This is a genomic window from Immundisolibacter sp. (genome assembly GCF_041601295.1).
GTDB lineage: Bacteria > Pseudomonadota > Gammaproteobacteria > Immundisolibacterales > Immundisolibacteraceae > Immundisolibacter.
In genome coordinates, this window is record NZ_JBFIII010000007.1 from 1 (window position 1) to 46,276 (window position 46,276).

A 46,276-nucleotide genomic window follows, 5' to 3' on the forward strand; every position below is an offset into this window, starting at 1 on the left:
CGTCCTCCATTGAGATATACCCGGCCGGTCCGACCAGGTTGTGCTGCTTCAGGCGATGCGCCGTCAGCTCGGGCGCGTCGTCGGCAAAACCATAGAAGGTCCAGACCAGCTCGGTGGCCGTGATCCCCTTGGTCTGGATCTGTCGCACCGCTAGGGTGTTCGAAATCTGCTGCACCACGACATTCGGGAATATGGACTGGATGGTCAGTGAAATCTCGCCACCCAGTTCCGGAACCCAGCGCAGTAACTCTGGCGCTTCCAGCTGCGCGTCCGCTTGCGCCTTGCGAGAGCTGGCTTGCTGGTAGTGCTCGATGCTCTGGTCCTCGGCTGGCTTGCACACCTGAAGCAACTGATGGAGCTTGTTTTTGGACAGATGGACCCAGCCGCGCTGGCCTTGCCGGTAGATGCCGAAGGTCGGGTAGAACAAATGGAGCAGACCCCCGTGGTAGCTGTCGCGCGAGTTCTCGGCATACAGCTTCCAGTTGCCGTTGAAATATTGCCGCGCATGGCCAAGGACGCGGATCGGGCGCTCGAACACCCGCTCGATGTTGCCGCAATGTTCGTTACCCAGGTACTCCCGCAACGGCGGCGCCGCCTGGTCGAAACTGCCAAAAATCATTTCGGCGATCGTGTCGACCCGCAGCTTCTGCAAGCCATGTCCGGCCAACTCGAAATCGGCAGGATAGCCGCCCTTGCCGCCCAGTCCCTTGCGGAATGGCACGCCGACCAGATTGCCAGCGGGGTCGTAGGCCCACTGGTGGTACACGCAGGTATGGGTGCCGTTTGCGCCCACGTTGCCGCGCAACTCGCGGCACACCAGCGCGCCGCGATGAGCGCAACGGTTAACCCAGCAGTGCAGCGCGCCGTCACCGTCGCGTGTCAGAACCACCGGTGTGTCGCCAACAAACGTCGCCTTGAAGTCTCCGATCCGAGGCAATTCGGCATTCAGCCCGAGAAAGCTCCACACCGGACCGCGAAAAATACGTTCCTGTTCCTGCGCGTAAATCGCCTCATCGGTATATAGCCGGTAGGGTGCTCGCGTCTCGCCCGCGGCTGGCCAACGCAAGGGCAGGTCGGATACTGATGGAGCATTCATGTCTCGTGTCTCCTATGCAGGACTGGGTTAAATGGGAACGGATCGGATACGGCGCTATTGGCTGTAGGCCAAGGATCGACGACGCCACGTCGGATCAGCCAGGCCGGGGCCTTGTTTCCCCCTCGGGTAAATGCCGCGAAAAATTTATCTTTACGTTACGTGTACAGTGTGCCCAATTTCGCGTACGCTTGCGAAAGCCCATGATTTCTGGCTGCGGGTGCCAGGCCGATTTCCTGAGTTGGCTGGCAAGTCGCGACGAAATCAGCGGGTTATAACGCGCTGACTGGCGGCTGAGTTTAATTCCCGAACCTGCCGGGACGCCAACGGACAGCGGTTTTAATGACTCCGGGACAGTGCGGACCCGCATCGCCGGTTCGACGTGTTTCGTTTTTGGAAGTGGTTTTCGGATATGACTTCGATTTATGTTGGCAATCTGCCTTTTTCCGTGTCGGAAGACGAGTTGCGCACCCTGTTTGAGGAGCATGGCTCGGTTCATTCCGTAAAACTAATCAATGACCGCGAGACGGGTCGGCCACGGGGATTCGGCTTCGTCGAAATGGATCCTTCAGAGGCGGCAGTTGCCATCCAGCGACTGAACGGCGTCGATCTTGGTGGTCGTGCGCTGCGCATCAACGAAGCGCAGGAAAGGGAAGCACGCCCCCCGCGCCGTCCGCGCTAACTTCAGTCGCCTGAGTTTCTTGGAACCCCGCGGCGCATACGGCGTCGCGGGGTTTTTGTGTTGTTCAGAGTCTCTTGGAGACGGATCTTATGGATGAAAGTATTCAGACCAAAATAGAAGCTGCCGCATTTCGGCAGTTGCTACGGCATCTTGGCGAACACACCGAGGTACAGAATATCGACCTCATGAATCTGGCAGGGTTCTGCCGCAATTGCCTGTCCAAGTGGTACCGGTCGGCCGCCAGTGAACAGGGCGTGGAAATCACCGACCAGGACGCGCGCCAGGCCATTTACGGCATGCCGTACGAGGATTGGAAAGCTCTACATCAAAAATGATGGCGTTGCCGGTCAGGCGCAATTCCATTCATCAGCGGTAGCTTTGAACGATCCGGACCAAGCTCTGATCTGTGATTGACAGACGGATGGATTCCGATAGTTCACATTGGGGTCGGTTGATGATCACACGACGAGGAGACTGAGAACACCTTTGCCGTAGCCCTGGACCTCGATCTCAAGATCCAGGCGCCCACCTGGACCAGCTAGCACCGGACCGGCCTCCTCCGGTACCGTGCCAACCGCGAATTCGGCCAGCCGCACCACCCGCCCACTGCCGGCGGTGAACAGGCTGGTCATCACGTTGGCGACTTCACGAAAATTGTCAGCGATATTCTGGGGCAGGATGCCGTTACGTGCGGCATCCTGGGCAGCGCTGGCCGGAATCATTGCCAATGAGGCGCCGGCCGCCGCCGCCACGGCGACATCGGCCACGATAATCGCCACTGTTTTTTTTGCTTCGTCCACACAAACGGCCACGACCGCGCCCTTGGGCACTTGCTTGAAGGCCTGAGTGGGTTGAGCGGTTGCGTTTCTGCCCACCAGAGAGGCAATTAACTTACCCACCGCCTGTGCGGTGGGCAGGACCTTACTCGACATGGCGCCCCCGAAAAATATGGAGAAACTGGCTCAAAAGAAGTTACCTCAGGCTGGTCTGCGACGCGCAGGCGTACCGTGGCGTAATCGCGCCGTCGGCAGCGCTTGAAACAAAACCAGGCTGAACTTCAGGTCAGAATCGGATCGAGAATCTGGCGAAAGGTATCTTCAGTAAATGGCTTGGTAATCATGAAAGCAGCGCCTCGCTCACGGGCCATATCACGCACCTCCGGTGCGGTTTCGGATGTTACGAAACCGAACATGACTTTATGCCCTTCCGCTCGGACCGCATCCAGGAGCTCCAAGCCCGTCATCTGTGGCATGTTCCAGTCAGAAAGCACGAGGTCCGGGGGAGACTTCCGAATCAACTCAAGCGCTTGAAGGCCGTTTTCCGCCTCTTCCAAGTCATGCTTATCGTAACCCGCCTGGCGCAGTGTGCGCCGGACGATCATGCGCATAGCCTTGCTGTCATCTACCAGTAAAATTCTCATTTTCAGCGTCCACCATGTCAAAGCGCACAATTAAGCAGTTACCTGTGCAGGTCGTCACTGCACCTGATTAGGTTTGGTCATACGTACCAATAATTTCCCTGCGGCCGAATCGAAGGCCTGCTCAAATGCCCATGCGTGCATTATCGGCTCAGTCGTTTCGGTCTCCCAGGTCAGGGGCAAGGACTGTTTGAGGGCGCCCGGCCATAGGCCTTTTATGTTGCCCCCCAAAATATTGGCCATCTCACCGACGGTATCCATGACCAGACCCAGGTCGACCTCATCGACAGGCAAATCAACCAGATTGGCAGTCGCCTGCTGAGCCAGCGACAGGCTACAGTCAATACGCAGGACGAGTTCTCCGTCGCCCTGAATTTCGATCTGGCTGCTAATGCCTGGCTCCGGGACTTCGATCAATGAGGTAACCAACAAATCCAAGCCTACCATCGAGCTCCAGGTCTCGCGTGTCAAGGCTTCAATATCTACTGTGTCGATACTCATTGCCGGTACCTGTAGGTGCGTCTGTTCCGGCATTCTTGAGCCGGTAGGTGCCAGGATATGTGCGCTCAAAATTGAGATCGACATTCAGAGTCGTTTCCGCAGTGCCCAGCATAAGAAATCCATCCGGCGCCATAATTTGGCGCGCCCTTTCCAGTATTTTCTTTTTTGTTTCCAAGTTGAAGTATATCAACACATTACGCATCAATATCAGGTCTGGCGCAAGGCTATCCGGCCAGTCACCAATTAAGTTTATCTGTCGAAATTCGACCATATTTCGAATATCTTCATTCAGCTCATAGTCAGCGCTGTTACGAGCAAAATGCTGCGCCAGATATTGCTCGGATAATCCACGCTCAACTTCGTGTTTTCGATATGCGCCCGTTTTCGCTCGGCTCAGACACGTTGTCGAAACATCTGTCGCCAACAGGTGCAAACGCCAACTCGCAAGTTCCGGCAACTGCTCGCGAATTTTCATGGCCAGGCTGTAGGGCTCCTGTCCAGTGGAGCAGGCTGCGCTCCAGATCTGTAAACGACGTTGTTTTTTGCGGGCTTCCATGAGGTTCGGTAACACGACCTTGACCATCGTTTCGAATAGGTCAGGATCACGAAAAAAATACGTTTCGTTGACGGTAAGGGCATCCACGACTTCCATGTACAAGTCGTCACCGGCAGCTTGCCTCAAGCGCACGACCAAAGCATCGAGGTCCTCGAGACTGTATTTTCGCAGTAGCGGTTGCATACGCGACTCGATCAGATAATCCTTCTCCGCGTCCAGTACGATGGCCACGCGGCTGAAAAGAAGGTCTCGGATGTAGGCAAAAGCATGTGCGCTAGACGGCATAGCGAGTGGCCCTGTGTGCGGTCCTAGCGGCTCGCGAAAGAATCGCGGAACCGATTTCCGACAGAGGCAGCACACGTTCTGCAAGCCCATCATTTACCACCGCTCCGGGCATCCCCCACACCACCGAGCTGGCTTCGTCCTGAGCGTATACGGAACCACCCTGAGCGTATAGCGTGCGACAGCCGTTACAACCGTCCCTACCCATGCCAGTGAGTATCACCGCCAACACACCTGCTCCGTAGCACTCAACCGCCGACTCCAGCAAGGCGTCTACAGCCGGACGGCAAAAATTAACGGGTGGTTTCTGATCAAGCCTCAACGTCGGTACTCCGGCTTCGCATACAACGCGCATATGGTGGTCACCCGGTGCGAGCCAGATGGTGCCAGGTGTCAATGGACTGCCTTCGATCCCCTCACGTACGCGCAGCGGGCAGCGGGCGTCGAGACGCTCGGCGAGCAGGCGCGTGAATAACGGGGGCATGTGCTGGGCAATCAGCACCGGCACCGGGAAGTCCGCGGGTAACTGGGCCAGCACCTCGTCAAGCGCATTCGGTCCGCCCGTAGACGAACCGATAACCAACAGACTTATGTCCGTTTGGATCGTGTGCTGTCTCGCGGGCAGCGCCGGTCGCGTTGGGACTGTTGGCAGTGTGTCCGCACTGCCGGCGGCGGGCAACCGTAACAGGGGGCGGATCTTGCGCGTGAGGTCGATTCCAAACTGCTTCAGATTACCCTCCAGCGTCAAACCCGAGGCTGGCTTGGGAATGTAGTCATCCGCGCCCCGCGATAACGCTTCCAGCGTCGTCGACGCACCGCGTTCCGTCAGGCTGCTGCATATGACCACCGGTAGCTGTGGCCAGCGCTTACGCAGGTGGGACAGCGTCGCCAAACCGTCCATCTGCGGCATTTCGATGTCCAGCGTGATCAGGTCAGGCGACATCTGCTCAATCTGTGCCAGCGCAGAGACGCCGCTGAATGCGGTGCCACACACACGCAGGTCGGGATCACTCTCGACCGCGTGCTTGACCAAACGGCGCATGAGCGCCGAGTCGTCCACGACCAGAATGCGTTTTGTAGTCATGTCGCGCTAAAACCGGATGGAGCATTTCCAGAGTGAGCGACAAGCTGGCCGGTGTATGAAGCGTGCTCGTCCATGATCGCTCGTGGCGCTCGCCGTGTCGGATTCATCTGCGTGTACACGAAGTGTTCGCCTGAGGTTGCCAAAATCAAGGCCTTGACCGGGGGTATCAAGCCGCGCGCAGCTCGCCCAGAAAACGATTCACTTCATCGCGCAACGTCGTCCCCTGGCGCGCCAGCTCATCAGCTGACCCCAGCAATTGCCCAGCAGCTGCACCCGTTTCAGCGGCTGCGCTGCTCACTTCGGTAATGTTTTGCGATACCTCCTGGGTCCCGGCAGCGGTTTGCGCAATGTTCCGGGCAATATCCTGGGTCGCTTGACCTTGCTCTTTCACCTGGCGGGAAATCACGTTGGCGGTGTCATTGAGTTCGCGAATGGTGCTTCCGATGCCCTGGATGGAAGAGATCGCTTCCTGTGTGGCGGCCTGGATCGCGGCAATTTGTGACGCCACTTCCTCGGTCGCCTCAGCGGTTTGCTTGGCCAGGGACTTCACCTCCGAAGCGACCACCGCGAAACCTTTGCCAGCGTCGCCGGCGCGAGCCGCTTCGATGGTGGCATTCAGGGCTAACAGGTTGGTTTGCGAAGCGATGCCATTGATCAGAGTAACCACGTCACCAATCTTTCCCGCCGCATCGGCCAGGCTCTGCACCTTGGCGTTGGTTACCTCGGCGCTTTCGAGCGCACGCGTGGCAATTTCGGCCGAGTGGGAACCGTGACGACCGATCTCGGCGATGGATGTTGCCAGCTGTTCCGCCGCTGCGGCCAAAGTCTGGACGTTCGCGGTCGCCTGCTCCGAAGCCGCGGCCACGGTAGCCGCACGCAGGTCGGTAAACTCAGCCGTCTGACTCATGCTCTGGGCGGTCGCCCGCAGCTCCTCGGCGGAACTGTTCAGCGTGTTCAGCGCCTGGGCCAGCGAGGTATCGAACTCACTGATGAAGCGCTCAATAGCGACTCGCCGCTGCTCCTTGCCGGCCTGCTCGATCTGTTGCTCATTCTGCAGCATTTCAGCTTGACGGCGATTCTCCTTGAAGACCTCAAGCGCCCGAGCCAGGGAACCGATTTCGTCACGCCGGTCCAGATCCACCGCCGCCCCGTCGATCTCACCCTTGGCGACAGCACGCATCGCAGCCGTAATACGGGCGAGCGGCAGCGATACACCGCCCAGGGTAGTGAATACCCCCCATCCGCCAATAACCAGGGTGGCTAGCATTAATGTCCCTGTCACCAAACGGGACGTCTGGTACATCGCTGCATTGCGGGCATACAGCGTAGCTGCCTGTTCGCGCTGGAAATCGATCAGCATCGAGAGGGCTTCGACCGCTGGGCCCAACTCCTGCTGCATACGGGTGCGGGCATACGTTTCGAGTTCCTCAGCGTTACGCCGCTCAAGTATCTGTACCAGGCTCTCCACGGACTGATTGGCTTGCGCCAACACCTGAGCCACATCGTTTGCCAGATCAGTCTCGTCCTTCAGCGCCTTTGGGCGGCTTTGATACTGTTCCCAGGGCCCTCTGATGTTATTCAGGGCCACGTTCACGGTCTGGCGTGCCTCAAGCCACTCATTGCCGGTTCTTTGCGCCGTTCGAACCGCATTGACAATGACTACCTGGTACTGCTCGGTCACCAGATATAAGGCCAGTACCGGTTCAATGCGATTGCTGTAGATGTCCTCGATGCGCTGATCAGCGGCACGCGATAGCCACCAACCGCTCCCCCCTAGAATTATTGCCATCAGGGATGTGGACAGGACGACCCAGAGTAGTCGAGCTCTGATAGACAGGGCGGGCATCTTTGAGGGTAGAAGTTTCATTGCTTGCTTATCCTGTAATAAGGACCAATCGTACAAAATGGCTCACGCGGCGCCGCGGTCAGGCGGCATCGGCGTTACCGCCGATGACCTGGTCTGGGTCCAGAATCAGCAGCAACGTATCCGGCTGCTTACACACAGCCCGCACAAAGCCCCGGATGCTCTCATCCAGCGTAGGTGGAGGTGACTCGAAGTCATCCGGGTCCGCCTCGATCACATCGCCCACGCCGTCTACCAGGAAACTGACCACCCCAAGCTCGCGACTCAGAACGACGCTCATGGGCTTCATGCCTTCCGCCCGCGGTGGCAAGCCAAGGCGGTCGCGCAGATCGAGTACAGTCACGATCTGGCCGCGCAAGTTGATCAGTCCGCGAACCATGCTGGGAGCCAGCGGCACATACGTGAGATCGAGGTGTTGGTTGACTTCCTGTACTCGCAGCAGGTCGACACCGAGAAACAAGTCAGCCACGTAAAACGTGCATAAGGAGGTCCGGCCAGCCATTACGCGACCTCTTTGAGTCGAGCCTGTTTGCGCCGTTCGTGCGGATCGATCCCGGCGGCCCGCACCGCGGCGCCCATGTCGAACAGATCGGTAACCCGCCCGGCGATCAGTGCTGTGCCGCGCAAGCAGTCGCGCTCCAACTCGCGTTCGAGCAGAACGTCCTGCTCCACGATGTCCACGATTCGCTCGACCACAAATCCGATCGAAACATAGCCCTCGCTATACACGACCACTTGCAAAGGCGCGCCTTCAGGCGCCGGCAGCTGATCAAGGCGGATCAGCGCCAGCATGCCGCCGCGATACTGGATTACTTGCTGCCCGGCAGTGACCTCAATGCGCTCGGGACGGATTTCTTCCAGCCGCGCCACCTCGACCAGGGGTACGGCCAACAGGGCCCCACCGCGGGCTTCGAACTGCAACAGGCCTTGCCGCTGATCGAGCGCCGTCTCAGCCTGCGCACGCTTTGTTATCCCGCCACTCAGGGCAGAGGTCAAACCAGCGGCCTGGGCGAGGCCCGCGACATCCAGAATCAACGCTACGCGGCCATCCCCCATAATGGTGGAACCCGCGAAAACAGAGATGTTCCTGATCTCCTGGCCGAGTGGCTTGACTACAATTTCCTGGGTATCGCTTACGCGATCCACGACCAGGCCAAATGGGCGTTCGTCAGCCTGCAACACAACGATGATGGACGCGCTGGGGGCATTTTCGATCGCCGGGAGGCACAGCATTTTGTCCAGGTATACCAGCGGCAGCAGATCCCCGCGCAGCCGGTATACCGGCACGCTGTGAATGTGTTCGACCTCGGTCGACAGCTCCTCAGCTTCCAGGCGAACCAGTTCCAGGACGTTAACCTGCGGGATCGCGTAACGCTCCCGCCCGCTTGACACCATCAGCGCGGGCACGATCGCCAGGGTCAGCGGAATGCGTATCTTGATCAAGGTGCCTTCACCTAGCTTGCTGTCGATCTCGATGCTGCCGCCGATGTTCTCGATGTTGGTCTTGACGACATCCATGCCAACGCCCCGGCCTGACACGTTCGACACCGCATCGACGGTGGAGAATCCAGGCAGAAACACCAACGCTTGCAAGTCCTCCTCGGACATGACCGCTGCGCGTTCGGGCGTGATAAGCCCTCGCTCCAGGGCCCGCGCCTTGACTTTTTCGGTATGTATTCCGCCACCATCATCGACGACCTCCAGCACCACCTTGCCGCCTGCGTGGTAAGCGCGCAGGGTCAGGGTGCCAACGGCCGGTTTGCCGGCGGCGACGCGCTTTTCAGCCGTTTCAATTCCGTGGTCGACCGAATTACGCACGATGTGCGTCAGGGGATCCCTGATCGCTTCCAGAATGGTGCGGTCCAGTTCAGTCTCAGCCCCCTCGGTTTGCAGGCGAACCTGTTTGCCGCAGGTGACCGACAGATCCCGCACCACGCGCGGGAATTTGGCCCATGCGTTACCGATCGGCTGCATACGGGTTTTCATGACCCCCTCCTGCAGCTCGGAGGTGATCAGATCAAGCCGTTGCGAGGCGGTCTGAATGCCCGATTCGCTGCGCACGACCGGGTGTTGCAATATCTGGTTGCGGGCGAGGACCAGCTCGCCGACCAAAGTCATCAACGTATCCAACAGGCGGACGTCGACCCGCACGTTGGCCTCTGCCACAGTGTTGGTACGCCCTGCTTCCGGTTTCGCCGCCTCACCGGCCTGGTCTGCCGGCGATGCCGGCATCGTCTCGGAGTCTGCTAGTGCGGGTATCTGACCGGTGGACTTGGCCTCAGCGGATTCGACCTGTTCGTCGGGCGGCAGTCGCTCCTGGGCGATAGCGGTCGGCGGTATTTCAACAGCACTGCTTTTGAAGCTGGTGACTGGATCGGCCGCAGGCGACGGATCACTCGTCTCATCATCGGTCAGAGCCGCCAGGCGGCCTATCAATGCGCTGCAATCGATGTCGCCTTCGGTGCTGGTGGCTTCGATGTTGACCAGCATGTTCCGGATGATGTCCACCATCTCCAGTAACACGGTCGCCCGCTCGGGGGTGTAGGCGAGTTCACCCTCTCGCAGACGGCTGAGCAGATTCTCACCGCTGTGTGCCAGGCGCTCCAAGGTACCCAAGGCAAGAAAACCCGCCATGCCTTTGAAACTATGTATGGCACGGAAAATCCGGCCGAGGCGCTCACGCGAACCCGGGTCACTCTCCATCGCCACCAGATCCTGATCCAGGTGGTCGAGGTTCTCCCGGCTTTCGACCAGGAATTCGCCGATTATTTCGTCTTGTTCGTCCATGCTCGCGCCCACGTGCTGTTTCCAGGTGAGCCCATGCATAGCCCCAACCCACCTGTCGCCGTGATCGTATATCCGCGTTCGCAGGGCAAAGCTTTAGCGACAGGAGCCCCGATCGGCGCGTGCGATACTGGGCCGCCTCATTCACTGGCTAACCTGGCTGCCATGGACACCTACCAGGAACTGATACGCACCCTGGCACTGACGCTGGGAGTTGGCTGGGCGAGCGGTATCAATCTGTATGCCGCGTTGCTGGTCCTGGGCCTGGCTGGGGCCAGCGGCGATCTGGCTCTACCGCCTGCGCTCGAGGTCTTGACCAACCCGCTGGTGATCGGCGCTGCCGGTCTGATGTACGCGGTCGAGTTCCTTGCCGACAAGACTCCAGGCGTCGACAGTGGCTGGGACGCGATACACACTTTCATACGCATTCCGGCTGGCGCGCTGCTGGCGGCCGGCGCGGTCGGCGAGGTCACGCCGGCGTTGCAGATCGCCGCGGGCATCCTGGGCGGCGGGCTTGCCACGACCCTGCACGTCACCAAGGCCGGCGGCCGGTTGCTGATCAATACCTCACCGGAGCCGTTCTCGAACTGGACCGCGTCGATTGCCGAAGACGCCCTGGTGTTCGGTGGCCTGTGGGCGGTGCTGAACCACCCTGGACTGTTTCTGACGTTGCTGCTGGTATTCCTGCTGCTGCTGGCCTGGCTGCTGCCGAAGGTATTCAGGGCGCTGCGCAAGGTCGGCACTGGCATCCTTGGCCTGGTTGGTCGTCGCAAGCCTGCCCCCGCCGTGCCAGCGAGCGGACCTCAACAATCAAACTGAATCCGGAGAGATTGCGTGGACTTTGAACTCACGGCCGAGCAACAGGCCATCTGCGAGCAGATCACCCGGGTATGCGCGCCGTTTGACGACCGCTACTGGTTCGATCGCGACCACGATGGCCAGTTTCCGTTCGATTTCGTCAAAGCCATGGCCGATGGTGGTTGGCTGGGCATTGCCATGCCCGAGACCTACGGTGGCGCGGGCCTGGGCATCACCGAAGCCGCATTGATGATGCAGACCATCGCCGAGTCAGGCGCCTGCCTGTCCGGCTGCTCGGCGATTCACCTGAATCTGTTTGGCCCGAATGTGGTGGTGAAATTCGGAACCGAGGATCAGCGCCAGCGCTTTCTGCCATCGTTGATCCGCGGCGAACAACGCGCCTGTTTTGCCGTTACCGAACCCAATACCGGCCTCGATACGACACACCTGAAGACCTTTGCCCGACGCGAGGGTGACAAATACATCGTGCATGGCCAGAAGGTGTGGACCAGCAACGCTCAGCATGCCCACAAAATGCTGTTGATCGCCCGCACCACGCCGCTGGAGGAGACCTCCCGGCCCATTGACGGCCTGACCTTGTTCTACTGCGACCTCGACCGGGAACGGATCGAGGTACGCGAGATCGAGAAAATGGGCCGCAAGTGCGTCGACTCCAACCAGGTGTTCATCGACGGCCTGGAAATTCCGGTCGCTGACCGTATCGGCGAGGAAGGCCACGGCTTTCGCTATCTGCTGCACGGCCTGAACCCGGAGCGCATGCTGATTGCCGCCGAGGCGGTCGGTATCGGCCGCGCAGCGCTGCGCAAGGCGACCGAATACGCCAAGGAGCGGGTCGTGTTCGGGCGCCCGATCGGTCAGAACCAGGGAATCCAGCATCCCCTGGCCGAGTGCTGGGCCGAGCTTGAAGCCGCCAATCTGGTGACTCTGAGGGCAGCGAATCGCTACGATCAGGGCCTCGATTGCGGGGCCCACGCCAACGCCGCCAAATACCTGGCCGGCGAAGCCGGTTTCAAGGCCTGCACACAGGCCGTGATGACCCACGGCGGTTTTGGCTACGCCAAGGAGTATCACGTCGAGCGCTATTTGCGTGAAGTGATGATTACCCGCCTGGCGCCGGTCAGCCCGCAGCTGGTGTTGTGCTACATCGCCGAGCGCGTGCTCGGTTTGCCGAAGTCGTACTGATGTTCGCGCCGCTGGCCGGGGTGCGGGTTCTGGAACTCGCGCCCTTTTTGCCCGGTCCGTTTGCGGGCGCCCAGTTGTTGGCACTGGGTGCCGAAGTGGTCAAGCTCGAACCACCGGGCGGCGATCCGGGCCGCCACCTGCCGGACGGACTGTTCGCCATGAACAATCGCGGCAAGAAAAGTCTGTGTCTTGACCTTAAGGCCCCCGGCGCCACACAACTGGTGCAGCGTCTGGTGGCTGGCTTCGACGTGGTACTGGAAGGCTTTCGCCCCGGAGTGGCGAAGCGCCTGTCCGTGGATTACGACAGCCTGCGCCAGGCGCGACCGGACATCATCTATTGCTCCCTGTCGGGCTTTGGTCAGGACGGCACACGGGCGCAGCTGCCGGGGCACGACCTGACCTACCTGGCAGCCGGTGGCGCACTGGCCCGTGCCGGGCACTGGCAGGGGCCGCCACGGCGGCTGGGTGTGCCAGTGGCGGATACGGCGGGCGGTCTGTTCGCGGCACTTGCGGTGGTGTCGGCGCTCCTGCGTCGCCAAACCGGTGGGGCAGGCGCTTATCTGGACGCCTCACTCACGGACGCTGCCCTGAGTCTGGCCGCCTGCCGCGGTCTTGCAGCGCCGGAATCCCGCCAGCATCTGCACCCTGCGAATGATCTGTTTCACTGCCGCGATGGCGGCGTTATCGCCGTCGGGCTGCTGGAGGATCATTTTTTTGAGGCTTTTGTAGCCGCTCTCGGTGCGGCCGGGACCGCTCTGAGGCATCCGGATTTTGCCAACATGGCAAGCCGGCAACGCAATGGCGATGCGCTGCACAGTCTGCTTGATCGGCTCATGGCGACACGCGACGTGGCCGAATGGGAGGCGCTGGCCGCTGCCCATAAGCTACCTCTTGCAAAAGTGCTGAACGTGAGCGAGGCACTCGCGGTTCAGGACCCGGGCGTACCCGCGCCGGCGTTTCCGGTACGCGTCGACCACCAGCGTCTGTCGGCCCCCCTGCAATCGGCTCCGGTGCTTGGCGCTGACAGCGCCCAGATCCTTTCCGGCCTTGGTCTCGATCAGTCGACCCTCATGGCCCTGCACCAGGCCGGAGTTGTGCCAAGCACCTGATATTTCGCAAAAAACGCCGCGGAAGCGGCGGCCTGCGCTCCACCGGACGGAATTCTCTAATGATTGAGCTTTACCAGTTTGCCCCCGCCTGGGACCTGCCCAATCCCAGCCCCTTCTGTATCAAGCTTGAGCTATACCTGAAAATGGCCGGCTTGCCGTACGAGCTCATCACTCAGAACGACACCCGCAAGGGGCCAAAAGGCAAGATTCCGTTCATTCGCGACGCCGGTCAGACGATTGGCGACTCCGAACTGATCATCCAGCACCTGAAAACCAAATATGGCGATCGTGTCGACAGCGGTCTCACCGCCGATCAACACGCCCGTGGCCATCTCATAGACCGTATGCTGCACGACAGCACTTACTGGGTGTTGCTGTATTGCCGTTGGATGGAGGACAACGGTTATGCCGCGGTGCGCGAGGCTTTTTTCTCCGGCATGTCCTGGCCGCTGCGCATGATCGTGCCGCCCCTGGTGCGCCGGGGTCTTAAACGTACCCTCATCGGTCAGGGTCTCGGCCGCCACGATCGGGAGCAGATTTTCTGCTTTGGCTTTGCGCAGATGGAGACGCTGTCGGTGTTGCTTGGAGACAAGCCATATTTGCTGGGGGATCTGCCGTGTAGCGCTGACGCCACGGCCCATGGCTTCATTCTGAGTTTCGTTGGTCCGCCCATCGACAATCCGATGCGCGAATGGATCCGGCGCTCGGCGAATCTGATGGCCTACTATCAGCGTATGAACCAGCGTTTCTACCCGGCTTTGGCACAGGCCCGCTAGGGGAACCACTGGGTTATTCCGCGACCGCGTGCGTACCGCACTGTTCAGCCTGGGTTCAGGTAGTCCAGTGCAGACTGTCCGCACCCCGGAAGAGCTAAGGAAACGCTGAACTATTCGGTGTTTCCCGCAGCGCAAGGATGCGCTGCCAAAATCAGTGGCTGCGAGCCACGGATTTTGTGAGCCATCGGGAAACCACGCTTTTCCGATGGCGGGCGCTGAGAAATCCAGGACGGATTCATTCAGCGCTTCGCTAAAGGAAACCCGGGGCAGACCGATAGCCTCTTTTGATTTCCACAGTTCCCTGGAGCGGATCGTCATGACAATAAACACAATGCTCAAGCTGGCCATTCTGGGCCTGGCGCTGACCGGTGTTGCCCACGCCGGCAGCACGATGGATGCCGCTATCGGTGGTGGCCTGGGCGGCGCCGCTGGCGCGGCCATCGGCAATGAAGTCGGTGGACGCCAGGGCGCTATCATCGGCGGCGCGGTGGGTGCGGCGGCCGGTACCGCTATAACCACCGATGACGGCCATGACTATGATCGGCACCGCTACGTGGAGTACCCGGTGCACGAAAGCCACCGCTACCGCGGTAGTCACTTCTGCCCACCGGGCCAGGCCAAGAAAGGCAACTGCTGAGTTCCGAAGCTGACGACGGCATTCGCGTGCCGTCGTCAGCGGGTCCTGGCTCAGGCGATCCCGAGTTCCGTTAGCTTGCCTGCCAGCCATTCCCGTCGCTGTTGTGGCACTTCGGCGACCGGTCCCAGTACGTGACCGCCTTTCAGACCGATAGCGTCATACCACGGCTTCAGAATGGTGAAGGCACTGGCGTAGGTGCCCGTGCGCATCAGTTCCCATACCGTCATGTCCTCGATGAAGGCTGAGGCCGGGCGCAGGGACAGCCATTTGCTCTGCGCAGCATCCCAGTCGCCCGCCTTCGCGTCGGCCATATAGGCCCGGATCAACGGGCGCAACTTGCCAAATACGGTGTAGTGATAAGCCGCCCACTGCACGAACCAGTAATCCATCCGCAGGTCGTCCAGAAAGTACTGCTCCATCGGCTCCGACACGAAAAAGTCATCGGGCAGTTCGCGCCGAAGCTTGTAGGTATCCGAGCGCCGCAAGGAGCCTTGCTTGACCCCTATGATGGTGGGCAGTTCGGTCAGGCGTTGCATCAGCTCCAGACTCAGTACGGTGCCGGACACCGGCGTGCGGTATAGCACCACCGCCATGTCGGTGCGGTCAGTGATGTATTTGTAGAATGAATGGATCTCGTCGTCGCTCTTGAGCTGAACGGACGGATTCATCACCTCGGCGACGCTGTAGCCAAGTTTGCGGGTGAACTCGATTTTCTCGACCGCCTGGCGGGCGCTCGGGTCCAGGATGATGGTGGCCAGTTGCATGCGTCCGGCATTGGCGTCGGCCACCAGTTCATGAAAATGCATCCACTCGCCGAGGGTCAGATTCCAGGCCTCACCGATGAAACCACCAACGGCGATGCCCTCCATGCCCATATCCACAAAGGCGTCGATGTTATGGCGCAGCGCTGGCGCATCCACCTCGCCATCATGGGTAAACGGCGTCAACGGCGCGTCGTAGAATCCATGCAGTGTGGCTCTGGCCCAGCGTCTGGCCTCATTACGGGTGTAATCCATGTTTTTCTCCACGGATAAAGCTGATGTTAGGTGCTCACGGACGGCATCATAACCGCCACGGTTTTTACTTACGTGAGTTTCAGGTATCACTCATGCCGCGTTTTTTGATCTGGGGCGCACTGCTCGGACTGCCGCTCCTCGAGCTTTACGTCCTACTGGAGGTTGGCAGCTGGATCGGCGCGTTGCCGACGCTGTTGTTGCTGATCGCGGCTGCTTTTATCGGCACGGCGCTGATGCGCCGGGCGGGCCTGACTGGCTTACTGCGCGTGCGGGCGGCGCTTGAGGCCGGGGAGCTACCCGCCCGGCCGTTGCTTGAGGCAACGCTGACCCTGATCGCCGGCGGACTTTTTGTGGTGCCCGGTTTTCTGACCGACATCTTTGGGCTGTTTCTATTACTGGCGCCGTTGAGGCGACGGCTGGCGGTATACCTCATCGACCGACAACCGCAGAAAGCGGGCGGTAGCGGCCGTGTGATCGAAGGCGAATACCACCGCGACGACCACGACTCCTAGCAGCCTGTCAGACTTGGGCGATCGTAGCGAGCATGGTGGGAGAACGAGGACAAATTTTCACGGTTTTGACGCGCATGGTGGTCCCATGTAAGGAAAAAACGGGGAAATTTGGACCGTTCTCCCTCCGGCGCAGTGGATCAGCTCCAAGTCCGACAGGCTGCTAGCCGGGCGATTGCTTATCAGGCCAACAAAGGGGCCAGCGCAGCCGGCAGCCCGCCTGGCGATGCCAACCGAAAGCGCGCGCTGGTCGGCCTTACTTCCGCGCCGATCACTACGCCGTACCCCCCCGCACGGCGCGCGGCGAGAAAAGCCGGCTCGTCGGCCAGATCATCACCGAAGTAAACCGGCTTGCACGGACCAAACAGGCTTTGCATACGTGCCAGCAGCCAATCGACGGCAGAGCCTTTGTGCCAGTCGATGGTGGGATGAATTTCAAGCACCTGCTGCCCACTTTCGAGCAATAGCCGGTCGAAGGCCGCCAGCCGACTTACCACTGCGCGACGCAGGGCCACGCTCGCGGCCATGGCAAGTCCACGATAGTGAACCGCCAGGGTCAGACCTTTGTGTTCGACCACGCAGCCTGGGTGCTCCTGCGCCAGCGGCGCCAGCACGGCATGGGCCGCGTCCAGGATCGGCCTCCAGTCAACGGCAAGCATGTGTCGTTCCGGAGCGTAATCCGGACCGTGCAGATCCAGTCCGTGGTTGCCGGCCAGATACAGGCCCGGCAGTTGCAGGCGGTGCGAAAGATCGGCGACCGCCCGGCCGCTGACCACGGCAACCGGATGGCGGGCGGAAAGTCGGGCAAGCATGTCGCGTATCGGCTCGGGTAACTGCCCGTCAGCCCGATGCTCCGGAACCGGCGCGAGCGTGCCGTCATAATCGAAAAACAAGGCCACATCGGCGCCGGCGAGCCCAGCCAGGTCCGGCCCCAACGACGGAAGACTGCTGAACTTGCTCGCGTATGCTCGAAGCAGGTCGCCACCGGCGATCTGCGACGGTGCCTGCAATACCAGTTCCGCGCCCGCCGCGAGCTGGGCCGTGGCATGGCTACCGCTACCCAGGCCTGCCACCAGGCCGGCCCCGGCGTGCAGGCCAACCCGTACCGATTCCGCGTCGGTCGCGAGGATTACCACCTGTTCGGGTGCGCCGTGAAAGGGTCGCGGCAGCGTATCTCCGATCTGTCCGGACAGGGCCAGTACGGCCGGCACACCGACGGCTTCCAGCGTCGGAAGGATGCGCCCCAGCCCTGGCCGCGGCCGCTGGCTCAACACCATCACAGCGCGCGGTAGCAGTACTTCGGATGTGGTTTGCGTAGCGGGCCAGCGCATGGAATGACAGCCTGTAGTCAGAGCGCCCCGGGCAGGCGGGAGTATCGAGCCACCGATACGCTATCGGCAAACCGGGCGACTCGTGCTCGCCGCGGGGCCTGACGACTCAGTCAGCGAATGACGGTTCGCCCCATACCCCGGGCAACTCGACCAGGCGCTCCAGTACGGCCACTGCACCGAGGTCGAGAAAATCACACTCGCTGTCATAGCCATGTCGGATGGCGACTGTGGCAACGCCCGCAGCCCGACCGGCCGCCATATCGATCCTGGAATCACCCACCAGAAGACTGCGTCCCGCAGGCGTGCCAAGCTGCGCCAGCGCTGTTAACACCGGCAGTGGATCGGGCTTGAGCTGCGGCGTGCTGTCGCCACCGACCACACTCGCGAAATAGCGACCCAGGCCGAGCAAGTCCAGCAGCGGCAGCGTAAAACGGTGGGGCTTGTTGGTTACGCAGCCCAGGCGCACGCCGCCGGCTGCCAGTGCGATGACAGTCGCGAGTGCACCAGGGTACAGACGACTGCTTCGACACGGCTCGGCGGCGTAGTGCGCATTGAACGTAGCCATGGCTGTGCTGTGGGTCGCGAGCGGCGCCACCCCGTGCAGCTGGCCGGTGAGTGCACAGTGCAGCAGGCGATTGGCGCCGTTGCCCACCCAGGTTCGAACCTCGTGTTCGTGCACCGACGGCTGATCTACCGAGCTCAGGGCCGCGTTCACGCAGCGGGCTAGGTCCGGGACGCTATCGACCAGGGTGCCGTCAAGATCGAACAGGACCGCTTGCGGTACGGCTATCCGTGGTTCGGCCGCGAGCACGCGGGTTCCCCGTGTCCTGGTGGGTCTCACGGCTGGAACGCTCGCAGGCGCTGGCGGTTGAGGGCCAGCCATTGCAGGGCAATGATCGCCGGGCTGTTCTGGATGCGGCCGTTATGCAGCCAGTCCAGTGCCTGGTCCAGGGGCACGCTATGCACGCGGATGTCCTCATCCTCCTCGGCCACGCCGTGGATACCGCCAACGCCCGTCAGGTCCGTAACGGCACAAAACAGGGTCAGGTGCTCACTGACCGCACCGGGACTCATGTAATAGTCCGCGATGCGAACCAACTGCGGCCCGAGCACGCAGCCGGCCTCTTCCAGCGCCTCACGGCGGGCTACCTGCGCCGGCAGTTCGTCGTCGTGGATGATTCCGGCAACGATTTCGATCTGCCACGGCGAGCCGCCGTGGGCATACGGACCGATGCGGAATTGCTCGATCAACAGCACGCTGTCGTGCTCGGGGTCGTAGGGCAGCACCGCCGCAGCGTGGCCACGTTCGAACACTTCGCGCTGTATTGGCCGGCTCCAACACCCGTTGAACAGGCGGTGCCGCAGGCGGTACCGGTCAATCCGGAAGTAGCCCTGGTACACGGTGTCCCGGGCCAGCACTTCGATGTCCCGGCCGCGGTCGAACGCCATGCCATTGGCGGTGTCGGAAACCCCGGGCGGCGTCGGCTTGGACATCCACAGAACCTTCGGCGGAGCAGTCCATCGTACCAGTGATCGAGTCATTTGCCGGCACGGCAAAAACGCGGTACCAAGTATAGGCGCACGCAGGCGCATCCGGACCCATAACTTGCGCTGCCGGTTCGGGTCAAACATTGGAAATACCCAGCCGGTAATACCGAACTGGGAGCTCGGCGCGGCAGTGCACAAGCGGATTGGCACGAGTTTTGTATTAGCAGATATCGGGAGACAGCACGTGCCTTTGGCATTGTTCCCAGGTCCGGCGAAACTTGAGTCCGTCCGGTACACGGGGCCAAAGGCACCCAGACGGGTTCGAGTGTCTCGCAAACCATCAAAACCTAACGAAAAAGGATCAAGCACACACACAGACTTGGACACGACGGAGGTCGTTAAATGGGCACGACTACAGCATCCTTCGCAGCGCTGATCGAGAAAGACCGCAAGACACACCAGGAACGCCTCTGGAACGGCAGTTTTCTGGATTACCTGGAGCTGGTTCGCGGCAACCCGACCTTGCCAAAACAGGCCCATGCACGGCTTTATGAGGCGGTTACTGCCTGTGGCGTGGCTGACTTGGGAGAGTCCGAGGACGCCCGTCTGAACCGGCTGTTCGGCGACGAACACCTCAAGCGCTACCCGTTTTTCGAGAAGGAATTCTTCGGCGTCGAGCGACCGCTGGCGCAGATTGTGCGTTACCTGCACTCCGCCGCCTTGCACGGCGAGGAAAGCCGCCAGGTGCTGTACCTGATGGGGCCGGTCGGTGCCGGCAAAAGCTCGCTGGTGGCCAAACTCCAGCGCGCCCTGGAAGAGGCCGACCCGGTGTATGCGATTCAGGACTGCCCGATGGCCGAGGAACCGTTGCACCTGATACCGAATCATCTGCGCCGCAGTTTCTCTGACGTCCTGGGCGTTCCCATCGAAGGAGAATTGTGCCCGCTGTGCCGGCACCGGCTGGAAACCGAGTTCAACGGCCGTTACGAGGACATGCCGGTGACCCGCGTGGCATTTTCTCGTCACCGGCGCCGGGGAATTGGCGTTGTGCCGCCGGTTGACCCCAACAACCAGGACACCTCGGTGCTGATCGGCTCGGAAGATATCTCCAAGCTCGACCGCTATTCCGAGTCCGACCCACGGGTACTTGACCTGTCGGGCGCCTTCAACGTCGGCAACCGCGGCATCGTCGAGTTCATCGAGGTATTCAAGAACGAGCCCGAATATCTGCACACCATGATCACCGCCACGCAGGAGAAATTCGTGCCGGCGCCGGGCCGCCACGGCACGGTCTATGTGGACTGCGTGATCATCGCCCACTCCAACGAGGCCGAGTGGCAGAAGTTCAAGGCCGACCACACCAACGAAGCGATCATGGATCGCATCGTGGTGGTCAAGGTTCCTTACAACCTGCGCTTGACCGAAGAGGTCAAGATCTACGAAAAGATGCTCCGCGAGTCGGAATTCCGCGCCCACATTGCCCCGCATACGCTGGAGGTCGTCAGCATCTTTGCCATCCTGTCGCGCCTGGAGCCAACCTCCAAGTGCGACCTGATGACCAAACTGCGCCTGTACGATGGCGAAGAAGTGGTCAAGAAGGGCACCACTCTGAAACTGTCGGCCAAATCCCTGCGCGAGGAAGCGCAGCGCGAGGGCATGTCAGGCATCTCCACCCGCTTCATCATGAAGGCCCTGGACAATGCGCTTGCCGACAATCCGGAGCTCGGCATCAACCCCATCAACGTGCGGGAGGCGCTGATGGATATGATCAAACGCGCGGACTACCCCGAGGACACCAAAAAGCTGTACCTCGAGTTCCTGCAGGACACCGTGCACAAGGCGTACCTGGACATCCTGGAGAAGGAAGTCACGCGTGCGTTCGTGTTCTCCTTCGAGCAGCAGGCCGAGGACCTGTTCCAGAACTATTTGGACCACGCCGAGGCCTACGTCAACAAATCCAAGGTCAAGGACCGCAATACCGACGAGGAACTGCGCCCGGACGAGGGCTTCCTGAAGTCGGTCGAGGAGCAGATCGGCATTGTCGGTTCGGCCGCCGAGGGTTTCCGACAGGAAGTGATGTCCTACCTGTGGGCCGCTACCCGACGTGGCGAGAAGGTCAGTTACCGGGCTTATGAGCCGCTGCGCGACGCGCTGGAGAAAAAACTTCTGCACTCAGTACGCGACATGAGCCGTATCGTCACCAAGTCGCGCACCCGCGACGAGGAACAGAAAGACAAATACGACACGCTGATCCAGCGCATGACCGAACTCGGCTACAACGAGCACTCGGCTGAGGTGGTGCTCAAGTACGCGGCCAACAACCTGTGGAAGGACTGACGGCAACCGATTGACGTGCCCGGCCTGGCGCCGCTGCCAGGCCGGTGCCAGCGTCGCCAGATATTGCGTGGCGACGTTTCACCGCAGGAGGGGTTATGGCGAACTCCCAGTTCAGATCGTTCTCGGCGGACTCGTTACGCTCGGACCGCAGCGCCGGTGACCGTGCCCGCCACCGGCAGAAGGTGCGCCAGGCGATCCGCGACAACATCGCCGACATTGTTGCCGAGGAAGCCATCATCGGCCGCAGCGGCGACAAGACCGTCAAGGTACCGATCCGCGGCATCCGCGAATACCGCTTTGCGTACGGCCAGAACAAACCCGGCGTGGGCACTGGCGAGGGTGACACCGTAGTCGGCCAGACCGTCGGACAAGGCGATCAGAGCGGTGCTGGGCAAGGCCATGGTGGCAATGAGCCAGGCCAGGACTACTACGAAACCGAAATCAGCCTGGAAGAGTTAATCGACATCATGTTCGAGGATCTGGAACTGCCCGACCTGGAGCGCAAGAAACTGCGCCAGGTGCCGTCGGAACACGCGTTCCAGCGCAAGGGCTTCCGGCGCTCCGGTATCCGCGTGCAACTGGACAAGAAACGAACCGCCCTGTCACGCATCCGGCGCAAGGTCGCGCGTGCCGAAACCAATGCCGAGGCCGAGCAACGCTTCCCCTTCCACAAGGAGGACATGATCTACCGGCGCCTGATGCCAGACACGCGACCACAATCCAATGCAGTCGTCATCTGCATGATGGATACCTCAGGCTCCATGGACACGACCAAGAAATACCTGGCGCGATCGTTCTTTTTCTTGCTGTATCAGTTCGTACGCAGCCGCTATGTCGAGGTGGAACTGGTCTTCATTGCCCACCACGCGGCAGCGGCCGAGGTCACCGAGGACGAATTTTTCCACAAGGGCGAATCCGGCGGCACGGTGATTTCCAGCGCCTACCAGAAGGCGCTTGAGGTCATCAACGAACGCTTCCACCCGAGCCTGTGGAATATCTATGCCTTCCATTGCTCGGACGGCGACAATTTCCCGGGCGACAACGACAAAACCGTGCAAGCGGCCGAGGCGCTGTGCGAAGTGTCGAACCTGTTCGGCTACGGTGAGATAAAACCGCCCGGGCGCGGCATCTTCGAAAGCTCCATGCTGGAAACCTTTGCCCGCATCAAGGCCGACGGTTTCCACGCCCTGACCATCCACGGCCGGGAAGACATCTGGCCAGGCCTGAAAGCCTTTTTGCAGAAAGACCGCGCGGCGCAGGCCGTCGGAGGTGCCTGATGCGCAGCTGGGACGTCGATGACCTGCTGGCCTGGGACGAACGCATCCGTGAAAAAGTGGACCAGTTCGGCCTTGAATGCTTTCCGCAGGTGTTTGAAATCTGCGACGAGGAGCAGATGCTCGGCTACATGGCATACCACGGCATGCCGGCCCACTATCCGCACTGGTCCTTCGGCAAGTCGTTCGAGAAGCTGAAGACCCTCTACGGCTACGGCGTCAGCGGACTGCCCTACGAGATGGTGATCAATTCCAACGAATCGATCGCCTACCTGATGCGCAATAACTCGCTGTGTCTGCAGATACTGACCATTGCCCACGTCTATGGCCACAACGATTTCTTCCGCAACAACTACACCTTCCAGGCCACGCACCCGGAACTGACGTTGAGCAACTTCAAGTCCCGCGCTGATCGGGTGCGGCGCTATGCCGAGGATCCGGCCATTGGTGCGGACAAGGTGGAGGCTGTGCTGGACGCCGCACACGCGTTGTCGTTCAACTGTCGACACAACGCGGGCGTGCGCAAACTGAGTCCGGCCGAACAGCGCGAGCGCGCCATCGAAACCGCCCGCCCGCCGCGCGATCCGCATCAGGACATCCACCCGACCCAGGATGCGCCAGAGCCGAACCTGCGCCGCATACCGCTGGAACCAGAGCCGGACATCCTGCTGTTTATCCGCGACCACAATCCCTACCTGACCACCTGGGAGCGGGATCTGCTCACCATCGTCCACGAGGAGGCGCAGTATTTCATTCCACAGATCGAGACCAAGATCATGAACGAGGGCTGGGCCAGCTTCTGGCACCACCGCATTGTCAGCAGCCTGGACCTGCCGGCGGACCTGCAGATGGAATTCATGGTCCACCATTCACAGGTCGTACGCCCCCACCCGGGCAGCATCAACCCCTATTACCTGGGTTTCCGGACCTGGCACGACATCCTGCGCCGCTGCGAGCAGCCAACCCCGGAAGAACGCGAACGCTACGGTGGACCCACCGACGGCATGGCGACCCTGTTTCGTATTCGTGAAGTCGATCGCGATGCATCGTTTCTGCGCCAGTTCCTGTCCGGCCGCTTGATGCGCGAGATGGATATGTACGAATTCGGCCCCGAGGACGACCAGTACGTGGTGCAGCGCGTTGCCGACGAGGACAACTGGCAGCAGGTCCGCGACACGCTGATCAACGGTGTCGGCATGTCTGGATTCCCGGTGATCCACATCGACGATGCCGACTACGATGGCGCGCGCAAGCTCCATCTGAGCCACGCTTACGACGGCCGCGAGCTGGAGCTGGGCCAGGCCGAGAAAACCCTCGCCTATCTGCACCGCCTTTGGGGACGCGAGGTGGTGCTGGAAACCACCTTACAGGACAAGCCGACGCGCTTGCGTTACGACCAGGACGGCTTCAGCTCCAGACCCGCCGCGTAGGACGGATCAGCCTGACACCAGGGCCGGCAAAGTCTCGCGGCGCAATAGATTGCCTACCAAGCGCAGGTGAAAGCGCAGCGGTACCCGGTCCCATGGCGTGAAGCGTGGCAGCTGGAACAGATCGGCACCCGCCGAGGCATTGCCCCAGGCCGTGCATACGGCCGCGGCGAAGCCAAGTTCCCGGGCCATCGCAACATGGTGGGCGTCATAGTCCTCGCCGGGTTTACCGTTCGGATACGCGAACAGCCGCACCGGCGCACCGATCATCGCCTCAAGTCGATCGCGACCGTCGGCCATCTCGCGCCGGGCGCTGGCCGGGTCAAGGCGGGTCAGGATGGGGTGCGAGCAGGTGTGTGCGCCAATGGCCATGCCCGCCGCGTGCAAAGCCCGTACGCCTTCCGGGTTCAGCATCAGGTCGGGCGCGCGCTGGAGCTTGCAGCGTTCCATGACCGCCGCGACCACATCGCGTCTTTGCGCGTTTTCCAGGTGCTTGAGCGCCGGCAGTAGCCTGCCCACAGTGGCGTACCGGTCCGCGACCCCATGCAGCGCGTACCGCGCCAGACCAAGATCGCTAAGGTCAAGTGGGCCCTCCCCTGCCCCGGCGACGGCTTCGATAAGGCAGTCGTTCCACATGGCGCCGCCATCCAGGTAATCGGTCGCGATGAAAAACGTCGCCGGCAGGCCATGGCGTCGCAAAACCGGCAGCGCCAGGTCCAGATTGTCGCGGTAGCCGTCGTCAAAGCTGACGCAGACCGCCCGGGCTGGCAGGGTGCCGGCGGCGAGCCTGCGCACGGCCTGGTCAAGCGACAACACATTGAACTCACGCGCAAGCAGGGCCATCTGCCAGTCGAATACGGACACCGTCACGTCACCGCGCCGGTAAGGATCCGGCTCGGCCAACACGCGGTGGTAGATCAGCACCATCAGGTGTGCTCGCGGTCCGCCCGGAGACAGGCCGCCGGCGAGCAGGCGCAGGGGCAGATGAGCGACCGTCACCCGTGATAGGTCCAGCTGCGATGTGCCAGAAACGTTAGTGGCGGCACGCCGGTTGCCACCAGGGCGATGCCAACCAGGTAATGAAGGCCAAACCACTGCGCAGTGCCGGAGATCAGCATGGAAAGGCCAAGACCGGCGATCGAGACGGCGCCAAACCGCCGAAGCGTGCGCCGGGTAAAGGGCCGCTGGAAAGTCAGCCATGAGTTCAGACCATAGGACACGGCGGTTGCAATACAGAATGCTGCCCCATTGGCAAACACCGCCGAGCGTCCAGCTTTTGCTACGAGCGTAACCGCCACGGCCACGTGGGTCGCGGTGGCAAGCAGACCGACCATCAGAAATCCGATCAGTTGGCGCACGGCAGCCACCCGTCCTGGCAAAAGATGATGCGCTTGAGCGGTCGGGTGGGGACGCGAATCCTGACCACGGCCAAGAGGTATCGGTCACGCACTGGCGGACCCATGCAAGGTTCCTGAACTGTCCGTCGGTATTGGGTCATGTTAGCAGGCGGCCCATGTTGCCACCCGGGCCGGCGCGACCACACGTGCCGGTGACGGGATTGGCATAATCCCCGGATTCGATCGCCTATCAGGGGAGCCAGATCATGCAAGCACGCGCTGCCGTCGCCTGGGCGGCGGACCAACCGCTCGAAATCGACATGATCGAGGTCGCCGCGCCCAAGGCGGGCGAAGTCCTGGTACGGATGGTCGCCAGCGGCGTGTGCCATACCGACGCTTACACCCTGTCCGGACGCGACCCGGAAGGGGTATTTCCGGCCATCCTGGGGCATGAGGGTAGCGGCGTGGTGGAGGATGTCGGCCCAGGTGTAACCACCCTCAAGGCTGGTGATCACGTCATCCCCCTGTACACGCCGGAATGCGGACAGTGCTCGTTTTGCTCCTCCGGAAAAACCAACCTGTGCCAGGCTATTCGCACTACTCAGGGACAGGGCTTGATGCCGGACGGCACGTCTCGGTTTCGGGCCCGCGGCCAGACCGTATATCACTACATGGGCACCTCGACTTTCAGCGAGTACACCGTGCTGCCCGAAATTGCCCTGGCCAGGATCAATCCCGCGGCGCCGCTGGACAAGGTATGTCTGCTCGGCTGCGGCATCACCACCGGCATCGGCGCCGTGCTCAACACGGCCAGGGTGCAGGCGGGGGCAACGGTAGCGGTATTCGGCCTTGGCGCCATCGGCCTGAGCGTCATTCAGGGCGCGGTCATGGCCGGCGCCGGGCGCATCATCGGCATCGATATCAATTCCTCGAAGTTCGACATGGCCCGGCGCCTTGGCGCCACGGACACGGTCAACCCGAAAGACCACCCGGTATCGATCCAGGAGGTCATCGTCGACATGACCGACGGCGGCGTTGATTATTCCTTCGAGTGCATCGGCAACGTCGAGGTGATGCGGGCGGCGCTGGAGTGCTGCCACAAGGGCTGGGGCGAGGCCACCATCATCGGCGTGGCCGGCGCCGGTGAGGAAATCCGCACCCGGCCGTTTCAGCTGGTGACCGGACGCGTGTGGCGTGGCAGCGCTTTTGGCGGCGTTAAAGGCAGATCGCAGTTGCCCGGCTACGTTGAACGCTACCTTGCCGGCGACATCAAGGTGGACGAGATGGTCACCCACACGCTGAATCTGGCCGACATCAACCGCGCTTTCGAGCTCATGCACACCGGAAAAAGCATCCGCACCGTGATTCGGTTCTAGGAGTACAGGGGCGTGGCACTTGAACTGCCGGCAATCGTCGGGTGGCTGGTTCTGGTCGTACACCCGGGCCTTGGCCTGCTGTGCGCCTGGAATGCCCTGCTCTACAAGCGCGACCCGCGCTCGGCACTGGCGTGGATCGGTATCAGTCTGTTGCTGCCGCTCGGTGGCCCGCTGCTGTATTTCGCCTTCGGTGTGAACCGTATCCGCACCCGCAGTCTGCGAAAACGCTTCCCGCTACCGATCGATTTCGGTTACGAGCAGGCCGACGACGCCGATATGCCGCATATCGAGCCGGCCCTGCCCGCCGGACCGATTGCCCGCGCCTCGGCACAGGTGAGCCGCCGTCCCTGCCTGCCCGGCAATGCAATCGACCTGCTCCACAACGGCGAGCAGGCCTATCCGGCGATGATCGAGGCGATTCGCTCGGCCGAGCGCTACGTCTATCTGTCGACGTATATCTTCGGCGCCAGCGGCGCGGCGCGCGATGTCATCGATGCCCTGGCGGCAGCCCAACGGCGCGGCGTGACTGTATGCGTGCTGCTGGACGGACTCGGCCAGTGGTACACCCTAGCGCGTGCGCGGCCCCTGCTTCGCCAGGCCGGCGTACGGGTGGCCGCGTTCCTGCCGCTGCGTCTGTGGCCGATGCGCCTGCACGTGAATATGCGTAACCACCGCAAGATTCTGCTGGTGGACGGTATGGTGGCCTTCACGGGCGGTATGAATATCGCCGATTACCACATGGCCAGCGGCGCCTCCAAGCGCCGGGTCGTGGATCTTCATCAGCGTTTGAGTGGCCCGGTGGTCGGGCAGATCGAAGCCGTATTTGCGGAAGATTGGCGTTTTGCGACCGGCGAAGCCCTGCCCGAGCCGATCCCACCGTCAGCAGGCGTCGGCATGGCGCAATGTCGGGTCATCAACGACGGTCCCAATGAGGACCTGGACCGCCTGGCCCTGGTGTTGCTGGCGGCCATGTCCGCGGCCCAGCGGCGCATCGAGATCATGACCCCGTATTTCTTACCGTCGCGCGAACTGCTCGGGACGATCCAGGCCGCCGCGCTGCGCGGCGTCGAGGTCCACATACTGTTGCCGGGGCACAACAACCTGCCCTACGTGCACTGGGCCACGCGCAATATGCTGTGGGAGCTCCTGCAGTACGGGGTCGAGGTGCGTTACCAACCACCACCGTTTGTACACAGCAAGCTGCTTCTGGTGGACGATGACTACGCCCAGGTGGGCTCCGCCAACATGGACCCGCGTAGCCTGCGGCTTAATTTCGAGCTTAACGTGGAAGTGTTCGATGCCGCATTCAACGCCACCCTCGCGGGCCACTTTGCAACCGCCTGGAACGCCTCCCGCCTCGTCACGGCGGAAGAGATCAGCCAGCGGCGACTGGCAGTACGCACCCGTGACGCACTGTGCTGGCTATTCTCGCCCTATCTGTGACGCTGACCATGAACCCAGGCGCACAGTCCACGCAGCCCGCAACCCGGTTGTTGTTCATTGAGGACAACGCGGCACTGCTGCAGAACCTCTACGATTATTTCGAGGACCAGGGCTACCAGCTGGATTCGGCGCGGGACGGGCCGAGCGGGCTGCATCTTGCCAGCGATGGTGATTACGACCTGATCGTGCTCGACCTTACGCTGCCCAGGCTGGATGGTCTGGAGCTATGTCATCGCCTGCGCCAGGACAGCCATGTCAACACGCCGATCCTGATGCTGACCGCGCGCGACGCGGTTGAGCAGCGCGTCGCCGGGCTGCGCGCAGGGGCGGACGATTACCTGGTCAAGCCGTTCGCGCTGGTCGAACTGCACGCTCGCATCGAGGCCCTGCTCAGGCGCAGCCGACGGCCCGCGACAGCGCAGGTTCACTACGCCGACGTCACCCTCGACCTTGCCAATGCCAGCGCGCGGCGCGCCGGCCAGACGCTGATACTGACCCCCACCGAGCTGAAGTTGCTGGACGCCCTGCTGCGCGCCGCCCCACGCCTGGTGCGCCGGTCAGAACTCGAACGCCTGCTGTGGCTGGACGAGCCCCCCGACAGCGATGCGCTGCGTACCCACATCCACAGCCTGCGGCGGGTGCTGGATCGGCCGTTTGATGTCCCGCTGATCGAAACCGTGCGCGGCCTCGGCTACCGGATCGCGCTCCCCGATGGCGCGTAAACGCACACCTCTGCGCCAGCGCTTAGTGGTGGCATTTGTACTGCTTACCGCCGCGGTGTCCGGCATGTTCTCGCTGGTCACCTTTGTGGTCATGGAAGAGTTGGAAAGAACCCTGTTCGTCGACCAGCTCGACGGTGAATTGCGCTGGTGGATTCAGCATCTTGGTAATGCCCCGCAAACACGGCCGCTGGAACTGCCCAACCACGCCCAGCTGTACATCACACCGGACCTGTTCGATGCCCAGCTGCCAACGTTCCTGCCGGCGATCGCCGTTGGCTGGCAGGAAGTCGCCGACGGCAAGGAAAGCTACGAGGTGATTCGTCGCGACTACGGCACGCGACGCTACTACCTGGTGCAACCCTCATCGGAACAGGAGCGCCGCGAGCACGTCTGGTTTGGCGTGCTGGCTGTGGGTACCGTGTCAGCCTGGGTGGCGGCTTACCTGATTGCTCGCCTGACCGCCGGCAGCGTACTCGAGCCGGTGCTGCGTCTGGCGCAGCGCGTGCGCCGGGCCGATCCGGCGCGACCACCGCAGCGCCTGGCCGCTGGCTTTGCCAACGACGAGATCGGCGCCCTGGCGCGCGCCTTCGAGCAGCGCCTGGCGCAGTTGTACGGCTTCATCGCCAGCGAACGGCTGTTCACCAGCGATGTAAGTCACGAACTGCGCACCCCTGTTGCCATCATCAGCGGCGCTGCCGAGACCTTGCTCCAGCGCTCGGAACTGCTGCCGCGCGCGCGCGGCGCCGTGGAGCGAATCGCCACCGCGGCGCACGAGATGCAGGCATTGATTGATGGGTTTCTGGTTCTGGGCCGAGACCCCATGTCCGTGCAGGCAAGTTCCGAATCGTGCGCAATCAACGCGATCGTGCGGGCCGAAATCGAGCGCCTGAACGCCGGGCCAGCGGCCGGAACACACTCGATAGCGCTGATCGAACGCTCCGACGTGACACTGCCCTGTCCGCCCGCGCTGCTTACCGTGGCGGTGCGAAACCTGCTCGACAACGCGGTGCGGTATGCACCCGGCAGCGAGGTACGGGTCATCATTCTGCCCGATGCACTGGTAGTGGAAGACGGTGGCAGCGGCCTGCCAGATGCGGATATCGTCCGTGCGTTCGACCGGCATCAGCGGCTGGCTCCCGAAGTCGCCGCGGGCGAAGGGCTCGGCCTGGCCATCGTGCAGCGCATCTGCGAGCGCAGCGGCTGGCAAATACTCGCGCAGAGCCTGCCTGACGGGATGCGCTTCGAGCTGCGTTTCGCGCCGGAGCCCGCGGTCGTCTCGACATAAGTCGCTCACGATGCCCTGGCGGTCGGCATATTGGCGGGGCACAAGGGTCTCACCCCCGGCGGGAAATCGAATCGTCGGATCGGAACGCGCGGAAGCGGGCGACACGAAACTTCGGACGCCCACGCGCTGTCACAGCTGACAAGCTGTCACCTCGATAAACTCATAGCCACGACCCACACAGAAAAGTCGCCCGCTGACACTTCGTCGGTTGTCGCGAGAAGTCACGCTTACCGCTGCCCATAACCGACGAAACCATGCGTATAAAAACATATCCAGTCAAGCCCAAGCCCGTCATCGACAGCCAGCTATCGGCAGTCCACCCGCCGGCCAGAGCGGGTGGGCGCCGCCGCGTTGGGCGGCTACTCGCCGTGCTGCTCGTGCTGGCAGTGGGCGGAGCCGCTTACTACGGCGCCCGCTGGCCGTTACGCCTCAATAGCAACTGGGAAATCACCCAGACGATTTCCCTGACGCGGCCGGACAGTTTGTCCCTGGGCGCTGACGGGGAGCTGCAGTACGTGACGCTGGAAACGGTTCCGGGCCTGTTGGTCGAGCTGACGCCGGATGGACCCAAAACCGTGTTCGGCGATTTTCTGAAACCCGACAGCCTGCTGGTACTGCCAGACACCATCATCGTCACCGAGGAAGACGTCGATGGCCGGGTAATGGCCTTTAACCGGTCGACTGCGAAACTGCGCGTTCTGGCTCGGCTGGACAATCCGGAGGGTATTTTGCTGCGCGCCGATGGCAGTCTGGTGGTGGCCCTGGACACGCCGGCCGGCCGGCTGATGATCCTGCGCAATGATGCCGAGCCGGAGCTGCTGGTCGAGGGTCTCAATCAACCCGAAGGTCTGTGCAACCTGCCCGACGGCCGCATTGGCATCGCCGAGAGCGGCACCGGTCGCATCCTCGCCCACGGCCCTAAGGGGCTCGAAGTGCTGGCCGATGATCTCGACGGCATCGACCAACTGGCCTGTGGCGCTGACGGCAGTTTGTGGGCGGTACTCAGCCAGGTTCGCAGCGGCGAACTGATCCGCATCCAGGACGGTCGACGCCGGACCATTGCCCGCCATCTGCGTCAACCGCAGGGCATCGCCCTGGCGCCCGACGGCAGCGTATATATCGCGGAGACGCGAGCGAACCGTGTTCTGCGCCTGCAAGCCCGGTGAATGCAAGCGGCCACGGGCCGGCCTGAATACTGCCCGCCTGCTGGGCGTCAACACTGCTTACGGGGGACTAGCGGCCATGCGCCGGGGCGCGATGCCGATCGAATCAGGGGATTGGCGAACCAGTAGCGGTTGTTGAGCGCTACGACGACGTCAGCCAACGGCCACGTTCGCGGACCAGAGCGACGCCCCGGCAATCATGCGGCTGGACCGCGGGCAGGGATTGATGGTCCAGCTGTCATCGCCACGCGTCTGCGTCGGGCATGGCAAGACCCGCGCGATCTGACCCGTCGTGACCTGCCGATCAGGAAGTGCTCGCGCCACGGCGTTGCCAGTTCTGCTTTGGACACAGGCCAGTGCGGCACGGGTGCATCGGTCGTCGTCACACCAGCGCGGGACATCTTGACGGAAAACTCACGTCTCGCTCACGCAAGCTTCATGGGCCCCACAGCAGAATCCGCCCCCAATTTTCCGAATCGGCTGTGTCGATGCCTCGCGTCTTACGATCCTGCCCGCGCAGCACGTGCTTACATCCAGCCGGCGTGCTACTGACCCTGGCACTCGGCGGCTGCGCGACCTATCAACCGTTACCGCTGCCGAATGAGGCAGACCTGTTACCGGCTGTGGCCACGTCGTCATGCTGCGCAGCAATCGGGGCCGACACGCTTGGTCTGGGCACTCTGGCCCGCGTCGCGGTGGAGTACAACCCGGACCTGCGTGCACGGCGCAGCGCGCTCGGTGTCGCCCGCGCCGAGCTATATGCCGCCGGTCTGCTCCCGGATCCGCAGTTATCCATCGGCGGCGATCATCCCAGTACCCGGGGCCCCGGCCTGGTCAACGCCGGTTTTATTGCCTTGGCTTACGACCTGGGCGCTGTGTTTACGCGCGGGACCACTCGCCAAGCGGCCCGCCAAAAGCTGGCACAGGCGCGCCTTGACCTGGCCTGGGCGGAGTGGCAGACCGCGCAGCAGGCGCGCACCCTGGGACTCGCTTTGTGGACGGCAAAGCGCAAACGCGGTGTTCTGGAGCAGGCACTGTCCCGTTATCGCGCCCGCCAGAAACAATCCATCACGGCACTGGCCGTCGGCGATGTCACCCTGTTGCAGGCCGGTCCTGATCTGACCGCCCTGCTCGACGCAACGAGCAAACTGGCGCTTCTTGACCAGACCGCCAGCGCGGACGCGCACCGCCTGCGCGCCCTCCTCGGCCTTGATCCGTATGCCCCGCTGGTCGGCGTGGGGCCGTCGCTGGCCGAATCCGCAGCAGCCGGCCTACCCACGCCGGACGCGGCCAAAGCACAGCTGGCCGGAGTCGCCGGGCGGCGACCCGACCTGCGGGCGCTCGCCGCCGGGTACGCCGCCCAGGAAACGCGCCTGCGCGGCAGTGTGCTGGCGCAGTTTCCAGCCATCACGCTCGGTGTCAGCCGCGCCAGGGACACCAGCGCCATCTATACCAATGGGCTGAGCCTGAGTCTGAACCTGCCGTTGTTCGGCGCGGCGCGCGGGGCGATTGCCCGCGACCGGGCCACGCGTGATCAGTTGCGTGCCGAATACCAGGCGCGGCTGGATCAGACCACGGCCGACGTGATTCAGCTGCTGGATATGACCGCCATCGGGGCCGCCCTGCGCACCCAGCTGGAGCGCCACCTACCGGCCCTGCAGGAGATGGTCGAACGGGCCCGCGGCGCCTATGCGCGGGGCGACATGGACGCCCTCGCCTACCTCAACCTGGAGCAGAGCTTGACCGACAAGCGCCTGGAACAGATTGACCTCACCGATCAGTTGATTGGTGCCCGGATCGCACTCGACACGTTGCTGGCGCTGCCACTGCCAGACAGGGAGGATGCGCCATGATCCGGGCGCCGGTTCTGCTGTTGCTGTTGTGGCTACCGTTCGCCAATGCAGCAACCAATCCGGAATCAGCGCGGCCCGTCGCCACCGTGCCGGTACAAGGCGGCGACATAATCCCGACCGTGCAGGCCTGGGGCACGGTGCAGCCCGATCCGGATCGGTTGCACATGCTGGCCCTGCCGCGCGCTGCCATCATCGGGCGTGTGTATGTACACAACGGGCAGGCCGTGGTAGCAGACGCGCCGCTGCTCGATTTCACCACCGCCCCGGCGGTACAGCAGGACCACGCACAAGCCACCAGCGCGCTCGATTACGCGACACGAGCGGTAGCGCGCAACGAGAGGCTGTTTGCCGAACAACTCGCCACCCGGGCCGATCTGGATGCTGCTCGCCGCGACTTGCAGGACGCGAACAGCCGCCTCGCCGCGCTGACCGCCATCGGCGCCGGCACCGGCGCCGGCACCTTGCGTGCCCCGGTGGCCGGTATCGTGACGGAAGTCTTGCTGATACCGGGCACACGCGTGGCGGCCGACACGCCGGCCGTATCCATCGCCGACCGGCAGGCACTGGTGGCGATCCTGGGCATCGATACCGAAACCGCCGCGCGCATTGCACGGAACGCCAGGGTCAGAATCAGCAGCGTGTTCGACACCGTGGTCGGATTCACCGGCCAGGTGAAGGCCGTGCAGGCGATTACCGATCCAGTGACCCATCTGCTCAGCGTCCTGGTACCGATCCCCGCCGACGGCGCGGCTTATCCAATCGGCGCTGCGCTGCGCGGTGAGATCGAACTGCAGGCCGAGGCTGCCCTGCGTGTGCCCAGGGCCGCGCTGCTGGCTGATGGCGGCGGAACCTACCTGTTCGTGCTGCGACAGGGTCGAGCCCGGCGGGTGGACGTGACAACCGGCGGGCCGGTCGGCGAGAACATCACCGTCACCGGTCCACTGCAAGCCGGCGAGCACGTAATCACCACTGGCGGGCGTGAACTCAGTGACGGCGATATTGCCAGGGACGGCACGCCTTGACTCTGGGGGGCTTCCTGCGTCACCAGGAACGCGCCCTGCTGCTGGGCTTTGCCCTGTTGGCGGCGGCCGGCGCCTATGTCGGCCTGCGCCTGCCAGTGAGCCTGTTTCCGCCGATCGACTTTCCGCGTCTGGTGGTCAGTGTCGAAAGCGGCGATCAACCCGCCGACGCCATGGAAATCACCGTCACCCGGCCGGTCGAGCTGGCCGTGCGCAACGCCCGCCACCTGCTCAGTGTGCGCTCCACCACCAGCCGCGGCAGCGCCGAGCTGTCGATCAACTTCGACTGGGGCAGTGACATGCAGGCGACGCTGCTGCAAACCCAGGCTGCGCTGACCGAACTGCTGGCGCAGCTGCCGCCGGGCACCCGCTTCGAGGTGCGGCGCATGGATCCGACGGTATTTCCGACACTGGCCTACAGCCTCACCGGACCCGAAGGCGCAGCGGTGCAGCTGCGGGATATCGCCGAGTACACCTTGGCGCCGCTGCTGTCGGCCATCCCCGGCGTGGCGCGGGTGAACGTTCAGGGCGGCGCCATCGGCGAGTGCCGGGTGGATGTGGACCCAGGTCGCCTGCGCGGCTACGGCCTGGGCTTTGACACCCTGGCGCAGGTTCTGACCGCCGGCAACGTGCTGCAGGCGGTTGGGCGCATTGAGGACCGCTCGACGCTGTATTTGGCCCTCGCCGACAGCCGCGCCAGCAGCTGCGAACAGCTGGCTGGCATCGTGGTGCGCGGCGGCAATGGTGGCCTGTTGCATCTGGGCGAGCTCGCGCACATCGCACCGGGCGTGCAGCCTCAGTGGCAACGGGTTACCGCCGACGGCCATGACGCCGTGCTGGTCCAGGTCTACCAGCAACCAGGCGCAAATGTGCTGGAGCTGGCAAAAGCCGCACACACGCAAATTCAGGCCTTCACCCCGCGGTTGGCACCAGGCGTCAAACTCGCTACCTGGTACGACCAGAGTGAGCTGGTCGGGGCGGCCGCTGGCAGCGTGCGCGACGCCATCGTCATTGGCACCGTGCTGGCCGGCCTGGTGCTGCTGGCTTTTCTGCGCAGTCTGCATCTGACGCTGGTGGCGGTGCTGGTAGTGCCGACGGTACTGCTCGCCACGTGTCTGTTGCTGTATCTGTTCGGGCAGACGCTGAACATCATGAGCCTGGGTGGTATGGCGGCGGCGGTCGGTCTGATCGTGGACGACGTGATCGTGATGCTGGAGCATATGGTGCGGCGGGCGCGCCAGACTCCCACCGCCGACCGGCTGACTACAGCGGCCGAGTTCACCCGCCCGCTGACCGGTTCCAGCGCCGCCACGCTGGTGGTGTTCGCGCCGCTGGCGCTGCTGTCGGGTGTCAGCGGCGGATTCTTCAAGGCGCTGGCGCTGACCATGGCCTCGGCGCTGGCGGTGTCGTTTCTGGCCGCCTGGCTGATCGTGCCGCTGCTGACGGCGCGCCTGCTGCGCAATACCGATCTTGCCCGTGATGACGCCGGCCCGCTGCTGACCCGTATCCAGAATGGCTACAGCGACCTGCTCACCCGTCTGCTGCGCCGACCGATGCTGATCCTGATCGGTCTGCTACCACTGCTATTGCTGGGCGGTTTCGGGTACCACCAGATCGGGTCGGGCTTCATGCCGCACATGGACGAGGGCGGCTTTGTGCTCGACTACGTCGCAGCACCCGGCACGTCACTGACCGAGACCGACCGCCTGCTGCAACAGGTGGAAGCACTGCTGCGTGCCGACCCGGCGGTAGCGACCTATTCCCGGCGTACTGGCCTGCAACTCGGCGGCGGCCTGACCGAGGCCAATCAGGGCGATTTCTTCGTACGCCTGAAGCCGCTGCCGCGCGACCCCATCGACACTGTCATGGATCGGCTGCGGGACGGAATCGAAGCGTCCGTGCCGGGGCTGGAAATCGAAATGATGTTGCTGATGGAAGACGTCATCGGCGATCTGACCGCCGTGCCACAGCCGATCGAAATCAAGCTGCTCGGCGAGGATGCCGACCTGCTGCGCCAAACCGCGCCGCGGGTTGCGGAGGCGATCACCGGAGTCAGCGGCATGGTCGACATCAAGGACGGTATCGTGCTGGCCGGCGACGCGCTGACCGTGGTCGTGGACCGCGAACGGGCGGCTCTGGAAGGCCTGGATCCGGAACGCATCGCCAGCGCCGCGCGCAGCTGGCTGGATGGCCTGATCGTGACCTCGCTGCAACAGTCCTATAAGGAAATCGGCGTGCGCCTGGGTGTGCCGGCCGCGATGCGCGGGCATGTCGAGGATATTGAGCAGATTCCGCTACAGGCTGGCGACGGCCACTGGGTAACGCTGCGGCGCGTGGCGCGGGTGCGTACCGACGTCGGCCAGGCGCAGATCAGCCGCGACAACGGTCAGCGCATGGTGGCCGTTACCGCGCGTCTGGCAGGCCGGGACATGGGCAGCGCCGCCGCCGAGGTGCAGCGCCTGCTGGCCCGGCCCGGCCTGCTGCCCGCCGGCGTTCGATTTGAACTGGGTGGTGTGTATGCCCAGCAACGGACAGCGTTTGCCGGTCTTGCCGCCGTGTTTGGCGCCGCACTGGCGCTGAGCCTGCTGCTGCTGACGGTCCTTTTTCGGCGCCTGCGCACCGCCGTGGTGGCGCTGCTGATGCCACTACTGGCCAGTGCTGCGGTGTTCGCCGGCCTGTGGCTGGCCGGCAGCGAACTGGACATCAGTGCCCTGATGGGCCTGACCATGATCATCGGCATCGTCACAGAAGTGGCAATTTTCTATCTCACTGAACTCGACGCTCAGCGTGTTGCCGGACTAGCGTCGGCCGCTGCGCTGGTGCGGGCGGGTGTCAACCGCCTGCGGCCGATCGCCATGACTACCCTGGCTGCCATGTTTGCACTGTCGCCTCTAGCACTCGGTATTGGCGCCGGCAGCGCCATGCTGCAACCACTGGCGATCGCCATCGAGGCCGGACTTGCCGTGCAGCTGCCGCTGGTTCTATTGGTGCTGCCAGTGTTGCTGGCGGCATCGTGGCGATCTCTGCCCACGTCGGCGCTCACCAACACGGAAAATCCCGATGCTCTCGACTGACCAATCCAGCGGCCGCTTCCGCCTGTTGCTGCCGCTAGGCCTGACCGCGCTGGCTGGCTTTGCCTTGCTACGCTCGGCGTTGCTGGCGCACAACTGGGGTGATGTCGACGCCGATCTTGGGATCGGGACGCTCGCGCGTCTGTACGGCACCGGCGCGTTGTACGACCTGGCGTTTCTGGCCTACGCCGCGGTGCCGCTGGTGCTGTACCTGATGCTGGTGCCGCAGCGGCTGTACCGCAGCCGCTGGCAGCGGCCGCTGGCCTACGGCCTGTGTTTCGCGCTGCTGTACGGCCTGCTGTTCGTGCTGGCGGCCGAGTGGGTGTTCTGGAGCGAGTTCGGCGCCCGTTTCAACTTTATTGCCGTCGACTATCTGGTCTACAGCGACGAAGTGCTGGGCAACATCCGCGAGTCGTATCCGATCGGCTGGCTGCTTGGCGGCCTCGGCCTGTTGGCGCTCGCGCTGTTGTGGGCGCTGCGCCGGCCGATCGGGCGGGCGCTGGATGGCGACAGCTCCGGAAGGGCACGCCTGCTCACCGGCTGCGCCCTGCTGTTGCTGCCAGTAGCCGCGTATCTGGCGCTGGACCAGCGCCCCGGCCAGGCCTTTGATAACCAGTACCTGAACGAGCTGGCCGAGGATGGGCCGTACCAGTTTTTTCACGCCTTTCGCGACGCGCAGCTCAACTACGCGCAGTTCTACATCCAGCACGACGACGAAGCCGTGTCGGCCGAGTTACGGCGCCAGGTACAGCAACCGAACCAGACCTTTCTGACCCCGTCCGGGTACGACCTGTCCCGCCATGTCGATAACCGCGACCGCGGACCCGAACAGCGCCTGAATGTGATGATGATTGTGGTCGAGAGCCTGTCTGCCAAGTACCTGGGCGTGCATGGCATGACCGATGCCGACGCCACGGACCTGACGCCCAACCTCGACCGCCTGGCCGGCCAGAGCCTGTGGCTGAGCAAGCTGTATGCGACCGGCACGCGCACCGTGCGGGGTCTGGAATCGCTCACTCTGTCGGTGCCGCCGACGCCCGGCGAGTCGATCATCAAACGGCCCCACAACGGTGGCCTGTTCTCGCTGGGGCAGCTATTCGCCGCGCGCGGTTACGACAGCACGTTTCTGTACGGCGGCTACGGCTACTTCGACAACATGAATGACTTTTTCAGCAAGAACGGCTTTCGCATCGTCGACCGGGCCGACATGACGGCGCCGGAAATCGCCTTCGCCAATGTCTGGGGCGTGGCCGACGAGAGCCTTTTCGGCCGGGCCATGCGTGAGGCGGATGCCGATTTCGCCCACAGCCGACCGTTTTTTCAGCTCGTGATGACCACCTCCAACCACCGGCCGTACAGCTATCCGGACGGGCGCATTGACATCCCGTCGAAAACCGGCCGCAACGGCGCGGTCAAATACACTGACTGGGCCATCGGCGACCTGCTTGAAAAGGCCCATCAGAAGCCCTGGTTCAAGGACACGCTGTTCGTGATCGTGGCCGACCACTGTGCCGGCAGCGACGGACGCACAGCGTTACCCGTTGATCGCTACCACATTCCGCTGTTCATCTACTCGCCGGCGCACGTTCAGCCGCAGCGCATCGAACGCTTGGTCGCGCAGATCGACGTCGCCCCGACCCTGCTCGGACTGCTGAACTGGAGCTACAACAGCCGCTTCTTCGGTAAGGACATTCTGCATATGACCGACAGCGACGAACGAGCATTGCTGAGTAATTACCAGCACCTGGGCCTGCTGGACCACCAGCGGCTGGTAGTACTGTCGCCGGGATTCAAGGCGAGCGCGCTGGCGCCGCCCGGCGCCGCGCACGCCCGGCCGTTGGCGGTCGACGATCCCGGGCTGGATCCGGCGCTCGCTCTGTTTCAGGGGGCCGCGCGGGTGGATAGCGGCCATCTTGGTCTTTGGCAGGGGCAACCGCAAAACGCCGCCACGCGGCCGGCCGGCTTGCCATGATTTACGCCCTCGGCGCATCGGTATCGCTGATCGTGGGCTGCGTGCTGTTTCACTACGAAGCCTTGCGTTTGATTGGCAGCGCCGCGGTTGCGGTACGTCAGCACCGACGGGCCGTGCTGGTGATTATTTTCGGGGTGGTTGCCACGCACGTGGTCGAGATTCTGGTTTACGCGTTCGCGATGTACCTGGGGCATCGCCTTGGCCTGGGAACGTTCGTCGGCGAACCGCATCCCCAGGCCGCGCAATACGTTTATTTCTCGGCTGAAACCTTCACCACGCTGGGCCTGGGCGACATTTACCCAACCGGCAGCCTGAGGTTGATTGCCAGTCTTGAGCCACTGATAGGCATGCTCCTGATCGGCTGGTCCGGCTCGTATACCTACCTCGCGGTACAGAGGTACTGGTTAGATATGAACGCTCCGGCGCCGCGGGCTTTGGATCATTCCAAGTCCGCCCGGACGTGCAAGCGTCCTCGGCCCGTGACCCACCTGGACCGGGCAGCCTCATCCAAGCAGCACACGCCAGGCGCGATCGTCGATGATGAAATCGAGGCTCCATCCAGTCGAGGAAATAGTCCGCGATGACGCAGCGGCAACGGCTCGTGGACAACGAAACCTCCCCATCCCCACTGGCCAACGCGACGCCATCGGGCGCGCGCCGCGTGCTGCGCATTGCGCGTGCAGTCTGGCCACCGTTGGTACTGGCGCTGGTCGGCTGGCTGGGCTGGCACGATATGCGCGGGCTCGATCTGCACGCCCTGCACGTCATCACCAGCAACCTAAGCGACCTTGATTTGCTCGGCTTGCAACTGCTGGCCCTGGTACCGGTGCTCGCGATGTGTGGTTATGACCTGCTACTGAGCCGTTGGCTGCGCATCGATCTGCGGATAAGCCAGGTACTACGCTACGCTTGGCCCGCCTGCACGCTCGCCAATCTGGTCGGGCTGTCAGGCATGACCGGGGCGGGTGTGCGTTACCTCGCGCTGTCGCGCGAGGGCGTCGCCGGACGCACCATCGCCGTCTATGCCGGCGTGCAACTGCTGGCCGTCCCGCTCGGTTTGGGTCTGCTATGCGCGGCGGCGCTAGCGGTGGCACCGCATCTGTCAACCAGCGTGCCGCTCCCCCGTGGTCTGCCGCAGTTGCTGCTACTCGCCTTTGCTGCCTACATACCGGTTTTTTTCTTGCTCACCGGCAGCGGCGCCCTGCATCGGCGGTTCTTTCATGAGCTGCCGCCACTCACCGTTGGCCTGCGCCTGAAACTGACGCTCGCCTCCCTTGGCGAGTGGGGCCTGGCCCTGGCCGTGCTGGGCCTGTCGCTTGCGCTGGCCGGAGTACGGCCCGAGCCACAGGAGCTGCTGCTGGCCTTCGCGCTGGCCGCCACCGCTGGCATCGCCAGCCAGGTGCCCGGAGGTCTGGGCGTGCTGGACGGCACCCTGTTGGTCATCCTGGGCGGACTCGGACATGCGGCCGAAGGCGTATTGGCCGGCATTCTGCTGTTTCGCCTGTGCTACTACTTGGTGCCGGCGCTGCTTGGCCTGGCCCTCGGGGCACGCCTGTTCGTGCCGGACGAGAACCTGTTCGTGCGCATGCTGCGCCGCGCCGAAGCACACCGGGTGTTCGGCGTGCTGCGCCTGCCGGTGGAACTGATCGGCGCCGTGGGCGTGCGCCTGCTCGGGTATCTCACATTCCTCGCCGGGGTGGTGTTGCTGGTATCGGCGGGGTATCCGGCGCTGGCCGAGCGCAGCGCGGTGGTGCACGGCTACCTGCCGCTGATCGTGGTGGAAGGATCACACCTGTTGTCGGTGGTCGCCGGGGTGGTGCTGCTGGGCCTGTCCCGCGGCATCGCCGGCGGGGTACATCGCGCGTATCAATTAGCGTTGGTAATGTTGCTGGCCGGCGCGGTGCTGAGCCTGGTCAAGGGACTCGACTACGAGGAAGCGAGCTACCTGGTTGCCTTGGCCGCGTTGCTGCGTGCTCGCCGTGATTATTTCGAACGGCTCGCCTACCCCTTGCTGAGCCGGCGCAACCTACTGTGGTTTTTGGCACTGCTGGCGACCCTGGTCGGTTACGCCTGGTTGGGCGCGGCGCTTTATGGAAACGAGGCTTGGGCCGCCAGTTTGCTCAAGGTTGCTCCCGGTGCACATGCGCCACGGTTCGCCCGTAGCCTGCTGGCGGTGCTCGTCACCGGGGCTGGCATGCTCGGCTGGCTTGCTTTTTCCATGCCGCGGCCGCGCCTGCTGTTGCCAGGCACCGCCGCGCTGGACGAGGCAAGAACCTTCTACACCGTTCATGGCGGGCACGCATTTGCCCATCTGACCCTGCTTGGCGACAAACATCTATTCCATACGGCGGACCGCGATGCTCTGATCGCTTACGGGGCCATTCGCAACCGGCTGGTGGCGCTGGGCGATCCGGCTGGCGCGCCGGCTGCCCTGGAGGGCGCCGTATTGGCATTCCGGCAATTTGCGGACCGCTACGGTTGCGTGCCGGTGTTCTACGAGGTCAGCGAAGCCAACCTGCACCTGTACCACGACCACGGCTTCGGGCTGTTCAAGCTCGGCGAGCAGGCTCTGGTGCCAGTCGCGGATTTTTCGCTTGCCGGAAAAAAACGCGACGACCTGCGATCCGCCGTTAACCGTGCCGGGCGGGAGGGCCTTGAATTCGGCGTGCTGCTGCAGCCATTGGCCGACGCGGTTTGGGACGAACTGCGCACAGTGTCGGATCAGTGGCTGGGAACCAGAACCGCCGAGAAGGGCTTCTCGCTGGGACGTTTTGATCGGCACTACCTGAGCCAGGCGCCAATCGCCGTGGTACGACAGGGTGACGTCATGGTCGCCTTTGCCAGTCTGATGCCGGATTACCACCAGCAACACGAACTGAGCATCGACCTGATGCGGCATGCCGCCGGCGCCCCCCACGGTTGCATGGATTTCCTGTTCGTGCGCCTGCTGGAGTACGCCCGCGATGCCGGTTACGCCTGGTTCAATCTGGGCGTAGCCCCGCTGGCCGGGGTCGGCGAGAATGAATTCGCCCGCCCAGCCGAGCGCCTGGCCCGCCTGGCCTACGAATACGGCAACCGTTTCTACAACTACAAGGGTCTGCGCAGCTACAAGGAAAAATTCCAGCCGGTCTGGCGGGGAACCTACTTGGCCTACCCCTATCAGATGTCACCGCGGTTTCTGTTGGTCGACATTGCCGCACTGATAGCCGGCGGCTACCGACGTGTACTGGTCGCTAACTGACAACCCATCGGGTTGGCCGACGATCTTGGCAAGTGTAGTTCGACGAGGCTGGGTAGCACTGATGCTGCTGGTTCAGACCGCATGCTCGGACGGCTTGCCGGCCCCGATTACGCTGCACAGCGATGACTGGGGTAACTACCAGGTCCAGACACCCCATGGGCCGGTTAAACGCTTGGTGTTCGCGTTTGGCGCCGCGGCCGATCCCGAACTCGATGCCAGTGTCCGGGCAGTGGCCGCGAGGGGGGCGATGGTGGCCCGTGTCGATGTAGGGGAATTCGCAGCCGGCGTGCTTGACCGCGACGAGCCCTGCCTGGACCTGGCCGGCATCGTCAACTGGCATGCCAACTATCTCGGCCGGCGCTTCGCGTTTGCCGATCTCGCCCCGCCTCTGATCATCGGCCATTCGACCGGTGCAGGGCTGGCCTATGTCCTGTTGGTGCAGGCACCGCCTCTCACCTTTGCCGGCGCCATCACCGACGCGCCTGCGCGGCAACTGGCCTTGTCCAAACCGCTGTGCGGAATATCCAGTAAGCCGATTGCAGCCGGCAAAATCACCTTGCGCCCAGCGCCGATCGGCGCGCCGTGGCAGATCACAGGCGCTGCCTCGGACAATGCCCTGGTAGCGGCAGTGATGGCCAAAAGTCCGGCTGGGCTGGTGCAAGTGCTACCGTCCGGCTCGCTGGCGGAAGCCGCTTCGAACAGTTTCAATGCGCAGGAAACGGCCGCCCGCCATGCCACGGCGGTCGCGGACTTACCGCTGGTGGAAGTACCGGTAAAGCACCCTACCGACACGCTGGCGGTGATTTATTCCGGTGATGGCGGCTGGCGCGACATCGACAGAACCATCGGCGGGTTGCTGGCGGACAAGGGCATCCCGGTGGTCGGGATCGATTCGGTACGCTACTTCTGGCACCGCCGCAGCCCAGAACAGATGGCAATGGATCTTGCCCGCCTGCTGAATCATTACCAGAAGACCTGGGGCAGCCAGCGCGTCGTGCTGATCGGCTACTCCTTTGGGGCCGATATCCTGCCTTTTGCCTACAACCGGCTACCGCGCGACTGGCAGGACAAGGTTGTCTTGGTGACTCTGCTGGCACCTGCGCGCGGTGCCGATTTCGAAGTGTCCGTTTCTGGCTGGCTCGGGCAATCAAACACCGGAACCAATCCAACGTTGCCCGAACTGCAGCGTATGCCACCGGCCAAAGTACTGTGCGTTTACGGTGCCCGGGAGCAGGCCGACAGCCTGTGTACAGCGCCCGGTCTGGCCCGCATCACGCGCTTGCAGCGTCCCGGGGACCATCATTTTGATCGGCGTTACGACATCATCGTCGACGCCATCCGCGACCGCCTCGCATCATTCAATAATGACCGGCATTCATGATCACCTTGAGCCGGCGCGGCCCCAGCGCCAACTCATCGGCATCAATCCGCGCTGTCCCCTGGCTTGGCCAAAGTCAGCTGCTCAATCGCCCGCTGTACCTGGCCCCGCGCCGGATCGTCCGGCCGCAAAGCCTGTAGCAGTCGCTGCCAGTACTCGCGCGCTTGGTCGCTTCGGCCGGCAAGTTGCGCCGCCTGCCCCAGCACCCACAACGCCGAACCGTTGCCGGGGTTCAGTTCCAGCAGCTGGCGATACAGCTGTACCGCCCTGGTGCTTGGCTGCTGCGGATTGAGCGCGTACTCGCTGGCCGCATAGGCGGCCAGCACTTCCGGACGCTGCGGGTCCAGTTCGTGGGCCCGGGCATAAGCGTCACGAGCGCCGGCGCGATCACCGCGTGCGCTGCGGCCAAAGCCGGCGCGCACCCACAGCCTGGGGTCCTCAGGCGCATCCCGCACTGCTTGCTCGAAACGCTCGATCACCGCGGCAATACCGGGTGGTGGCGGGATACCTTCCTCGGCCAGGCCGGCATACGCCTCGAGAATGGACAAATCATCCGGCGCCAGCTGCGCGGCTTTGCCGTAGGCGCGCCGTGCATCGCCCGGGCGGCCGAGCACGGTGTAAGAGCGACCCAGACGCTTCCAGCCCTCGACGTCGTTGCCATCCGCAGCCAGCCGGGCTTCCAGCCGCGCCACCATGGCCTCGGGGTCTATCGGTGCGTTAGCGCCAACCTGCGGGCCACTCTGACTGGCGTCAAGCGCGGTCCAGAATGGCCCCTGCACGTAGGCATAGAGCCCAAGTCCAGCCGCGGGTAGGAACAACAGGACGCCGAGCGCAAAAGGCCACCCGGCACCACCCGCCTGTGCTGCCACCGGCACCGCGGCGGCCGGCAAGTGGGCCAGTTCCGCCTGCAAGCGCCGCTGTTCGTCGGCAAAACTCGCCGCATCCAGCGCTCCGTCGGCATGGGCCCGCGCAAGCTCGGCCAGACTCGCCTGCAAATGCGCGCGGCGCGCAACGGTCGTATCGGTGCCAGTGGCTGGCAGCGGCAAACGCAGCACCAGCCAGCCGACTGCGGCGAGAAGAAAAAGGGCCATCAAAAATACGATAGTCATGCTTGGTCCTGATCATGCAGCCGTCGGCGCAGATACCAGCCCGCGGCGCCCACGCCGAGCAGCAACAGTACGGGTGGTAGCCACCACAGGGGCGCCCCGCTACCGGCACGCGGCGGCTGCATCAGCACGAAATCGCCGTAGCGGGCGCGAAAGTATTCGATGATCTGACCATCGCTGCGTCCGGCCGCGAGCTGTTCCGAGATCAGGGCGCGCATGTCCCGAGCAAGATCGGCGTCCGATTCGGCCACTGACTGGCTCTGGCACACCGCGCAGCGCAGTTTTTCGGCAATTTCCAGCATATGCCGCTGCTGCGGGTCTTCGGCCACGACATCGGCCCACGCCATTGGGGCGATCAGCAGCAACGCCAACAGCAGTCTGTGCATCAGCTCACCCCGAACAGGCGTCGCAGATAACCGCGCAGGCTATCGGCATCGAGCGGGCCCACGTGCTTGGCCAGGAGCGTGCCATCGGTGGCCACGAAAAAGGTCTCCGGCACGCCGTACACGCCAAGCTCGATACCGGCTCGTCCTTCAGGATCGAAAAACGACCAGCGGTACGCATTGCCTCGCTCAGCCAGCCAGGCCTTGCCGGCATCGCGTCGGTCGCGGTAGTTGAGGCCGATGAAAGCCACCCGGTCGCCGAATTCACGGGCGGCGGTCACCACCACTGGATGCTCCACCAGACATGATTCGCACCAGGAGGCCCAGACGTTGATCAACATCGGACCACCCTGTCCGGCAGCGGCCAGGTCCACCGCCTGGCCGTCGAGCGTCACGCCTTCGATCGCCGGTAGCGGCTTGCCCACCAGCGGCGAGGGAATTTGCTTTGGGTCGTGCCGCAGCCCGACTGCCAGTACCCCTAAAAGCCCTGCCAGTATCGGCAGCAACAGCCATCGCCAAGCCTTCACGTGGTCATAATCCTGAGGTTTTCCAGCAATCCGAGGCGGGTGTATTGCCGCCCTCGGGCCACTGTTGCGGCCCGGGAAGGCAGGGCTTCATTATGCCGGCTGCTTGGTCGGCATGGAGAGTGCCGTGGGATGGGCCATGCCGTCACAGACAGCCGGGTACTTGACCCACGTCAACCCGGCCCATTGCGAACCATTCGCATTACGGGCAGCATAGCGCCATGTCACATCCTGC

Annotated in this window: 41 protein-coding genes; 23 read left to right on the forward strand and 18 right to left on the reverse strand. The window is 63.1% G+C overall.

Annotated features, from left to right (window positions below; genetic code table 11):
• A partial coding sequence (locus ABZF37_RS01750; protein WP_372716104.1) for a Rieske 2Fe-2S domain-containing protein occupies positions 1–1,096 on the reverse strand: 1,096 nt, incomplete at its 3' end.
• A 409-nt stretch (positions 1,097–1,505) separates the two neighbouring features.
• On the opposite strand from ABZF37_RS01750, the gene ABZF37_RS01755 reads away from it, so the two are divergent.
• Positions 1,506–1,775 carry an RNA recognition motif domain-containing protein gene (locus ABZF37_RS01755; RefSeq protein ID WP_372716106.1) on the forward strand — a complete coding sequence of 90 codons (270 nt, stop codon included), beginning with the start codon at positions 1,506–1,508 and terminating at the stop codon, positions 1,773–1,775.
• A gap of 89 nt (positions 1,776–1,864) precedes the next feature.
• Complete coding sequence (locus tag ABZF37_RS01760) at positions 1,865–2,110, forward strand: DUF1244 domain-containing protein (RefSeq protein ID WP_372716108.1); 246 nt, start codon at positions 1,865–1,867, stop codon at positions 2,108–2,110.
• A 123-nt stretch (positions 2,111–2,233) separates the two neighbouring features.
• Here ABZF37_RS01760 and ABZF37_RS01765 read toward each other — a convergent pair whose 3' ends face one another.
• The 8 genes from ABZF37_RS01765 to ABZF37_RS01800 form a co-directional block, all read right to left on the reverse strand.
• Positions 2,234–2,707, reverse strand: coding sequence for a hypothetical protein (locus ABZF37_RS01765; protein WP_372716110.1), 474 nt, complete (start codon positions 2,705–2,707; stop codon positions 2,234–2,236).
• Between the two features lie 125 nt (positions 2,708–2,832).
• Positions 2,833–3,195, reverse strand: a complete 363-nt coding sequence (locus ABZF37_RS01770; RefSeq protein WP_372716112.1) for a response regulator — start codon at positions 3,193–3,195, stop codon at positions 2,833–2,835.
• A 54-nt stretch (positions 3,196–3,249) separates the two neighbouring features.
• The gene (locus ABZF37_RS01775; protein WP_372716114.1) at positions 3,250–3,693 is read right to left on the reverse strand and encodes a chemotaxis protein CheX; all 444 of its coding nucleotides are present in this window, start codon (positions 3,691–3,693) and stop codon (positions 3,250–3,252) included.
• A complete protein-coding gene (locus ABZF37_RS01780; protein ID WP_372716117.1) occupies positions 3,668–4,534 on the reverse strand; it encodes a protein-glutamate O-methyltransferase CheR in 867 nt (288 codons plus the stop codon). The genes ABZF37_RS01775 and ABZF37_RS01780 overlap by 26 nt, the downstream gene beginning before the upstream one ends.
• A complete protein-coding gene (locus ABZF37_RS01785) occupies positions 4,524–5,615 on the reverse strand; it encodes a chemotaxis response regulator protein-glutamate methylesterase (protein ID WP_372716119.1) in 1,092 nt (363 codons plus the stop codon). The genes ABZF37_RS01780 and ABZF37_RS01785 overlap by 11 nt, the downstream gene beginning before the upstream one ends.
• 166 nt (positions 5,616–5,781) lie before the next feature.
• On the reverse strand, positions 5,782–7,482 hold the full coding sequence (locus ABZF37_RS01790) for a methyl-accepting chemotaxis protein (RefSeq protein ID WP_372716122.1): 1,701 nt from the start codon (positions 7,480–7,482) through the stop codon (positions 5,782–5,784).
• 58 nt (positions 7,483–7,540) lie between these two features.
• On the reverse strand, positions 7,541–7,948 hold the full coding sequence (locus tag ABZF37_RS01795; RefSeq protein ID WP_372716124.1) for a chemotaxis protein CheW: 408 nt from the start codon (positions 7,946–7,948) through the stop codon (positions 7,541–7,543).
• 32 nt (positions 7,949–7,980) lie between these two features.
• Positions 7,981–10,266, reverse strand: coding sequence for a chemotaxis protein CheW (locus tag ABZF37_RS01800; RefSeq protein ID WP_372716126.1), 2,286 nt, complete (start codon positions 10,264–10,266; stop codon positions 7,981–7,983).
• Positions 10,267–10,428: 162 nt separating this feature from the next.
• Between ABZF37_RS01800 and ABZF37_RS01805 the strand changes: the two genes are divergently transcribed.
• From ABZF37_RS01805 to ABZF37_RS01825, 5 genes are all read left to right on the forward strand, one after another.
• Positions 10,429–11,082, forward strand: coding sequence for a DUF4126 domain-containing protein (locus ABZF37_RS01805; protein WP_372716129.1), 654 nt, complete (start codon positions 10,429–10,431; stop codon positions 11,080–11,082).
• A 15-nt stretch (positions 11,083–11,097) separates the two neighbouring features.
• Positions 11,098–12,264: an acyl-CoA dehydrogenase family protein gene (locus ABZF37_RS01810; RefSeq protein WP_372716131.1), complete on the forward strand. Its 1,167-nt coding sequence runs from the start codon at positions 11,098–11,100 to the stop codon at positions 12,262–12,264.
• Positions 12,264–13,373, forward strand: coding sequence for a CaiB/BaiF CoA transferase family protein (locus ABZF37_RS01815; RefSeq protein WP_372716133.1), 1,110 nt, complete (start codon positions 12,264–12,266; stop codon positions 13,371–13,373). The genes ABZF37_RS01810 and ABZF37_RS01815 overlap by 1 nt, the downstream gene beginning before the upstream one ends.
• A 59-nt stretch (positions 13,374–13,432) precedes the next feature.
• Complete coding sequence (locus ABZF37_RS01820; RefSeq protein WP_372716135.1) at positions 13,433–14,149, forward strand: glutathione S-transferase family protein; 717 nt, start codon at positions 13,433–13,435, stop codon at positions 14,147–14,149.
• Between the two features lie 316 nt (positions 14,150–14,465).
• Positions 14,466–14,786 carry a glycine zipper domain-containing protein gene (locus ABZF37_RS01825; protein WP_372716137.1) on the forward strand — a complete coding sequence of 107 codons (321 nt, stop codon included), beginning with the start codon at positions 14,466–14,468 and terminating at the stop codon, positions 14,784–14,786.
• Positions 14,787–14,836: 50 nt separating this feature from the next.
• Here ABZF37_RS01825 and ABZF37_RS01830 read toward each other — a convergent pair whose 3' ends face one another.
• On the reverse strand, positions 14,837–15,802 hold the full coding sequence (locus ABZF37_RS01830) for a dihydrodipicolinate synthase family protein (RefSeq protein ID WP_372716140.1): 966 nt from the start codon (positions 15,800–15,802) through the stop codon (positions 14,837–14,839).
• A 92-nt stretch (positions 15,803–15,894) separates the two neighbouring features.
• Between ABZF37_RS01830 and ABZF37_RS01835 the strand changes: the two genes are divergently transcribed.
• Complete coding sequence (locus tag ABZF37_RS01835) at positions 15,895–16,314, forward strand: FxsA family protein (RefSeq protein ID WP_372716142.1); 420 nt, start codon at positions 15,895–15,897, stop codon at positions 16,312–16,314.
• A 179-nt stretch (positions 16,315–16,493) separates the two neighbouring features.
• Here the strand turns inward: ABZF37_RS01835 and otsB are convergent, their stop codons facing one another.
• The 3 genes from otsB to ABZF37_RS01850 all read right to left on the reverse strand — a co-directional run bounded on the left by otsB (position 16,494) and on the right by ABZF37_RS01850 (position 19,136).
• Positions 16,494–17,642 carry a trehalose-phosphatase gene (gene otsB, locus ABZF37_RS01840; protein ID WP_372716144.1) on the reverse strand — a complete coding sequence of 383 codons (1,149 nt, stop codon included), beginning with the start codon at positions 17,640–17,642 and terminating at the stop codon, positions 16,494–16,496.
• Positions 17,643–17,748: 106 nt separating this feature from the next.
• Entirely contained in the window at positions 17,749–18,453 is a 705-nt protein-coding gene (gph, locus tag ABZF37_RS01845; RefSeq protein WP_372716146.1) for a phosphoglycolate phosphatase, read from the reverse strand.
• A gap of 26 nt (positions 18,454–18,479) precedes the next feature.
• Complete coding sequence (locus ABZF37_RS01850; protein ID WP_372716148.1) at positions 18,480–19,136, reverse strand: NUDIX domain-containing protein; 657 nt, start codon at positions 19,134–19,136, stop codon at positions 18,480–18,482.
• A gap of 396 nt (positions 19,137–19,532) precedes the next feature.
• Here ABZF37_RS01850 and ABZF37_RS01855 point away from each other — a divergent pair, with 396 nt between their 5' ends.
• From ABZF37_RS01855 to ABZF37_RS01865, 3 genes are all read left to right on the forward strand, one after another.
• A complete protein-coding gene (locus ABZF37_RS01855; protein WP_372716151.1) occupies positions 19,533–21,467 on the forward strand; it encodes a serine protein kinase in 1,935 nt (644 codons plus the stop codon).
• A 95-nt stretch (positions 21,468–21,562) separates the two neighbouring features.
• Positions 21,563–22,744 carry a YeaH/YhbH family protein gene (locus tag ABZF37_RS01860; protein ID WP_372716153.1) on the forward strand — a complete coding sequence of 394 codons (1,182 nt, stop codon included), beginning with the start codon at positions 21,563–21,565 and terminating at the stop codon, positions 22,742–22,744.
• Positions 22,744–24,171 (forward strand): SpoVR family protein, encoded by a 1,428-nt coding sequence (locus ABZF37_RS01865; RefSeq protein WP_372716155.1) that lies wholly within the window; start codon positions 22,744–22,746, stop codon positions 24,169–24,171. The genes ABZF37_RS01860 and ABZF37_RS01865 overlap by 1 nt, the downstream gene beginning before the upstream one ends.
• A gap of 6 nt (positions 24,172–24,177) precedes the next feature.
• Here the strand turns inward: ABZF37_RS01865 and ABZF37_RS01870 are convergent, their stop codons facing one another.
• Together ABZF37_RS01870 and ABZF37_RS01875 are read right to left on the reverse strand one after the other, a co-directional pair.
• Positions 24,178–25,095, reverse strand: coding sequence for a polysaccharide deacetylase family protein (locus tag ABZF37_RS01870; RefSeq protein ID WP_372716191.1), 918 nt, complete (start codon positions 25,093–25,095; stop codon positions 24,178–24,180).
• Between the two features lie 68 nt (positions 25,096–25,163).
• Positions 25,164–25,526, reverse strand: coding sequence for a GtrA family protein (locus ABZF37_RS01875; RefSeq protein WP_372716157.1), 363 nt, complete (start codon positions 25,524–25,526; stop codon positions 25,164–25,166).
• A 245-nt stretch (positions 25,527–25,771) separates the two neighbouring features.
• On the opposite strand from ABZF37_RS01875, the gene ABZF37_RS01880 reads away from it, so the two are divergent.
• The 12 genes from ABZF37_RS01880 to ABZF37_RS01935 all read left to right on the forward strand — a co-directional run bounded on the left by ABZF37_RS01880 (position 25,772) and on the right by ABZF37_RS01935 (position 44,031).
• Complete coding sequence (locus ABZF37_RS01880; RefSeq protein WP_372716160.1) at positions 25,772–26,881, forward strand: S-(hydroxymethyl)glutathione dehydrogenase/class III alcohol dehydrogenase; 1,110 nt, start codon at positions 25,772–25,774, stop codon at positions 26,879–26,881.
• A gap of 12 nt (positions 26,882–26,893) precedes the next feature.
• Positions 26,894–28,324, forward strand: coding sequence for a cardiolipin synthase (gene cls / locus ABZF37_RS01885; protein WP_372716162.1), 1,431 nt, complete (start codon positions 26,894–26,896; stop codon positions 28,322–28,324).
• 8 nt (positions 28,325–28,332) lie between these two features.
• The gene (locus tag ABZF37_RS01890; protein ID WP_372716164.1) at positions 28,333–29,046 is read left to right on the forward strand and encodes a response regulator transcription factor; all 714 of its coding nucleotides are present in this window, start codon (positions 28,333–28,335) and stop codon (positions 29,044–29,046) included.
• Entirely contained in the window at positions 29,036–30,331 is a 1,296-nt protein-coding gene (locus ABZF37_RS01895) for a sensor histidine kinase (RefSeq protein WP_372716166.1), read from the forward strand. Before ABZF37_RS01890 ends, ABZF37_RS01895 begins: the two co-directional genes overlap by 11 nt.
• A 254-nt stretch (positions 30,332–30,585) precedes the next feature.
• Positions 30,586–31,497 carry a hypothetical protein gene (locus ABZF37_RS01900; RefSeq protein WP_372716168.1) on the forward strand — a complete coding sequence of 304 codons (912 nt, stop codon included), beginning with the start codon at positions 30,586–30,588 and terminating at the stop codon, positions 31,495–31,497.
• Between the two features lie 539 nt (positions 31,498–32,036).
• Entirely contained in the window at positions 32,037–33,347 is a 1,311-nt protein-coding gene (locus ABZF37_RS01905; protein ID WP_372716170.1) for a TolC family protein, read from the forward strand.
• Positions 33,344–34,369: an efflux RND transporter periplasmic adaptor subunit gene (locus tag ABZF37_RS01910; RefSeq protein ID WP_372716172.1), complete on the forward strand. Its 1,026-nt coding sequence runs from the start codon at positions 33,344–33,346 to the stop codon at positions 34,367–34,369. Before ABZF37_RS01905 ends, ABZF37_RS01910 begins: the two co-directional genes overlap by 4 nt.
• A complete protein-coding gene (locus tag ABZF37_RS01915) occupies positions 34,366–37,440 on the forward strand; it encodes an efflux RND transporter permease subunit (RefSeq protein ID WP_372716174.1) in 3,075 nt (1,024 codons plus the stop codon). The genes ABZF37_RS01910 and ABZF37_RS01915 overlap by 4 nt, the downstream gene beginning before the upstream one ends.
• Positions 37,427–39,409, forward strand: coding sequence for an LTA synthase family protein (locus tag ABZF37_RS01920; RefSeq protein WP_372716177.1), 1,983 nt, complete (start codon positions 37,427–37,429; stop codon positions 39,407–39,409). Before ABZF37_RS01915 ends, ABZF37_RS01920 begins: the two co-directional genes overlap by 14 nt.
• Entirely contained in the window at positions 39,406–39,993 is a 588-nt protein-coding gene (locus tag ABZF37_RS01925) for a potassium channel family protein (protein ID WP_372716179.1), read from the forward strand. Before ABZF37_RS01920 ends, ABZF37_RS01925 begins: the two co-directional genes overlap by 4 nt.
• A complete protein-coding gene (gene mprF, locus ABZF37_RS01930) occupies positions 39,990–42,650 on the forward strand; it encodes a bifunctional lysylphosphatidylglycerol flippase/synthetase MprF (RefSeq protein ID WP_372716181.1) in 2,661 nt (886 codons plus the stop codon). Before ABZF37_RS01925 ends, mprF begins: the two co-directional genes overlap by 4 nt.
• Before the next feature lie 61 nt (positions 42,651–42,711).
• The gene (locus ABZF37_RS01935) at positions 42,712–44,031 is read left to right on the forward strand and encodes an AcvB/VirJ family lysyl-phosphatidylglycerol hydrolase (protein ID WP_372716183.1); all 1,320 of its coding nucleotides are present in this window, start codon (positions 42,712–42,714) and stop codon (positions 44,029–44,031) included.
• A 41-nt stretch (positions 44,032–44,072) separates the two neighbouring features.
• On the opposite strand, the gene ccmI is transcribed toward ABZF37_RS01935, so the two are convergent.
• The 3 genes from ccmI to ABZF37_RS01950 are packed head-to-tail and all read right to left on the reverse strand — an operon-like array spanning position 44,073 to position 46,044.
• Positions 44,073–45,137, reverse strand: coding sequence for a c-type cytochrome biogenesis protein CcmI (gene ccmI, locus ABZF37_RS01940; RefSeq protein ID WP_372716185.1), 1,065 nt, complete (start codon positions 45,135–45,137; stop codon positions 44,073–44,075).
• Entirely contained in the window at positions 45,134–45,520 is a 387-nt protein-coding gene (locus tag ABZF37_RS01945) for a cytochrome c-type biogenesis protein CcmH (RefSeq protein ID WP_372716187.1), read from the reverse strand. Before ABZF37_RS01945 ends, ccmI begins: the two co-directional genes overlap by 4 nt.
• Positions 45,520–46,044: a DsbE family thiol:disulfide interchange protein gene (locus ABZF37_RS01950; RefSeq protein ID WP_372716189.1), complete on the reverse strand. Its 525-nt coding sequence runs from the start codon at positions 46,042–46,044 to the stop codon at positions 45,520–45,522. The genes ABZF37_RS01945 and ABZF37_RS01950 overlap by 1 nt, the downstream gene beginning before the upstream one ends.
• Positions 46,045–46,276: the final 232 nt, after the last annotated feature.

Excerpts from the sequence above, each read along its gene's own strand:
- ABZF37_RS01860 (WP_372716153.1), top strand. The coding sequence starts at position 21,563 with ATGGCGAACTCCCAGTTCAGATCGTTCTCGGCGGACTCGTTACGCTCG.
- ABZF37_RS01870 (WP_372716191.1), bottom strand. The coding sequence starts at position 25,095 with ATGGTGCTGATCTACCACCGCGTGTTGGCCGAGCCGGATCCTTACCGG.
- ABZF37_RS01910 (WP_372716172.1), top strand. The coding sequence starts at position 33,344 with ATGATCCGGGCGCCGGTTCTGCTGTTGCTGTTGTGGCTACCGTTCGCC.
- mprF (WP_372716181.1), top strand. The coding sequence starts at position 39,990 with ATGACGCAGCGGCAACGGCTCGTGGACAACGAAACCTCCCCATCCCCA.
- ABZF37_RS01790 (WP_372716122.1), bottom strand. The coding sequence starts at position 7,482 with ATGAAACTTCTACCCTCAAAGATGCCCGCCCTGTCTATCAGAGCTCGA.
- ABZF37_RS01835 (WP_372716142.1), top strand. The coding sequence starts at position 15,895 with ATGCCGCGTTTTTTGATCTGGGGCGCACTGCTCGGACTGCCGCTCCTC.
- ABZF37_RS01925 (WP_372716179.1), top strand. The coding sequence starts at position 39,406 with ATGATTTACGCCCTCGGCGCATCGGTATCGCTGATCGTGGGCTGCGTG.
- ABZF37_RS01945 (WP_372716187.1), bottom strand. The coding sequence starts at position 45,520 with ATGCACAGACTGCTGTTGGCGTTGCTGCTGATCGCCCCAATGGCGTGG.
- ABZF37_RS01820 (WP_372716135.1), top strand. The coding sequence starts at position 13,433 with ATGATTGAGCTTTACCAGTTTGCCCCCGCCTGGGACCTGCCCAATCCC.
- ABZF37_RS01800 (WP_372716126.1), bottom strand. The coding sequence starts at position 10,266 with ATGGACGAACAAGACGAAATAATCGGCGAATTCCTGGTCGAAAGCCGG.
- ABZF37_RS01805 (WP_372716129.1), top strand. The coding sequence starts at position 10,429 with ATGGACACCTACCAGGAACTGATACGCACCCTGGCACTGACGCTGGGA.
- ABZF37_RS01900 (WP_372716168.1), top strand. The coding sequence starts at position 30,586 with ATGCGTATAAAAACATATCCAGTCAAGCCCAAGCCCGTCATCGACAGC.
- otsB (WP_372716144.1), bottom strand. The coding sequence starts at position 17,642 with ATGCGCTGGCCCGCTACGCAAACCACATCCGAAGTACTGCTACCGCGC.
- ABZF37_RS01935 (WP_372716183.1), top strand. The coding sequence starts at position 42,712 with ATGCTGCTGGTTCAGACCGCATGCTCGGACGGCTTGCCGGCCCCGATT.
- ABZF37_RS01825 (WP_372716137.1), top strand. The coding sequence starts at position 14,466 with ATGACAATAAACACAATGCTCAAGCTGGCCATTCTGGGCCTGGCGCTG.
- ABZF37_RS01765 (WP_372716110.1), bottom strand. The coding sequence starts at position 2,707 with ATGTCGAGTAAGGTCCTGCCCACCGCACAGGCGGTGGGTAAGTTAATT.
- ABZF37_RS01880 (WP_372716160.1), top strand. The coding sequence starts at position 25,772 with ATGCAAGCACGCGCTGCCGTCGCCTGGGCGGCGGACCAACCGCTCGAA.
- ABZF37_RS01770 (WP_372716112.1), bottom strand. The coding sequence starts at position 3,195 with ATGAGAATTTTACTGGTAGATGACAGCAAGGCTATGCGCATGATCGTC.
- ABZF37_RS01760 (WP_372716108.1), top strand. The coding sequence starts at position 1,865 with ATGGATGAAAGTATTCAGACCAAAATAGAAGCTGCCGCATTTCGGCAG.
- ABZF37_RS01865 (WP_372716155.1), top strand. The coding sequence starts at position 22,744 with ATGCGCAGCTGGGACGTCGATGACCTGCTGGCCTGGGACGAACGCATC.
- ABZF37_RS01920 (WP_372716177.1), top strand. The coding sequence starts at position 37,427 with ATGCTCTCGACTGACCAATCCAGCGGCCGCTTCCGCCTGTTGCTGCCG.
- ABZF37_RS01755 (WP_372716106.1), top strand. The coding sequence starts at position 1,506 with ATGACTTCGATTTATGTTGGCAATCTGCCTTTTTCCGTGTCGGAAGAC.
- ABZF37_RS01830 (WP_372716140.1), bottom strand. The coding sequence starts at position 15,802 with ATGGATTACACCCGTAATGAGGCCAGACGCTGGGCCAGAGCCACACTG.
- ABZF37_RS01850 (WP_372716148.1), bottom strand. The coding sequence starts at position 19,136 with ATGTCCAAGCCGACGCCGCCCGGGGTTTCCGACACCGCCAATGGCATG.
- ABZF37_RS01855 (WP_372716151.1), top strand. The coding sequence starts at position 19,533 with ATGGGCACGACTACAGCATCCTTCGCAGCGCTGATCGAGAAAGACCGC.
- ABZF37_RS01815 (WP_372716133.1), top strand. The coding sequence starts at position 12,264 with ATGTTCGCGCCGCTGGCCGGGGTGCGGGTTCTGGAACTCGCGCCCTTT.
- ABZF37_RS01890 (WP_372716164.1), top strand. The coding sequence starts at position 28,333 with ATGAACCCAGGCGCACAGTCCACGCAGCCCGCAACCCGGTTGTTGTTC.
- ABZF37_RS01780 (WP_372716117.1), bottom strand. The coding sequence starts at position 4,534 with ATGCCGTCTAGCGCACATGCTTTTGCCTACATCCGAGACCTTCTTTTC.
- ABZF37_RS01785 (WP_372716119.1), bottom strand. The coding sequence starts at position 5,615 with ATGACTACAAAACGCATTCTGGTCGTGGACGACTCGGCGCTCATGCGC.
- ABZF37_RS01775 (WP_372716114.1), bottom strand. The coding sequence starts at position 3,693 with ATGAGTATCGACACAGTAGATATTGAAGCCTTGACACGCGAGACCTGG.
- ABZF37_RS01895 (WP_372716166.1), top strand. The coding sequence starts at position 29,036 with ATGGCGCGTAAACGCACACCTCTGCGCCAGCGCTTAGTGGTGGCATTT.
- ccmI (WP_372716185.1), bottom strand. The coding sequence starts at position 45,137 with ATGACTATCGTATTTTTGATGGCCCTTTTTCTTCTCGCCGCAGTCGGC.